This window comes from Kitasatospora sp. NPDC127060 (genome assembly GCF_042724935.1).
Classification (GTDB): Bacteria; Actinomycetota; Actinomycetes; order Streptomycetales; family Streptomycetaceae; genus Kitasatospora.
Genome location: NZ_JBHXEG010000003.1, coordinates 71,419 through 128,314, shown reverse-complemented (window position 1 = coordinate 128,314; position 56,896 = coordinate 71,419). Strand labels below are relative to the sequence as shown.

Annotated in this window: 53 protein-coding genes (2 of these 53 running past the window's edge); 16 read left to right on the top strand and 37 right to left on the bottom strand. The window is 71.9% G+C overall.

The window, feature by feature from the left end:
* Window positions 1-775 carry the 5' portion of a tetratricopeptide repeat protein gene (locus ACFWIS_RS03625; protein WP_380452973.1) on the bottom strand. 212 nt of this gene lie to the left of the window's left edge, so the window shows 775 of its 987 coding nt (coding positions 1-775); the start codon lies at window positions 773-775; the stop codon falls past the left edge of the window.
* A gap of 383 nt (window positions 776-1,158) precedes the next feature.
* Between ACFWIS_RS03625 and ACFWIS_RS03620 the strand changes: the two genes are divergently transcribed.
* Window positions 1,159-1,788, top strand: a complete 630-nt coding sequence (locus ACFWIS_RS03620; RefSeq protein ID WP_380452991.1) for a TetR/AcrR family transcriptional regulator — start codon at window positions 1,159-1,161, stop codon at window positions 1,786-1,788.
* Window positions 1,789-1,927: 139 nt separating this feature from the next.
* Here the strand turns inward: ACFWIS_RS03620 and ACFWIS_RS03615 are convergent, their stop codons facing one another.
* From ACFWIS_RS03615 to ACFWIS_RS03605, 3 genes are all read right to left on the bottom strand, one after another.
* Window positions 1,928-3,628 (bottom strand): methylmalonyl-CoA mutase, encoded by a 1,701-nt coding sequence (locus tag ACFWIS_RS03615; RefSeq protein ID WP_380452971.1) that lies wholly within the window; start codon window positions 3,626-3,628, stop codon window positions 1,928-1,930.
* 228 nt (window positions 3,629-3,856) lie between these two features.
* Window positions 3,857-4,195, bottom strand: coding sequence for a DUF3817 domain-containing protein (locus ACFWIS_RS03610; protein WP_380452969.1), 339 nt, complete (start codon window positions 4,193-4,195; stop codon window positions 3,857-3,859).
* Between the two features lie 94 nt (window positions 4,196-4,289).
* Entirely contained in the window at window positions 4,290-4,826 is a 537-nt protein-coding gene (locus tag ACFWIS_RS03605; RefSeq protein ID WP_380452967.1) for a MarR family winged helix-turn-helix transcriptional regulator, read from the bottom strand.
* 498 nt (window positions 4,827-5,324) lie between these two features.
* Here ACFWIS_RS03605 and ACFWIS_RS03600 point away from each other — a divergent pair, with 498 nt between their 5' ends.
* Both ACFWIS_RS03600 and ACFWIS_RS03595 read left to right on the top strand, forming a co-directional pair.
* Complete coding sequence (locus tag ACFWIS_RS03600; RefSeq protein ID WP_380452965.1) at window positions 5,325-6,953, top strand: M4 family metallopeptidase; 1,629 nt, start codon at window positions 5,325-5,327, stop codon at window positions 6,951-6,953.
* A 468-nt stretch (window positions 6,954-7,421) separates the two neighbouring features.
* Entirely contained in the window at window positions 7,422-9,044 is a 1,623-nt protein-coding gene (locus tag ACFWIS_RS03595) for a M4 family metallopeptidase (RefSeq protein WP_380452963.1), read from the top strand.
* A 112-nt stretch (window positions 9,045-9,156) separates the two neighbouring features.
* On the opposite strand, the gene ACFWIS_RS03590 is transcribed toward ACFWIS_RS03595, so the two are convergent.
* Window positions 9,157-9,474: a DUF3817 domain-containing protein gene (locus tag ACFWIS_RS03590; protein ID WP_380452961.1), complete on the bottom strand. Its 318-nt coding sequence runs from the start codon at window positions 9,472-9,474 to the stop codon at window positions 9,157-9,159.
* Between the two features lie 246 nt (window positions 9,475-9,720).
* Here ACFWIS_RS03590 and ACFWIS_RS03585 point away from each other — a divergent pair, with 246 nt between their 5' ends.
* From ACFWIS_RS03585 to ACFWIS_RS03565, 5 genes are all read left to right on the top strand, one after another.
* Entirely contained in the window at window positions 9,721-10,518 is a 798-nt protein-coding gene (locus tag ACFWIS_RS03585; protein WP_380452959.1) for a DUF2127 domain-containing protein, read from the top strand.
* A gap of 73 nt (window positions 10,519-10,591) precedes the next feature.
* Window positions 10,592-11,230 (top strand): AIM24 family protein, encoded by a 639-nt coding sequence (locus tag ACFWIS_RS03580; protein ID WP_380452957.1) that lies wholly within the window; start codon window positions 10,592-10,594, stop codon window positions 11,228-11,230.
* Window positions 11,230-11,880 (top strand): AIM24 family protein, encoded by a 651-nt coding sequence (locus ACFWIS_RS03575; protein ID WP_380452955.1) that lies wholly within the window; start codon window positions 11,230-11,232, stop codon window positions 11,878-11,880. The genes ACFWIS_RS03580 and ACFWIS_RS03575 overlap by 1 nt, the downstream gene beginning before the upstream one ends.
* A gap of 257 nt (window positions 11,881-12,137) precedes the next feature.
* On the top strand, window positions 12,138-12,935 hold the full coding sequence (locus ACFWIS_RS03570) for an AIM24 family protein (protein ID WP_380452989.1): 798 nt from the start codon (window positions 12,138-12,140) through the stop codon (window positions 12,933-12,935).
* 39 nt (window positions 12,936-12,974) lie between these two features.
* Window positions 12,975-13,490, top strand: coding sequence for a MarR family winged helix-turn-helix transcriptional regulator (locus ACFWIS_RS03565; protein ID WP_380452953.1), 516 nt, complete (start codon window positions 12,975-12,977; stop codon window positions 13,488-13,490).
* A gap of 15 nt (window positions 13,491-13,505) precedes the next feature.
* Here ACFWIS_RS03565 and ACFWIS_RS03560 read toward each other — a convergent pair whose 3' ends face one another.
* From ACFWIS_RS03560 to ACFWIS_RS03550, 3 genes are all read right to left on the bottom strand, one after another.
* The gene (locus ACFWIS_RS03560; protein WP_380452951.1) at window positions 13,506-14,327 is read right to left on the bottom strand and encodes a hypothetical protein; all 822 of its coding nucleotides are present in this window, start codon (window positions 14,325-14,327) and stop codon (window positions 13,506-13,508) included.
* Between the two features lie 966 nt (window positions 14,328-15,293).
* On the bottom strand, window positions 15,294-16,250 hold the full coding sequence (gene meaB / locus ACFWIS_RS03555) for a methylmalonyl Co-A mutase-associated GTPase MeaB (protein ID WP_380452949.1): 957 nt from the start codon (window positions 16,248-16,250) through the stop codon (window positions 15,294-15,296).
* A gap of 115 nt (window positions 16,251-16,365) precedes the next feature.
* Window positions 16,366-17,559, bottom strand: a complete 1,194-nt coding sequence (locus ACFWIS_RS03550) for an acetyl-CoA C-acetyltransferase (protein WP_350504354.1) — start codon at window positions 17,557-17,559, stop codon at window positions 16,366-16,368.
* A 254-nt stretch (window positions 17,560-17,813) separates the two neighbouring features.
* Between ACFWIS_RS03550 and mce the strand changes: the two genes are divergently transcribed.
* From mce to ACFWIS_RS03535, 3 genes are all read left to right on the top strand, one after another.
* Complete coding sequence (mce, locus tag ACFWIS_RS03545) at window positions 17,814-18,257, top strand: methylmalonyl-CoA epimerase (RefSeq protein WP_380452946.1); 444 nt, start codon at window positions 17,814-17,816, stop codon at window positions 18,255-18,257.
* Window positions 18,258-18,754: 497 nt separating this feature from the next.
* Complete coding sequence (locus ACFWIS_RS03540; protein WP_380452944.1) at window positions 18,755-23,449, top strand: hypothetical protein; 4,695 nt, start codon at window positions 18,755-18,757, stop codon at window positions 23,447-23,449.
* 117 nt (window positions 23,450-23,566) lie between these two features.
* Complete coding sequence (locus ACFWIS_RS03535) at window positions 23,567-24,496, top strand: cellulose-binding protein (protein ID WP_188306039.1); 930 nt, start codon at window positions 23,567-23,569, stop codon at window positions 24,494-24,496.
* Between the two features lie 84 nt (window positions 24,497-24,580).
* Here the strand turns inward: ACFWIS_RS03535 and ACFWIS_RS03530 are convergent, their stop codons facing one another.
* Window positions 24,581-24,892 (bottom strand): hypothetical protein, encoded by a 312-nt coding sequence (locus tag ACFWIS_RS03530; RefSeq protein WP_380452942.1) that lies wholly within the window; start codon window positions 24,890-24,892, stop codon window positions 24,581-24,583.
* The gene (locus tag ACFWIS_RS03525; protein ID WP_380452940.1) at window positions 24,889-25,629 is read right to left on the bottom strand and encodes an alpha/beta fold hydrolase; all 741 of its coding nucleotides are present in this window, start codon (window positions 25,627-25,629) and stop codon (window positions 24,889-24,891) included. Before ACFWIS_RS03525 ends, ACFWIS_RS03530 begins: the two co-directional genes overlap by 4 nt.
* 240 nt (window positions 25,630-25,869) lie before the next feature.
* Between ACFWIS_RS03525 and ACFWIS_RS03520 the strand changes: the two genes are divergently transcribed.
* Both ACFWIS_RS03520 and ACFWIS_RS03515 read left to right on the top strand, forming a co-directional pair.
* Entirely contained in the window at window positions 25,870-26,874 is a 1,005-nt protein-coding gene (locus tag ACFWIS_RS03520; RefSeq protein ID WP_380452938.1) for an ABC transporter ATP-binding protein, read from the top strand.
* Window position 26,875: 1 nt separating this feature from the next.
* A complete protein-coding gene (locus ACFWIS_RS03515) occupies window positions 26,876-27,643 on the top strand; it encodes an ABC transporter permease subunit (protein WP_380452936.1) in 768 nt (255 codons plus the stop codon).
* Window positions 27,644-27,669: 26 nt separating this feature from the next.
* Here ACFWIS_RS03515 and ACFWIS_RS03510 read toward each other — a convergent pair whose 3' ends face one another.
* Window positions 27,670-27,993 carry an ATP/GTP-binding protein gene (locus ACFWIS_RS03510; protein WP_380452934.1) on the bottom strand — a complete coding sequence of 108 codons (324 nt, stop codon included), beginning with the start codon at window positions 27,991-27,993 and terminating at the stop codon, window positions 27,670-27,672.
* 230 nt (window positions 27,994-28,223) lie between these two features.
* On the opposite strand from ACFWIS_RS03510, the gene ACFWIS_RS03505 reads away from it, so the two are divergent.
* Window positions 28,224-29,534, top strand: coding sequence for an LLM class flavin-dependent oxidoreductase (locus ACFWIS_RS03505; protein WP_380452932.1), 1,311 nt, complete (start codon window positions 28,224-28,226; stop codon window positions 29,532-29,534).
* A 63-nt stretch (window positions 29,535-29,597) separates the two neighbouring features.
* Here the strand turns inward: ACFWIS_RS03505 and ACFWIS_RS03500 are convergent, their stop codons facing one another.
* Window positions 29,598-29,990 carry an SCO5389 family protein gene (locus ACFWIS_RS03500; protein ID WP_380452930.1) on the bottom strand — a complete coding sequence of 131 codons (393 nt, stop codon included), beginning with the start codon at window positions 29,988-29,990 and terminating at the stop codon, window positions 29,598-29,600.
* Between the two features lie 483 nt (window positions 29,991-30,473).
* Between ACFWIS_RS03500 and nucS the strand changes: the two genes are divergently transcribed.
* Window positions 30,474-31,133 (top strand): endonuclease NucS, encoded by a 660-nt coding sequence (gene nucS / locus ACFWIS_RS03495; RefSeq protein WP_380452928.1) that lies wholly within the window; start codon window positions 30,474-30,476, stop codon window positions 31,131-31,133.
* A gap of 4 nt (window positions 31,134-31,137) precedes the next feature.
* On the opposite strand, the gene ACFWIS_RS03490 is transcribed toward nucS, so the two are convergent.
* The 5 genes from ACFWIS_RS03490 to ACFWIS_RS03470 form a co-directional block, all read right to left on the bottom strand.
* Entirely contained in the window at window positions 31,138-33,429 is a 2,292-nt protein-coding gene (locus ACFWIS_RS03490; protein WP_380452926.1) for an ATP-binding protein, read from the bottom strand.
* Between the two features lie 251 nt (window positions 33,430-33,680).
* Entirely contained in the window at window positions 33,681-33,998 is a 318-nt protein-coding gene (locus ACFWIS_RS03485) for an STAS domain-containing protein (RefSeq protein WP_380452924.1), read from the bottom strand.
* 432 nt (window positions 33,999-34,430) lie between these two features.
* On the bottom strand, window positions 34,431-35,300 hold the full coding sequence (locus tag ACFWIS_RS03480) for a 3-hydroxyacyl-CoA dehydrogenase family protein (RefSeq protein WP_380452922.1): 870 nt from the start codon (window positions 35,298-35,300) through the stop codon (window positions 34,431-34,433).
* Window positions 35,301-35,478: 178 nt separating this feature from the next.
* Window positions 35,479-36,129 (bottom strand): response regulator, encoded by a 651-nt coding sequence (locus ACFWIS_RS03475; RefSeq protein WP_380452920.1) that lies wholly within the window; start codon window positions 36,127-36,129, stop codon window positions 35,479-35,481.
* Window positions 36,126-37,328 (bottom strand): sensor histidine kinase, encoded by a 1,203-nt coding sequence (locus ACFWIS_RS03470; RefSeq protein ID WP_380452918.1) that lies wholly within the window; start codon window positions 37,326-37,328, stop codon window positions 36,126-36,128. The genes ACFWIS_RS03475 and ACFWIS_RS03470 overlap by 4 nt, the downstream gene beginning before the upstream one ends.
* A gap of 155 nt (window positions 37,329-37,483) precedes the next feature.
* Here ACFWIS_RS03470 and ACFWIS_RS03465 point away from each other — a divergent pair, with 155 nt between their 5' ends.
* Window positions 37,484-38,077 (top strand): hypothetical protein, encoded by a 594-nt coding sequence (locus ACFWIS_RS03465; RefSeq protein WP_380452916.1) that lies wholly within the window; start codon window positions 37,484-37,486, stop codon window positions 38,075-38,077.
* Here the strand turns inward: ACFWIS_RS03465 and ACFWIS_RS03460 are convergent.
* The 20 genes from ACFWIS_RS03460 to rho form a co-directional block, all read right to left on the bottom strand.
* A complete protein-coding gene (locus ACFWIS_RS03460) occupies window positions 38,074-38,646 on the bottom strand; it encodes a cob(I)yrinic acid a,c-diamide adenosyltransferase (protein ID WP_380452914.1) in 573 nt (190 codons plus the stop codon). The two genes, ACFWIS_RS03465 and ACFWIS_RS03460, sit on opposite strands and share 4 nt — an antisense overlap.
* A gap of 22 nt (window positions 38,647-38,668) precedes the next feature.
* The gene (locus tag ACFWIS_RS03455; RefSeq protein WP_188302971.1) at window positions 38,669-39,169 is read right to left on the bottom strand and encodes a DUF2550 domain-containing protein; all 501 of its coding nucleotides are present in this window, start codon (window positions 39,167-39,169) and stop codon (window positions 38,669-38,671) included.
* Window positions 39,170-39,319: 150 nt separating this feature from the next.
* Window positions 39,320-39,703 carry a F0F1 ATP synthase subunit epsilon gene (locus tag ACFWIS_RS03450; RefSeq protein ID WP_030282045.1) on the bottom strand — a complete coding sequence of 128 codons (384 nt, stop codon included), beginning with the start codon at window positions 39,701-39,703 and terminating at the stop codon, window positions 39,320-39,322.
* Between the two features lie 184 nt (window positions 39,704-39,887).
* Window positions 39,888-41,333: a F0F1 ATP synthase subunit beta gene (gene atpD / locus ACFWIS_RS03445; protein ID WP_380452912.1), complete on the bottom strand. Its 1,446-nt coding sequence runs from the start codon at window positions 41,331-41,333 to the stop codon at window positions 39,888-39,890.
* Between the two features lie 2 nt (window positions 41,334-41,335).
* A complete protein-coding gene (locus ACFWIS_RS03440) occupies window positions 41,336-42,250 on the bottom strand; it encodes a F0F1 ATP synthase subunit gamma (RefSeq protein WP_380452910.1) in 915 nt (304 codons plus the stop codon).
* Between the two features lie 32 nt (window positions 42,251-42,282).
* Window positions 42,283-43,857 carry a F0F1 ATP synthase subunit alpha gene (gene atpA, locus ACFWIS_RS03435; protein WP_380452908.1) on the bottom strand — a complete coding sequence of 525 codons (1,575 nt, stop codon included), beginning with the start codon at window positions 43,855-43,857 and terminating at the stop codon, window positions 42,283-42,285.
* Between the two features lie 156 nt (window positions 43,858-44,013).
* Window positions 44,014-44,829, bottom strand: a complete 816-nt coding sequence (locus tag ACFWIS_RS03430; protein ID WP_380452906.1) for a F0F1 ATP synthase subunit delta — start codon at window positions 44,827-44,829, stop codon at window positions 44,014-44,016.
* Window positions 44,826-45,383, bottom strand: a complete 558-nt coding sequence (locus tag ACFWIS_RS03425; RefSeq protein WP_188302976.1) for a F0F1 ATP synthase subunit B — start codon at window positions 45,381-45,383, stop codon at window positions 44,826-44,828. Before ACFWIS_RS03425 ends, ACFWIS_RS03430 begins: the two co-directional genes overlap by 4 nt.
* A gap of 40 nt (window positions 45,384-45,423) precedes the next feature.
* A complete protein-coding gene (gene atpE / locus ACFWIS_RS03420) occupies window positions 45,424-45,660 on the bottom strand; it encodes an ATP synthase F0 subunit C (protein WP_097236234.1) in 237 nt (78 codons plus the stop codon).
* Between the two features lie 89 nt (window positions 45,661-45,749).
* Window positions 45,750-46,562, bottom strand: a complete 813-nt coding sequence (gene atpB, locus ACFWIS_RS03415) for a F0F1 ATP synthase subunit A (protein ID WP_380452903.1) — start codon at window positions 46,560-46,562, stop codon at window positions 45,750-45,752.
* Window positions 46,563-46,847: 285 nt separating this feature from the next.
* Window positions 46,848-47,291: a hypothetical protein gene (locus tag ACFWIS_RS03410; protein WP_380452902.1), complete on the bottom strand. Its 444-nt coding sequence runs from the start codon at window positions 47,289-47,291 to the stop codon at window positions 46,848-46,850.
* A gap of 297 nt (window positions 47,292-47,588) precedes the next feature.
* Entirely contained in the window at window positions 47,589-48,869 is a 1,281-nt protein-coding gene (locus ACFWIS_RS03405) for an MraY family glycosyltransferase (RefSeq protein ID WP_380452900.1), read from the bottom strand.
* A gap of 179 nt (window positions 48,870-49,048) precedes the next feature.
* Entirely contained in the window at window positions 49,049-50,323 is a 1,275-nt protein-coding gene (gene glyA, locus ACFWIS_RS03400) for a serine hydroxymethyltransferase (protein ID WP_380452898.1), read from the bottom strand.
* A gap of 107 nt (window positions 50,324-50,430) precedes the next feature.
* The gene (locus ACFWIS_RS03395) at window positions 50,431-51,072 is read right to left on the bottom strand and encodes a protein-tyrosine-phosphatase (RefSeq protein WP_380452987.1); all 642 of its coding nucleotides are present in this window, start codon (window positions 51,070-51,072) and stop codon (window positions 50,431-50,433) included.
* Between the two features lie 32 nt (window positions 51,073-51,104).
* Entirely contained in the window at window positions 51,105-51,752 is a 648-nt protein-coding gene (locus ACFWIS_RS03390) for an L-threonylcarbamoyladenylate synthase (protein ID WP_380452896.1), read from the bottom strand.
* 169 nt (window positions 51,753-51,921) lie between these two features.
* Window positions 51,922-52,788 carry a peptide chain release factor N(5)-glutamine methyltransferase gene (prmC, locus tag ACFWIS_RS03385; protein ID WP_380452894.1) on the bottom strand — a complete coding sequence of 289 codons (867 nt, stop codon included), beginning with the start codon at window positions 52,786-52,788 and terminating at the stop codon, window positions 51,922-51,924.
* A 63-nt stretch (window positions 52,789-52,851) separates the two neighbouring features.
* Window positions 52,852-53,928 carry a peptide chain release factor 1 gene (gene prfA / locus ACFWIS_RS03380; RefSeq protein ID WP_380452892.1) on the bottom strand — a complete coding sequence of 359 codons (1,077 nt, stop codon included), beginning with the start codon at window positions 53,926-53,928 and terminating at the stop codon, window positions 52,852-52,854.
* A 147-nt stretch (window positions 53,929-54,075) separates the two neighbouring features.
* A complete protein-coding gene (gene rpmE / locus ACFWIS_RS03375; RefSeq protein WP_030235761.1) occupies window positions 54,076-54,297 on the bottom strand; it encodes a 50S ribosomal protein L31 in 222 nt (73 codons plus the stop codon).
* 163 nt (window positions 54,298-54,460) lie between these two features.
* Entirely contained in the window at window positions 54,461-55,597 is a 1,137-nt protein-coding gene (locus ACFWIS_RS03370) for an LCP family protein (protein ID WP_380452890.1), read from the bottom strand.
* A 140-nt stretch (window positions 55,598-55,737) separates the two neighbouring features.
* Window positions 55,738-56,896, bottom strand: the 3' portion of a protein-coding gene (rho, locus tag ACFWIS_RS03365; protein ID WP_380452888.1) for a transcription termination factor Rho. The gene runs 941 nt beyond the window's last position; 1,159 of the gene's 2,100 nt are visible here — the last part of the coding sequence; the start codon falls outside the window, past its right edge; the stop codon is at window positions 55,738-55,740.

Genomic DNA, 56,896 nt, shown 5'->3' with positions numbered 1-56,896 from the left:
CCTTCGGGTCGGCGGCGGCGGCCGCGCGGACCGCCTGGAGGTCCAGCCCCTCGATCCGCTTGAGCAGCTGGGCCTGGGCCAGGCCCAGCTTGGCCTCGGTGTTGCCCGGCTGGTCGGCCAGCACGTTCCGGTACGCCTGGATGGCGCCACCCAGGTCGCCGGCGTCCAGCGCGTCGTGCGCGGCGGACAGCGCCGGGTCCTCCGGCCGCTGCGGGGCGGCGTCGGCCTCGCCCGGGGCGCCCGCGCCACCGGAGATGCCGAAGCGCTGCTCGGCGACCAGGATCAGCTGGTCCAGCACCTTGCGGACGTTGGCGGCGCTCTCCGCGCCCTGGAACAGCGGCACCAGCTGGCCGGCCACCACGGCCATCACGGCCGGGATGCCCTGGATGCCGAACTGCTGGGCGATCAGCTGGTTGGAGTCCACGTCGATCTTGGCGAGCACGAAGCGGCCGGCGTACTCCTCGGCCAGGCCCTCCAGGATCGGGCTGAGCTGCTTGCAGGGCCCGCACCACTCGGCCCAGAAGTCGATGACGACCGGCACCTCGCTGGAGCGCTGGACGACCTCGGTCTCGAAGGTGTCCTCGGTGACGTCGATGACGAGTTCGTAGGCGGGCTGGGGGGCGACTCCGTCCGCTTCGGCGGCGGCCGCCTGGCGGGCCCGCTCGGCCCGGGCCTGCTCGGCCTTCTGGGCGGCCTCTCCAGCCGCCTTCACTGCGGCGAGGTCGACCGCACCGCGCAGGGCGGTGTTGTTGGGACGCGAATTCCGTGGCTGCATGGCACCATCCTCCCCCGTCCGCGCTGCTCGCGGGCACCATCCTCCGGAAAGTCGCCCCGCACGGGCTGCGCGGTGCGGGTTCCCGGCCGGCGCGCCCTTCCCCCGGTAGCCTGAACCGTTCGGCGCGGATCCCCACCCGCACCCGCGCCGCCCCGTCCCACGGGTGCGGCGCCTGGTTGTCACTGCTTTCGCTACAGGTCGTAGCGTAACTGCAGCCGGTGCCCCGGCCGCAAGCCCCACCGGCGCTTCGGGGACGTGACCTGCCCCACTTTCCCGGTCCGCCCGGCTGCCCGAATCGGCGAACGTCGCTACCGTTGCCAGCCCCACCCAAGTTACTTACCAGTAAAGCGCAAGGAGATCCGGTGCCGGCCGCCCAGCCCTCCGTGAGCCCGGACGACGCCGTCCGGGACGGCACCGTCCGGGCCAAGGGCCGCCCGCGCAGCGCCGCCGCCGACCTCGCGATCCTCGACGCCACCCGCGAGGCCCTCGCCGAACTCGGCTGGGGCGGACTGACCATGGGCCACGTCGCCAGCCGCGCCGGGGTCGCCAAGACCACGCTCTACCGCCGCTGGCCCTCCAAGAACGAACTGGTGGTCGACGCCGTCGCCAGCCTCTTCGACGAACTCGTGATGCCCGACCTCGGCAGCCTGCGGGCCGACATCGAGGCCGTGGTGGGCCAGTTCGCCGGCCTGCTGGCCCGCCCCGAGACCCAGACCGCCCTGCTCGCGCTGTTCGCCGAGGGCACCCGCGACCCCCAACTGCGCCGCCGGATCCGGGAGGCGATCGTGGACCCGCAGAAGCGGCTGGTCCGGCAGGGCCGGGCCGCCGCCCAGGCGCGCGGCGAACTCGGGGCGGACGCCTGCGTCGAGTCGGCCCACGAGGAGGTCGACATCATCTTCGACACCATCGCCGGCACCGTCGAACACCGGGTCCTGGTCAGCGGCGAGCCGATCACCCCCGGGTGGACCCGCCGCTTCACCGACCTGCTGCTCGGCCCGCTCACCACGGGCTGAGCGCACGGCGAAGGGGCAACGAGCGCACGGCGAAGACGCAACGAGCGCGCGGCGAACGCACGGCGGGACCGCGAACGAGCGCACCACGAGGCCGCCCCGTACGGGAGTTCCGTACGGGGCGGCCTCGTTCGTCAGCCGGTCAGAACGTCGCGTTCTCCCGGTACGTCCCCCACTCCTCCCGCAGCACGTTGCAGATCTCGCCCAGGGTCGCCTCGGCGCGCACCGCGTCCAGCATCGGCGGGATCATCGACTCGCCCGAGCGCGCCGCCGCCAGCATGGCGTCCAGCCCGGCCCGCACCGCCGCGTCGTCCCGGGCCGCCTTGCGCTCGCCCAGCACTCGCACCTGCTCGCGCTCGACCTCGTGGCTGACCCGCAGGATCTCCAGGTCGGGGGTGACGCTGCGGGGGTGGCAGTTGACGCCGACCACGCGCTTGTCGCCCTTCTCCACCGACTGCTGGTACTGGAAGGCCGCCTCGGCGATCTCGCCGGTGAACCAGCCCTCCTCGATCCCGCGCAGGATGCCGGAGGTGATCGGGCCGATCCCATGGCCCTCGCGGCCCTTGTCCAGGCGGCTCTTGTTCAAGATCTGCCGGAAGATCGCCTCGGCCTGCTGCTCGATCCGGTCGGTGAGCGCCTCGACGTACCAGGAGCCGCCCAGCGGGTCGGCCACATTGGTGATGCCGGTCTCCTCCATCAGCACCTGCTGGGTGCGCAGCGCGATCTCGGCGGCCTGCTCGGAGGGCAGCGCCAGGGTCTCGTCCAGCGCGTTGGTGTGCAGCGAGTTGGTGCCGCCGAGCACCGCGGAGAGCGCCTCGACGGCGGTACGCACCACGTTGTTGTACGGCTGCTGGGCGGTGAGCGAGACGCCCGCGGTCTGGGTGTGGAAGCGCAGCCACTGCGCCTTGTCGGTCTTGGCACCGAAGCGGTCGCGCATCCAGCGGGCCCAGATCCGGCGCGCGGCGCGGAACTTTGCGATCTCCTCGAAGAAGTCCAGGTGCGCGTCGAAGAAGAAGGACAGGCCGGGCGCGAAGACGTCCACGTCGAGGCCGCGGGACAGGCCCAGCTCGACGTAGGCGAAGCCGTCGGCGAGGGTGTACGCCAGCTCCTGCGCGGCCGTCGCCCCGGCCTCGCGGATGTGGTAGCCGGAGACGGACAGCGGCTTGTACGCCGGGATGCCCTGGGCGCAGTGCTCCATCAGGTCGCCGATCAGGCGCAGGTGCGGCTCGGGGGCGAAGAGCCACTCCTTCTGGGCGATGTACTCCTTGAAGATGTCGGTCTGCAGGGTGCCGTTGAGCACCGCCGGGTCCACGCCCTGGCGCTCGGCGGCGACCAGGTACATGCAGAAGATCGGTACGGCCGGGCCGCTGATCGTCATCGAGGTGGTGACCTCGCCGAGCGGGATGCCGGCGAACAGCACCTCCATGTCGGCGGCCGAGTCGATGGCGACGCCGCAGTGGCCGACCTCGCCGAGCGACTTGGGGTCGTCCGAGTCGTAGCCCATCAGGGTCGGCATGTCGAAGGCGACCGAGAGGCCGCCGCCGCCCGCGTCCAGGATCATCCGGTAGCGCTCGTTGGTCTGCTGCGCGTTGCCGAAGCCGGCGAACTGGCGGATGGTCCAGGTGCGGCCGCGGTAGCCGGTGGGGTGCAGGCCGCGGGTGAACGGGTACTCGCCCGGCCAGCCGATCCGCTCGAAGCCCTCGACGGGCTGCCCGGGGGCCGGGCCGTAGACCGGCTCCACCTCGTCACCGGAGAGGGTGGTGAAGTCCGCGTCGCGCTTGCGGGCCTTGTCGTACCGCTGCTGCCAGCGCTGACGACCGCGCTCGATCTCCTCGGCGTCCATGGGCCGAACTCTCCGCTCCGTACGGCCGCCACGGCACCGGGCGGCACAGCTATTAGGACGTCCTACCAATTTACTCGGACGTCCTAGTAGTTGTCGATGGAGGCCCGCCCGGAGAACGGGGGACGGCTGACGAGGGACGGCTGACGAGGGACGGCTGGGGAGAGCCGGGAAACACCGAGGGCGCCCCTCCCCCGACGGGGAAGGGCGCCCTCGCGGTGCGCGTGCGACTCAGACGCCGGCCGGCTGGCGGGCGCCGCCCGCCGGGAGCTGCTCGGCGGCCTCGCGGGCCACCTTGCGCTCGAAGACGAAGGAAAGGAAGGGGATGCAGCCCGCCGCCAGGGTCAGCACCAGCCGGCCGAGCGGCCACTTCAGCTTCTGCCCGAGCATGAAGGTCACCACGAAGTACCCGATGTACAGGTAGCCGTGCAGCATCGCGACGTAGGTGGTCAGGTCCGCGGCGGTGTCGAAGCCGTACTTCGCGACCATGAAGCCGCAGAACACCAGCAGCGCGCAGCCGGTCGCAATGGCCAGGCCGCGGTACCAGCCCAGCAGGGGGGTCGCCTTCATTCTCTTCCTCGCCTCGCTCGGCAGTTTCGGCCGGTTCGCCCGGATCCGCCGGTACGCCCGGATCCGCGCACCGCTCCCATGAGGGTAGCCGCCCTCACGGCCGCTCCCGAGCAGCCCCCTCGCCCGGCTCGGTGAAGTCCCCGGCCGCCACGCGCAGCGGCTTGAGCAGGTCGAACACCTGGCGGCACTGGTCGGGGCCGTACTCCTCCAGCCCGAACTCCATGGCCATCAGCTCCCGGGTGGCCTCCTCGACGACCTCGCGGCCCCGCTCGGTGATCGCGGCGAGCACGCCGCGGCCGTCCAGCGGATTGGGGCGGCGGGCGACCAGTCCGGCCCGCTCCAGCCGGTCGACGGTGTTGGTGACGCTGGTCGGGTGGACCATCAGGCGCTCGCCGATCTTGGACAGCGAGAGCTCCCCGGTCCGGCTGAAGGTCAGCAGCACCAGCGCCTCGTACCGGGCGAAGGTCAGGCCGTACGGCTTGAGCACCGCGTCGACCCGGGAGAGCAGGATCTGATGGGCGCGCATGATCGAGGTGATCGCCGCCATCGAGGGCACGGCGCCCCAACGGCGGGCCCACAGTTCGTCGGCGCGGGCGATCGGATCGAAGTCGAGTGCGAGGGGCTTGGCCACCTCCTTACCGTACCGGCGGACGGGACCTCCGCTACCAGCCGTCCTGATGGCGGACAAGCGCGACACGTGGCGGGAACCCGCCAATCGGACGGCCAGGTCCATACCTGGACATTGCGCCGGTGTGAATGGAAGGCAACGGCCGCCCGGCGCACCGGGGTTGGCCGTCGAACGCCCGAACGCCCCGGTACCAGGCCTCGGTTCGAGTTGAAACCCGCTGAAAGTCCGGGTGGAAGATCCTGGTTTGTCCGTCCGTTCACAATCCTTCTCCTTGGCGGGACTTGGCCAATTCATGAGGAAGACCTGTCATTTGATTTGCTCGATTGTCATGCTTTCCGCCAACCCCGTTCGACCGCCACCACCCCCACCCAACCGGTGGCAGCCGCCTGACCGTTCGGGGTCCTCGCACGTCAGTGCCCGTCCCGCCCCGAAGGTGCCGAACCCGGCCCCCGGGACGCGGCGCGACCGCGCCCACACGCGGTTTCCCGGAAGGACTCGTCCGTGAAGCGAAAGCTCGCCGCAGTCGCCGTACTCTCCGCCACCGCACTGCTCACCGGTGTCGTCCAGGCCGGCGCGGCCCAGGCCGGCCCCGCCCCGCAGGCCCGGAGCACCCAGCAGCTCGCCGACCTGCTGGTCCAGGCGAACGGCCAGGCCGGCAAGGTCGCCCACGCCCTGGCCCTCGGCGGCCAGGAGCAACTGGTGGCCAAGGACGTCGTGGTGGACGCCGACGGCACCCGCCACCTCCGCTACGAGCGCACCCTCGCCGGACTCCCCGTCCTCGGCGGCGACCTGGTCGTGCACCAGAAGGCGGACGGCACCACCACCGCCGTCGACAAGGCCGTCGGCGCCACGCTCGCGCTGCCCAGCCTCACCCCGCAGATCCCCGCGGACAAGGCCGCCGCCCAGGCCACCGGCGCCGTGCAGTCCACCGTCGGCATCACCGTCGACGAGGACGAGGCGCCGCTGACCGAGGTGCACCAGGCCGGCAAGGCCGAGCTGGTCGTCTGGGCCGCCGACGGCAGCCCGCGGCTGGCGTACCGCACCACCGTCGAGGGCCTGCGCGCCGACGGCACCCCGAGCAGCCAGCTGCTGGTCACCGACGCGGCCACCGGCCAGGTGCTCTCCACCCACGAGCAGGTGCAGACCGCCTCCGGCAGCGGCAAGGGCGTCTTCGTCGGCAGCGTCCCGCTGACCACCACCCAGAGCGGCAGCTCCTTCCAGCTGAAGGACGCCACCCGCGGCGGCCAGGCCACCTTCACCCTGAAGAACAAGACCTCCGGCAGCGGCACGCTGGTCGCCAACAGCACGGACAGCTTCGGCAACGGCCTGGTCTCCAACCCGGAGTCGGCCGCCGTGGACGCCCAGTACGGCGCCGCCGCGACCTGGGACTTCTACAAGAACACCTTCGGCCGCAACGGCATCAAGAACGACGGCGTCGGCGCCGTCAGCCGGGTCCACTACGGCTCCAACTACGTCAACGCGTTCTGGAGCGACAGCTGCTTCTGCATGACGTACGGCGACGGCGCCAGCAACACCCACCCGCTCACCGCGCTGGACGTGGCCGGCCACGAGATGAGCCACGGCGTCACCTCCGCCACCGCCGGCCTCAACTACTCGGGCGAGTCCGGCGGCCTCAACGAGGCCACCTCGGACATCTTCGGAACCATGGTCGAGTGGTACGCCAACCTGGCCGCCGACAAGCCGGACTACCTCATCGGCGAGCAGATCAACATCAACGGTGACGGCAAGCCGCTGCGCTACATGGACAAGCCCTCCAAGGACGGCCGCTCGGCCGACTACTGGTCCTCCTCGGTCGGCGGCCTGGACGTCCACTACTCCTCCGGCGTGGCCAACCACTTCTTCTACCTGCTCGCCGAGGGCAGCGGCGCCAAGACCGTCAACGGCGTCAGCTACAACAGCCCGACGTACGACAACTCCACCCTCGCCGGCATCGGCCGGGACAAGGCGGCCGCGATCTGGTACCGCGCGCTGACCACCTACTTCACCTCCACCACCAACTACGCGGCGGCCCGCACCGGCACCCTGAAGGCCGCGGCCGACCTGTACGGCGCCGGCAGCGCCGAGTACAGCGCGGTCGCCGCGACCTGGACCGCCGTGAACGTCAACTGACCCACGGCGGAAGGTGAGCAGGACGCCCGGGGCCCCGTTGGAGGGCAGGCCCCGGGCGTCCGTCCGCGCCCACCGCCGCCCGTCCGCCCCGGCCCCACCCGTAGCGACCCGGCGCCGCCCGGTCCGCCCCGGCTCGTCCGCTGTCAAGCGGCGCCGGTTGGCGGAGTCCCGCCAGCCGGCGTGAACCGGCCGATACCGGACAGCTGGCGGCATCCGAACCATCCGCACCGGCCCTGGCGACTCCTGGCCAATCCGTGCGGGCGCCCTGTCCCTCCCCGAACTCGATTGTCATGCTTATGACCAAGCTCCCGCCCGACGCCCCGCCACCCCCACCCAACCGGCAGGGCGTCAGAAGCCGCACGGGAGCCGCACGTCCGCGCCCTACCGCCCCAACGGCGCCACCCCCGGCGCCCCGGTACGCGGCGCACCCGCAGGCACCCGCGGGTCTCGTGGAAGGAACAGGCCTCCATGAAGCGAAAGTTGACCCTCCCCGCCGTACTCTCCGCCACCGCACTGCTGGCCGGCGTCGTCCAGATCGCCGCCCTGCCCGCCGCCCAGGCGGCCGTCCCCGGCCCGCCGTCGGCCGCCCCGCTCGCGCTGGCCGCCGCACAGACCACCCCGCTCGCGCAGCAACTGGCCCTCGGCAGCCAGGAGCGGCTCGTCGTCAAGGACGCCCTGGTGGACGCCGACGGCACCCGGCACCTGCGCTACGAGCGCACCTACGCCGGCCTGCCGGTCATCGGCGGCGACCTGGTCGTCCACCAGCGCCCGAACGGCTCGGTGGCCTCGGTGGACCGGGCCTTCGACGGCCGACTGACCCTGACCGCCACCACCCCGGACCTCACCGCCGGCCAGGCCGCCGAGCAGGCCACCGCGGCGGTGCGGGCCACCCTCGGCCTGGCCGCCGACGAGGACGAGGCCGCGCTCAGCCGGGTGGACGGCGCCGGGACGGCCGCACTGGTGGTCTGGGCGGCCGACGGCAGCCCGCGGCTGGCGTACCGCACCACCGTCGAGGGCCTGCGCGCCGACGGCACCCCGAGCCGCCAGGAGGTGGTCACCGACGCCGCGACCGGCGCGGTGCTCTCCAGCCAGGAGCAGGTGATGACCGCGACCGGCACCGGCAAGGGCGTCAACGTCGGCACCGTCACCCTGACCACCACCCAGAGCGGCTCGACCTACTCGCTCAAGGACGCCTCCCGGGGCAACCAGTCCACCACGGACCTCAAGGGCGGCACCTCGGGCAGCGGCACGCTGTTCAGCAAGACCAGCAACTCCTGGGGCAACGGCTCGCCGTCCAACCGCGAGTCCGCCGCGGTGGACGCCCAGTTCGGCGCCGCCGCGACCTGGGACTTCTACAAGACCACCTTCGGCCGCAACGGCATCAAGAACAACGGCGTCGGCGCCGCCAGCCGCGTCCACTACAGCACCAACTACGTGAACGCGTTCTGGGACGACTCCTGCTTCTGCATGACGTACGGCGACGGCTCGGGCAACACCCACCCGCTCACCGCCATCGACGTCTCCGGCCACGAGATGAGCCACGGCGTCACCTCCGCCACCGCCGGCCTGATCTACTCGGGCGAGTCCGGCGGCCTCAACGAGGCGACCTCGGACATCTTCGGCACCATGGTCGAGTGGTACGCCAACCTGCCCGCCGACCCGCCGGACTACCTGATCGGCGAGAAGCTCAACATCAACGGCAACGGCACGCCGCTGCGCTACATGGACAAGCCCTCCAAGGACGGCGCCTCGGCCGACTACTGGTCCTCCACGGTCGGCAACAAGGACGTCCACTACTCCTCGGGCGTCGCCAACCACTTCTTCTACCTGCTGTCCGAGGGCAGCGGCGCCAAGACCATCAACGGGGTCAGCTACAACAGCCCGACCTCCAACGGCTCGAAGCTGACCGGCATCGGCCGGAGCAAGGCGGCCGCGATCTGGTACCGCGCGCTGACCGTCTACATGACCTCCACCACCAACTACAAGGCCGCCCGCACCGCGACCCTCAAGGCCGCGGCCGACCTCTACGGCGCGACCGGCGCCGAGTACAAGGCGGTGGGCGCGGCCTGGAGCGGGGTGAACGTCAACTAGCCACTCCCGGTGAGAAACGGCGACAGGCTGCCGCGGCCCTTTGGGAGAGGAGGCCGTGGCAGCCTGTCGACCGTCCGCGCGGAGCCGGGCGGAGGCAGGAGAGGCGGCGGGATCAGGCGGAGGCGGCGGCGGGCCGCAGCTCCCCGCGCTCCTCGCGGCCGAGCATCCGCTCGGCCACGAAGCCGCCGAACGGCAGTACCGAGAGCACGAACAGCAGGACGCCGCGCTTGGCGTCCCACTTCTGCGTCTGCCAGGCCTGGATCCAGAAGACCACGTACAGGATGAACAGGATCCCGTGGACCATGCCCATCACCGGCACGGCGTCGAAGGACGTGGTCCGCTTCAGCACCGAGCAGATCAGCAGCAGGATGAAGGAGATCCCCTCGGGGGCGGAGATCAGGCGCAGGCGGTGGACGGCACTGCTGTTCACGTTGGATACCTCTGTACGGGGGTCGGCGGCGCGGGCGCGCTTGTGAAGCGACTCACAAGCCTTCCGGCCATTATCACCGAGCACATGTCCGAGCCCCGGGCCGGGGGTGGCCACCGTGCCGGATGTCACAGCCGCGCGCCAGAACCCGGCCGGATGCGGCGGAGCGTCGTCCGCACCCCCTATCCTGCTGCCCGCGCGCCCACCGAACCGGGCGCCGACGGCATCGCACACGGGGGTAGCCACCACATGTTCAAGCGCGACTGGGACCGCAGGACCTGCGCGAAGCGCGGCCACATCACCTACCGGCCGACCGAGCCCGAGCTGGCCGGTCGGCTGCACGCAGCCACCGCCCTCGGCGACGCCTGGCGCTGCCTGCGCTGCGGCGACTTCGCACTCGGCGCCCCGCACGGCTCCGGCCCGGCCGCGAACGCGCCGCTGGTGCCGCGCGGCAAGGCGCTGCGGGACCTCTTCATCCTGCGCTTCCTGGCCATCGAGCGGGTACTGCGCGGCGTGATCATCATCCTGATGGCCTGGGGCGTCTGGAAGTTCTCCAACAGCCAGGAGGCGGTCCAGCGGATCTTCGACGAGGACCTCACCGTCTTCAAGCCGGTCGCCGACCACTTCCACTGGGACCTCGACCACGCCCCGATCGTCGAGACGATCCGCAAGACCTTCGGCTACGAGAAGAAGACCCTGCTGATCGTCGCGGGCGCGATGATCGCCTACGCGCTGATCGAGATCGTCGAGGCGGTCGGCCTCTGGCTGGGCCGGCGCTGGGCCGAGTACCTGACCGTGGTCGCCACCGCCGCCTTCCTCCCGCTGGAGGGCTACGAGCTGCACGAGCACGTCAGCGCGGTGAAGATCTGCACGCTCGCCCTGAACATCGCCGCGGTGCTCTGGATCATGCTCTCCAAGCGGCTGTTCGGCCTGCGCGGGGGCGCGGCGGCCTTCGAGGCGGAGCGCCACTCGGCCTCGCTGCTGGAGGTCGAGGAAGCGGCCGGAACGGTCCCGCAGCCCGGCCACGGGGCGCACGCGCGCCACTGAGGTTTGTCCCGAACCGGTAGCAGTTCGTCCACGCCCTCTCCCCCACCACCACCTCGCCGGATAGATTGCGGCCGTGGCACAGTTCAGACTCCAGGGATCACGGGTCCTCGCCGTCGAGTTGGGCGGGGACGCCGTCAAGGCCCGGCACGGCTCGATGGTCGCCTACACCGGCCAGATGACCTTCAAGAAGCTGACCGGCGGCGGGGACGGCCTGCGGGGCATGGTCGCCCGCAGACTCACCGGCGAACGGATGACCGTCATGGAGGTGAAGGGGCAGGGCACCTGCTACTTCGCCGACAAGGCCACCGAGATCAACCTGGTCCGCCTCGACGGGGAGACCCTCTACGTCGAGGCGGACAACCTGCTCTGCACCGAGGCCGGCCTGCACACCGGCACCAGCTTCACCGGGCTGAACGGCGTCTCCTCCGGCAACGGCCTCTTCACCACCAAGGTGGAGGGCCACGGCTGGGCCGCGGTGACCTCCAACGGGCCCGCCGTCATCCTGCGGGTCGGCAAGGACATGCCGCTGCGGGTCGACCCGGGCGCGTACATCGCGCACACCGGCGACCTGCACCGCAGCGTGAAGTCCGGCGCGGGCTGGACCACGGTGATCGGCGAGGGCGGCGGCGAGGCCGTCCAGGTGGAGTTCACCGGCGAGGGCCTGGTGTACGTCCAGCCCTCGGAGAAGGTCACCCTCGGGGGTGACGTCTGATGGGCTTCACCCGGATCAACGGAAAGATGGTCGAGGCCCAGGTGGTGCCCGGCCAGCGGCTGTTCAGTCAGCGCGGGGCGATGCTCGGGTACACCGGCGACGTCCGGTTCACCCCGAACATCACCGGCGGCCAGGGCGGGGTGATGTCGATGATCGGCCGGCGGGTCGCCAACGAGGACACCCCGTTGATGACGGTCGAGGGCCAGGGCCGGGTGATGTTCGGCCACGGCGGCCACCACGTGCACGTGATCGACCTGACCGGCGACACCCTGTTCGTCGAGGCGGACCGGCTGCTCGCCTTCGAGGGCACCCTGCGCCAGTCCACCGTGTTCCTCGGCTCGCAGGGCGGGGTGATGGGCATGGTCCGCGGCCAGGTCAGCGGGCAGGGCCTGTTCACCACCCGGCTGGAGGGCCACGGCGCGGTCGCGGTGATGGCCCACGGCGGCGTCTTCGAACTGCCCATCACCCCCGGCCAGTCGGTGCACGTCGACCCGCAGGCGTACGTGGCGCACCGCGGCGAGGTGCGCAACAAGCTGTCCACCGCGATCGGTTGGCGCGAGATGATCGGCCGCGGCTCGGGCGAGGCGTTCCAGCTGGAGCTGTCCGGGCAGGGCACGGCGTACGTCCAGGCGAGCGAGGAGAAGCTCTGATGTCCCACCCGCCGCAGCCGCCGTACGGGGGGCAGTCGCCGCACGACCAGCCGACCCAGCCGGGCTTCACGGTGCCGCCGGACTACGGCCGTTCCGCGGACCATCCGCCGCCTCCCCCGCCGCCGGCCTACCAGCCGCAGCCGGCGCCCCAGCCGCCGTACGGCCAGCAGCCTCCGTACGACCACCAGCCGTACGACCACCAGCCGTACGCCCAACAGTCCTACGCCCAGGAGCAGTTCGGCGGCGTCCAGGCCCCGCTGCCGACCGCCCACGGCGGCACCGGCCCGGTGGTGTACGACGCGCACACCCTGCCGGTCAACGACAACGTCAACCCGTACGCCTTCGCCGTCGAGCTGAACGGCTCCTACTTCCTGCAGAAGGGCAAGATGGTCGCCTACTACGGCGACATCACCTTCCGCGGCGTCGGCGCCGGAATGGTCGACCGGGTGCTCGGCCAGCACTTCAACTCGCCGCTGCACGCGGCGGACTGGGTGGTCGCCCAGGGCCGCGGCCGGCTGCTGCTGGCCGACCGCGCCTTCGACCTCAACTCCTACGACCTGGACGACGGCAACCTGACCGTCCGCTCCGGCAACCTGCTCGCGTTCGACCCGACGCTGCGGCTCAAGCAGTCGATCATCCCGGGCTTCCTGACCCTGATCGGCACCGGCCGCTTCGTGGCCGCCTCCAACGGGCCGGTGCACTTCGTGGAGCCGCCGGTCCGGGTGGACCCGCAGGCCCTGGTCGGCTGGGCGGACTGCCCGGCGCCGTGCCACCACTACGACCACGACTACCTGCACGGGGTGGTCGGCGGCCTGCGGCGGCTGACCGGCATCGGCGGCGCCTCCGGCGAGGAACACCAGTTCGAGTTCATCGGCGCCGGGCAGGTGCTGGTGCAGTCCAGCGAGAAGCTGATGGCCGAGCGGCCGGTCGGCCGGGTGGACGCCGAGGCGGGCGTCCCGGCCGGCGGGGTGCCGCCCCAGCCGCACGGCGCCGGCCAGCCCAATGCCCCCGGCCTCGGTAACCTGGGCGAACTCGGGCGGCGTTTCGGCCTGTAAACTTGTCCAAGATTGAACTAAATCGGCTATGCTGGGCCCATGGATACGCACACGATCGACACTGCGGACACCCCTCCGCCGCAGCCCGGGGAGGAGACTCCCTGGCTGACCGCCAGGGAGCAGCGGATGTGGCGCGCCCATCTGGAGGTCGCCAAGCTGCTGGACTACCAGCTCAGCCGCGAACTCCAGCCCCACAACCTGGCGATCAACGACTACGAGATCCTGGTCGTGCTCTCCGAGGCGCCCGACCACCGGATGCGGATGACCGACCTCGCGACCGCCACCCTGCAGTCCAAGAGCCGGCTCTCCCACCAGATCACCCGGATGGAGAACGCCGGCCTGGTGCTGCGCCAGGAGTGCCCCGGCGACCGCCGCGGCCTCTACGCCCACCTCACCGAACAGGGCTGGGAGACCATGCAGCGGGTCGCCCCCGACCACGTGCGCAGTGTCCGGGCCCACTTCATCGACCGCTTCACCCCGGAGCAGCTCGACGCCATCTACGAGGCCCTGGCTCCGGTCGCCGACCACCTGCGCGGCCTCCGCGGCCGGTCCTGACCCGACCGGCGGCCCCTACGTCGCCACGACCAGGCCGCGCCCGCGCAGGGCCGCGCGGGCGCGGGCAACGCCGCCGGGCGTGGCGGCGGCCCCGGTGCCGACGCCAACGGTTCTCGCACCCAAGCCCGCACACACACGGCAGATCCCGGGCCGGGGCACCGGATCATGGCACCGCCCGCACTCGAAACAGGACGCCGGCGGGACTGCCCCACGTACGGGCGGCAGCTTGCGTTGCAGGCGATCGCGGAGAATCGCCGCCGGAGAGTGCATCGGCTGCGGCAACCCGGGGAGAAGTGCGACCCTCAGCTCGGCCTCGCTGCTGCCCCGTTCCAGCCACCGGGCGACGAGCGGAGCCAACGTCTGCGCCTCGACCTCGCCGAGGCGCAGGCGCGGTTCGGGCCGGATCACCCGGAACAGCGTCGCCATGGCTGTGCGCGTCGGTTCATCCGGGAGGGTGGGTTCTTCCCCCGGGTCCTTTACGGGAGGAGCGACAGCGCCGCCGGTACCCCGCCCACCGGAAGCCGGGCGGGGGACAACCGGTGACGACTGAGGGGTGTCGAAGACATGGGCCTCGGAACGGACCGTCCCATTGGGCATCCGGACGGTGTCGACCCGGTAGTACCCGGCGTCCTTCAACTCCTTGAGCGCCCGCCGGACGGCGCCCCGCCCCTGCGGACTGCTGTCCGCCATCTGCCGACCGTCCTCGCGCCAACCGTCGGGGCGGGAGAGCAGATCGGCGAGCAGGCCACGGGCGGTGAAACTCAGCCGACGGTCCTGCAACAGGCCGTTGGGAAGCACGGTGAAAGAGCGCGAGTGGGCGCTACGATGAATCTGCATTGGGAGTTGACGCTCCTGGTGCCAGACCCCGGGGTGTTCCACCACCGCCGGGGTCTCCTATGTTCTGTTGATGATGCGGAAAGTAGCACAGCCACTACGCTGAGTGTCAACCGTCCGCACAGCTCCCGCCACTGGTCAGATCCGGCGACCGGTCGCCAAAGGGCGGGCGCGCTCCAGGAGTTCGCGCACCTGGGGGTTGCGACGGTGCGGTCGGGTTGCGGCGAGCATCGCGGGGAAGCGGTCGTCGGCCCTGCCGGACTGGACGGCCGGATAGTCGTCTCGAAGCGGCCCACCAGGTCGGGCCAGCCCGGGATGGTGAGGGCCACCGAGTACAGGCTGGCCGTGAGAACTCCGCGCCGGGATGGGTCCATATCGAGGCTCCCCAGATCGATCAGCCCTGTCGATCAGCCCTGACACCGTATCCGTCGACTCGTCAACGGTGGTAGGCATGTTTCGAAATCCCGCCTCGACAGCGGTGATCGGCCGCTTGAGCCTCCGTGCCAGCGTCTCCAGGACCACTGGCAGGGCCTTCGCGGCCGGTGAAGTACCGCCGAGCCAGTGTGAGACGGCCGAGGCGTCGTACTTGAGTCGCTGCCCGGTCTCAGTGCCGGTGCGATTGACCGCTCGCGCCAACTCGCTGTTGCCCCAGGCGGCTTCGGCTATCAGCGAAGCACGTCTGCGGTTCGGTTCACGGTCGGATCACACGACAGTTCCCCCTTGCGGGCAGGTTTCAAGGGTTTCGACTTCCCGATTTGTTTCGCCCCGCCGCGATCTATATCGCGGCGGGGCGGTGAAACAAATGAAATCAGCACGCGACGCCCTCGCTCCTCTGCGTAGAGGGCCGGAGGTGCCGAATAGCCCCGTTGCCGCTTCGGTAAAACCGAAGCGGCAACGGCTACAGAGTTCAGGCGGATTTGTTGATCGGCGCTCGCTTCGGCGAGCCGCCCGATAGTCCTGAGAAGCCACTCAGCTCGCGGTCAGCCCCGCCACCAGCTCGTCGGCCGCGCCGTACGGGTCCAGCTCGCCGCTGACCACCCGCTCGGCCAGGCCGGCCAGGTGGCGGTCCCCCGAGAGGTCGCCGATCCGGGCGCGCAGCTCGGCCAGCGCGATCGCCTCGATCTCCTGGGCGGCCCGGCGCCGGCGGCGCGCCGCCAGTTCGCCGTGCTCCTCCAGCCAGGCGCGGTGCTTCTCCAGCGCCTCGACCAGCTCGTCCACGCCCTCGCCGCGCGCCGCGACGGTCTTGACGATCGGCGGGCGCCAGTCCCCCGGATCGCGGGCCTCGCCGAGGCCCAGCATGTGGTTGAGCTCCCGGGCGGTCGCCTCCGCGCCGTCCCGGTCGGCCTTGTTGACCACGAAGACGTCGCCGATCTCCAGGATGCCCGCCTTGGCGGCCTGGATGCCGTCGCCCATCCCGGGGGCCAGCAGTACCACGGCGGTGTCCGCCTGGGCGGCGACCTCGACCTCGGACTGGCCCACGCCGACGGTCTCCACCAGGATCACCTCGCAGCCGGCCGCGTCCAGCACCCGCAGCGCCTGCGGCGCCGCCCAGGACAGCCCGCCCAGGTGCCCACGGGTGGCCATCGAGCGGATGAACACCTCCGGGTCGGTCGCGTGGTCCTGCATCCGGACCCGGTCGCCCAGCAGCGCCCCGCCGGAGAACGGCGAGGACGGGTCGACGGCCAGCACCCCGACCCGCTTGCCGAGCCGCCGGTAGGCGGAGACCAGCGCCGAGGTGGAGGTCGACTTGCCGACCCCGGGCGAGCCGGTCAGGCCCACCGTGTACGCCTGCCCGGTGTACGGCGCGAGCGCGGCCATCGCCTCCCGCAACTGCGGGGCCGCGTTCTCGACCAGCGTGATCAGCCGGGCGACCGCCCGCGGCCGGCCCTCCCGCGCCTGCTCGACCAGCGTGGCGACATCGATCATCGGGATCTCCTTGCACAGATGCCGGCGGTTGTCGGCAGCTGCCCGTGGGGCAGATGCCGAAGGGGCTGCGGACCACTCGTGGCGGTCCGCAGCCCCGGGGTCGGGACGGAGCAGATCAGGCCTTCGGCACGCGCACGATCAGCGCGTCGCCCTGGCCGCCGCCGCCGCACAGCGCGGCCGCGCCGACCCCGCCGCCGCGGCGCTGCAGCTCCAGCGCCAGGGTCAGCACCACGCGGGCGCCGGACATGCCGATCGGGTGGCCGAGCGCGATCGCGCCGCCGTTGACGTTGACGATGTCGGCGGAGACCCCGAGGTCCTTCATCGACTGGTGGGCGACGGCCGCGAAGGCCTCGTTGATCTCGATCAGGTCGAGGTCGGAGACCTCCAGGCCCTCCTTGCCCAGCGCGTGCTTGATCGCGTTGGACGGCTGCGACTGCAGCGAGTTGTCCGGGCCGGCCACGTTTCCGTGGGCGCCGATCTCGGCGATCCAGGTCAGGCCCAGCTCCTCGGCCTTGGCCTTGCTCATCACGACGACCGCGGCGGCACCGTCGGAGATCTGCGAGGAGGTGCCGGCGGTGATCGTGCCGTCCTTGGTGAAGGCCGGGCGCAGCTTGGCCAGGCCCTCGACGGTGGTGTCGGCGCGGATGCCCTCGTCCTGGCTGAACAGCACCGGCTCGCCCTTGCGCTGCGGGATGGCGACCGGGACGATCTCGGCCTCGAAGACGCCGTCGGCCTGCGCCTTGGCGGCCCGCTGGTGGGAGGCGGCGGCGATCTCGTCCTGCACCTCGCGCGGGATGCCCAGGCGGGTGTTGTGCTTCTCGGTGGACTCGCCCATCGGGATGTTCTCGTAGGCGTCGGTCAGGCCGTCGTGGGCCATCGCGTCGAGCACCTCGACCGCACCGTACTTGTAGCCCTCGCGGGACTTCGGCAGCAGGTGCGGGGCGTTGGTCATGGACTCCTGGCCGCCGGCCACCACGATGTCGAACTCACCGGCCCGGATCAGCTGGTCGGCCAGCGCGATGGCGTCCAGGCCGGAGAGGCAGACCTTGTTGATGGTCAGCGCCGGGACGTTCATCGGGATGCCGGCCTTGACGGCCGCCTGGCGGGCCGGGATCTGGCCGGCGCCGGCCTGCAGCACCTGGCCCATGATCACGTACTGGACCTGCTCACCCGTGATGCCGGCCCGCTCCAGCGCGCCCTTGATCGCGAAGCCGCCGAGGTCGGCACCGGAGAAGCCCTTGAGGGAGCCGAGCAGGCGACCCATCGGGGTCCGTGCACCGGCAACGATCACTGAGGTGGTGTTGGTCATGGGACGGGCCCCTTCGCACGTCGTGGCCAGGTGAGGATGCGCTCAGGGTACTGACCCGTTTTCCGCCCGTCACCGGAGCGACGGTGTGATCGAGCGCACTGGCACCTTCCAGTCAACACCGTGTCAACACGGTCAGGGTGAACGTCCGGGTGAAAGCCGGTGTGTGAGCAGGCTCGCACCTCCGGCACTGGCGCCGGCTCCGGACCGTACGCTGCACTGGGTGCCACTTTCCGTCCACCGCCCTGGAGGTCACCGTGCTGACCCGAATCGACCACATCGGCATCGCCTGCCGGGACCTCGACAAGACGGTCGAGTTCTACCGCGCCACCTACGGCTTCGAGGTGTTCCACAGCGAGGTCAACGAGGAGCAGGGCGTCCGCGAGGCGATGCTCCGGATCAACGGGACGGACGACGGCGGCGCCTCGTACCTCCAGCTGCTGGAGCCCACCCGCCCGGACTCCACCGTCGCCAAGTGGCTGGAGAAGAACGGCGAGGGCGTGCACCACATCGCCTTCGGCACCGCCGACGTGGACGGTGACGCCGAGGCGATCCGCGGCAAGGGCGTGCGGGTCCTGTACGACGAGCCGCGGATCGGCTCGATGGGCTCCCGGATCACCTTCCTGCACCCGAAGGACTGCGGCGGCGTGCTGACCGAGCTGGTCACCTCGGCCCTGCCGGGCGGGCCCGAAGAGCACTGAAACCACCCCGGTGGGCCGCCCGCCCCGGGCGGCGCACCGGATTCGGCCCCTAGCGACCCGTCAGTAACGTGGTCCGACAGCCGGAAAACCCCTACGCGGCCATTCCCCCGTGGTGCGCTCCCACTACAATGCCCAGGTGCGCGAAGACTCCGGGGGACGGAGACGACGGGCACGGCCGATGACAGGCCCGTCCGCCCTCCGGTGGTCGGCCCGTCGCAGGGGAGTCCAGTACGCGGGCACGGCTGCACAGTCGCAAGACGGATCTGTCACCATTCTCCACAGGCAAGAGTTCGCCCAGGAGTCCACCCGGACGGGGGAACGCGGCACACCCGCGCTCCCGTGGCCAGGATTCCGACGACCGCGGCGGACGCCCCCGGCTTGACACGGGGTCGTCCGGTGGCTGCGGATGCAAGGACCAGTCGGACCGGCTCCCGCTACACGGGAACCCCGGACCGGCCGGGTCGAGGACGCAACCAGGAGATGGATGGGACCGCGGAGTGCGGGGCAACGACCGCTACGAGGTTGACGATCACCTCTCCCAGTTCGAGGCCGAGATGGGTCGGACTCGGAAGGAGCGGGACAAGGCAGTCGAGCATGCCGAGGACCTCGCCTACCAGGTGGAGGTGCTCCGGGCCAAGCTGCACGAGTCCCGGCGCATGCTTGCCCAGCCGCGCGCCTTCGACGCCGTCTCCGGCCAGGCCGAGCAGATGCTCCGGACCGCCGAGATGCAGGCCCAGCAACTGCGCGCCGACGCCGAGCGCCAGCTGCGCGACTCCCAGGCCGCCACCCAGCGGATCATGGCCGAGGCGGCCGAGCGCACCGCCCGGCTGGAGGCCGAGCTCACCGCCCGCCGCCGCCAGCTGGAGGACGAGCTCGCCGAGCTGCGCCGCTCCGCCGAGCAGCACGTCAACGGCTGGGCCGAGCAGACCCGGGCCGGCTCCGAGCAGGAGGCCCAGCGCCTGCTGCAGGACGCCCGCGCCGAGGCCGAGCGGATGGTCGCCGCGGCCCGCGCCGAGGCCGCCGCCCTCTCCGACCACGCCCGCGCCCAGACCGCCGCCGACGTGGACGCCGCCCGCGGCGAGGCCCAGGCCGCCGCCGAGGCCGCCCTGCAGAAGGCCCAGAACGACGCCGAGCGACTGCTGCGCGCCGCCTCCGAGCACGCCCAGCAGGCCGGCGCCCAGGCCGCCGCCGACGTGGACGCGGCCCGCGGTCAGGCCCAGCAGGAGCTGGCCGCCGCCCATGCCGCCGCCGAGCAGCAGCTGGCCGCCGCGCAGGCCGAGATCGGCCGGCTGAAGGAGCAGGCCGCCGCCGAGCAGGCCCGCGCCGAGCAGCAGCTCGGCGCCGCGAAGACCGAGATAGAGCGGCTGCGCGCCGAGGCGATCGCCGAGGCCGAGCGCACCCGCCGGGAGGCCACCGAACTCCGCGCCCAGGCCGAGCAGGCCGCCGAGCAGCTCCAGGCCGACGCCGAGGCCGCCGCCGTGCGCAAGGTCGCCGACGGCGAGGCCGCCACCGAGCAGCGTTCGCAGACCGCCCGGGCCGAGATCGCCCGACTGGTCGCCCAGGCCACCAAGGAGTCCGAGGCGATCCGCGCCGAGGCTGAGGCCGTCCGGGCCGAGGCGGCCACCAGGCAGGCCGAGGCGGACGCCGCCAAGGCCGCCGCCGCCGAGGAGAGCGAGCGGCTGCGGGCCACCGCCGAGTCGGTCGCCGCCCAGCTGAAGGCCGAGGCCGAGGCCGCGATCGCCGAGCTGCGCGCCCAGGCCGACCGGGAGGTGGCGGAGCTGCGGGCCCAGGCCGCCGCCGACGCCCAGCGACTGCGCGGCGAGGCCGAGGAGCAGGGCCGGGCGGCCGGCGCCAAGGACGCCACCGTCCACCTCGCCAAGGCCGCCAAGACCGCCGAGGAGGTGCTCGGCCGGGCCAACCAGGACGCCGAGGCCGCCCGCGGCGAGGCCGCCGCCGAGGCCGAGCGGATCCGGGCCGAGGCGCACGCCGAGGCCCAGCGACTGCGCGAGCAGGCCCAGGCCGCCGTGGAGCAGGCCCAGAACGCCGCCCTGGACGACGCCGCCGCGATCCGCGAGCGGATCGAGCAGATGCAGGACGAGGCGGCCCGGCTGCGCGCCGAGGCCGAGGAGCTGCGCGCCCAGGCCGCCGCCGAGGCCGACCGGGTCCGGAGCGAGGCCCGCCGCCAGGCCGTCCTGCAGATCGAGGAGTCGGCGAAGAACGCCGAGGAGCTGCTCACCAGGGCCAAGGCCGACGCGGACGAGCTGCGCGCGGGTGCCGCCGGGGAGATCGAGCGGCTGCGCGAGCAGGCCCAGGAACAGGCCGCCGAGACCCAGGGCCGGGCCGAGCAGACCCTGGCCCGGGCCCGCGCCGAGGCCGCGAAGATCACCTCCGCGGCCGAGCAGCAGGGCCAGGACGCCCTGTCCGCCGCCAAGGCCGCGGCCGCCGAGAACCGCACCGCCGCCGAGCGCGAGACCGCCGAACTCCGGCGCGAAGCCGCCGAGTTCGACCAGCGGGTGCGCTCCGAGGCGACCGCCGCCGCCGAGGCCGTCACGACCGAGGCGCAGGCCGAGGCGAACGCCGTCCGGGACGCCGCGGTCGCCGACGCCGAGCGGGTGCGCTCCGAGGCCGACGCCGAGGCCGCCCGGACCAGGGCCGAGGCCGAGGCCGCCGCCGACGCGCTGCGCGGGGAGAGCCGGCGCGAGCACGAGGAGGCCGCCGCCGGGCTGCAGCGCGAGCGCGAGGAGACCGCCGAGCAGCTGGCCGCCGCCCGGACCGCCCGCGAGCAGGCCGAGCAGGCCGCCGCCGAGCTGACCGAGCGCACGGCGCGGGAGACCGCCGAGGTCCGCGAGGCCGCCGAGGCGTACGCCGGTCGCGTCCGCACCGAGGCCGAGCAGGCCGCCGTCGAGCTCACCGAGCGCACCGCCGCCGAGACGACCGCCCAGCGCACCGACGCCGAGGCCTACGCCGACCGCGTCCGCACCGAGGCCGAGCAGGCCGCCGCCGAGCTGCGCGCCCTCACCCAGCGGGAGACCGCCCAGCACCGCGAGAGCGCCGAGGCGTACGCCGACCGCGTCCGCACCGAGGCCGAGCAGCACGCCACGGAGCTGCGCACCGAGGCCGAGCAGTACGCCGTCGACCGCCGCACCGAGGCCGACGAGCTGCTGGAGCAGGCCGGCGCCGCCGCCGAGCAGCGCCGGACGGAGGCCGCAGAGGACGCCAAGGCCACCCGGGAGAAGGCCGCCGCCGAGCTGGCACTGGCCACCGAGCAGGCCGAGACGGTCCGGGCCGAGGCCGGCCGGGAGCTGTCCGAGGCCCGCGCCACCGCCGAGGCCGTCCGCGCCGAGGCCGCCGCCGAGCTGGAGCAGGCACGCGCCGATGGCGAGGATGTGGTGGCCGCCGCCCGCGCCGAGGGCGCCGAGCTGATCGCCGCCGCCGAGGAGGAGGCCGCCGAGGTCCGCCAGGCGGTGGCCGGCCTGCACGAGGCCGCCGCCGAGCAGATCGCCGCGCTGCGGGCCACCGCCGAGCAGGAGGCCGCGGACACCCGCGCCCGGGCCGAGCAGGACGCCGCCGAGCTCACCGAGCGCACGGCGCGGGAGACCGCCGAGGTGCGCGGGCTCGCCGAGGCGTACGCCGCCGAGGTCCGCGAGCTCGCCGACCGCGAGACCGCCGAGCAGCGCGAGTCCGCCGACCGCTACGCCGCCGAGGTGCGCGAGCTCGCCGACCGCGAGACCGCCGACCTGCGGGCCCGGACCGAGGCCGAGACCGCCGCCCTGCGCGAGCAGACCGAGCTGGAGCTCACCGCCGAGCAGGAGGCCGCCGAGGCAGAACTCGGCCGCCGCCGGGCCGAGGCCCAGGCCTACGACGAGCAGCTGCGCTCCGACGCCGAGGCCGAGCTGCGGGCCGCCCAGGAGGCCGCCGAGCAGCAGCGCGCGGACGCCGAGGCGCAGGCCGCCCGTACGGTGGCCGAGGCCGAGGCCCAGGCCCTCCGGACGGTCACCGACGCCGAGGAGCTGGCCGCCGTACTGCGCGCCGAGGCCGAGGAGTACGCCCTCGCCACCCGCACCCTGGCCGACGAGTACGACACCGCCGCCCACGCCCGCGCGGACGTCTACGACGCGGAGACCCGGGAGGCCGCCGAGCAGTTCGACAAGGCCACCCGCGACCGGGCCACGGCCGTCCTGGAGAAGGCCTTCGCGGACGCCGAGTCGCTCGGCGAGGACGCCCAGACCACCGCGCTGGCCACCACCGCCGCCGCCGAGGAGCAGGCGGACGCGATGGTCGCGGCCGCCCGCAAGGAGGCCGACCGGCTGGTCGCGGCCGGCGAGGCGGCCGGTCAGGCCGCGGTCGAGAAGGGCCGTTCCGACGCCGACGCGCTGCTCGCCGAGGCCCGCCGGGACGCCACCGCGATCCGCGAGCGCGCCGAGGAGCTGCGCGAGCGCACCGACGCCGAGGTGGAGGCGCTGCACGAGCGGGCCCGCAAGGAGAACGCGGCGGCCATGAAGTCGGCCGGCGAGCGGGTGGACGCGCTGGTGACGGCCGCCCAGGAGCAGCTGACCGAGGCCGAGGAGCAGGCGGTGGCCACCGTCGCCGAGGCCGAGGACCGCGCCGCCGCCCTGGTCGCGGCCGCCGAGGAGCGGGCCGGCGAGCTCACCTCGGAGGCCTCCGCGGAGGCCAGCAAGGTCCGGCTGTCCGCCGTCCGCAAGGCGGAGGGCCTGCTCAAGGAGGCGGAGACCAAGCTCGCCAACTCCACCGACCGGGCCGAGTCGCTGATCGAGAAGGCCGAGGCCAAGCTGCGCGCGGCCGAGGCGGAGGCCGAGGAGCGGCTGGACGGCGCGGCCACCGAGGCGGAGAAGCGGCTGCGCGACGCCGACCGCACCGCGGACGAGCAGGTCGAGCTGGCCAAGGCGGAGGCCGAGCGGCTGGTCGCCGAGGCGAAGGCCGAGGCCAAGCGGGTCACCGACGAGGGCCGGCGGGAGCTGGACGAGCTGGTGCGCCGCCGCAAGGACATCAACACCGAGATCTCCAGGGTCCAGGACGTGCTCTCGGCGCTGGAAGCGTTCGAGGCACCGTCACCGGTCGCCCAGGCCAACGGGGGAAGCAACAGCAAGAAGGACGGGGGCGCCAAGGCCGGTGCCGGAGTCGGCTCCCCCCGGTCGGGTGGCAATCGTTCCAAGAACGCACCACCCGATTGAGCGGACATTGACGGTCATTGTCCGTGAGAGAACGGCATTTCGCCGTCGACACTCCGGTACCGTGTCAGGATTCCCTCAACCACCTCAGCGGTTTGACGACAGGAAGCCCAGAGTCCCATGAGCGACAGTCACTCCCCTCACGGCTTCGACCTGGTGCGCCGTGGGTACGAGCGCGCCCAGGTCGACGAGCGGATCACCAAGCTGGTGGCCGATCGTGACAGCGCACTGACCCGGATCAGTGCGCTCGAGAAGCGCATCGAGGAGCTCCACCTGGAGACCCAGACCGCGCAGGCGGCGGTCGCCGAGCAGGAGCCCTCCTACGCCGGGCTCGGCGCCCGGGTCGAGAAGATCCTGCGGCTCGCCGAGGAGGAGGCCAAGGACCTGCGCGACGAGGCGCACCGCGCCTCCGAGCAGCACCGCGAGCTGGCCGAGGCCGCCGCCCAGCAGGTCCGCACCGAGGCCGAGAACTACGCCAAGGACCGCAAGGCCAAGGCGGAGGACGAGGGCCTGCGGATCGTCGACAAGGCGAAGAGCGACTCCGCCCAGCTGCGCGCCGAGGCCAACAAGGACGCCCAGAACAAGCGTGAGGAGGCGGACGCCCTCTTCGAGGAGACCCGCACCAAGGCCGCCCAGGCCGCGCTGGAGTTCGAGACGAACCTGGCCAAGCGCCGGGAGCAGTCCGAGCGCGACCTGGCCGCCCGTCAGGCCAAGGCCGAGAAGCGCCTCGCCGAGATCGAGCACCGGGCCGAGCAGCTGCGCCTGGAGGCCGAGAAGCTGCGCACCGACGCCGAGCGCCGGGCCCGCCAGACCGTCGAGACGGCCCAGCGCCAGTCCGAGGACATCGTGGCGGACGCCAACGCCAAGGCGGACCGCATCCGCAGCGAATCCGAGCGCGAGCTGGCGGCGCTGACCAACCGCCGCGACAGCATCAACGCCCAGCTGACCAACGTCCGCGAGATGCTGGCGACGCTGACCGGCGCGGCCGTGGCCGCCGCCTCGCTGCCGAACGACGACACCATGGGCGTGCCCGCCCAGCAGTCGCGCTGACGCAGCCGCAGCCGTAACCGCGGACGCCGTCACGGACAGGCCCTCACCCCGGCGGGTGAGGGCCTGTCGCGCGTCGCGGTGTCACTACCTCGGGTAGGCCCCGTCGGGCCGCTGGTGCCCGCTGCTGAGCTGGTTCCCCTCGTCGTCCGAGACGGTGCCGAACCAGGAGGTGCACCAGACCGACACCGAGTCGGGCCAGTACTGCACCTCGAACGGGTGCCCGGATCCGTAGTCGCCGTACGAGGTGACGATGAAGGTCTCGCCGGGGCGCATCCAGTAGTCCTCGCCGAGCGGCTCCAGGGTCAGCTCCACCAGTCCCTCGCCGCGGTTGGTCACCGGCATCCGGCCGGTCACCTCCAGTGCGGAGAAGTCCCAGCCCGCCGCGTCCGGGCTCATCCGGCCGCCACCCGGAGGAGAAGCCGGCGGACGGCGGCGTCGAACGCCCCCGGGGACTCCAAGGCGCTCAGGTGGCCCACGCCGGGGACGACGATCAGCTCGGCGTCCGGGCGGGTCCGGGCCATCAGCTCGACCTCCTCCAGCGGCACCAGGGCGTCCAGGGCGCCCGCCAGGAGCGAGACCGGCACCCGGAGCCCGGCCAGGACGTCCAGCGCGTCGGGGCGGGCCGCCATCGCCCGCTGGGCCCAGGCGACCGCGGCCGGCGACGCCGCGGCCACCATCGTCTCCACCCGCTCCACCAGGTGCTGCGAGTCGGGCCCGAGCTGCCCGGCCGCCACCCGCTCGTCCAGCAGCAGCCGGACGCTGTCCCGGGCGGTGACGGCGGCGGCGATCCGCTCCCGGTTGCCCCGGACGGCGTCGGTGTCGGCGGTGGCGCGGGTGTTGGCCAGCAGCAGGCCGGACAGCCGGTCCGGGTGCCGGCGGGCGAAGGCGAGCGCCACGTAGCCGCCCATGGAGAGCCCGCCGACCACCGCGCGGTCGATCCCGGCCGCGTCCAGCAGCAGCGCCAGGTCGTCCGCGACGAGGTCCAGCGAGGGCTCGTCGGTGCCCAGTTCGGTGCCGCCGAAGCCCCGCTGGTCGGGGGCGAGCACCCGGACCTCGTCCCCGCCGAGGCCGGGCAGCGCGTCCAGCTGGGCGGACCACATCGAGGAGTTCAACGGGAAGGCGTGCAGCAGCACGAGGGGTGTTCCGGTACCGCTCTCACGAACGGAAACTGCCGAGGGGAGCTCGCTCATGCGCCCACCTCGCTACGCTCGGCAGGGGCATTCGCCAACGCGCACCTCACATCGATTCGCTCGCTCTGCTCGCTCATGCCGCCCACCGTATTCCGGTGCGCCCGGTGAGCCCACTCAGCGGGCCCACTCGACGGGCCACGCCATCCGCTTTGTCCTAGCCTGACAGAGAGTAAGGGAGCGCGAATGATCGAGTTGCACGACCTGACAAAACGTTACGGCAAGACTCTCGCGGTGGACCGGCTGAGCTTCTCGGTCCCCCAGGGCGTGGTCACCGGCTTCCTCGGCCCCAACGGCGCGGGAAAGTCCACCACCATGCGCATGATCCTCGACCTGGACCGCCCGACCAGCGGCCGGGTCACCATCGACGGCAAGCGCTACGGGCAGCTCAGCGAGCCGCTCAAGTACATCGGCGCCCTGCTGGAGGCCAAGGCCGTCCACCCCGGCCGCACCGCCCGCGACCACCTGCTCTGGCTCGCCCAGAGCAACCGGATCCCCGAGCGCCGGGTCGACGAGGTGCTCGCCCTGGTCGGCCTCACCCCGGTCGCCCGCAAGCGGGCCCGCGGCTTCTCGCTCGGCATGGGCCAGCGCCTGGGCATCGCCTCCGCGCTGCTCGGCGACCCGGAGATCGTCATGTTCGACGAGCCGGTCAACGGCCTGGACCCGGAGGGCATCCTCTGGATCCGCAACCTGATGAAGCGCCTCGCCGGCGAGGGCCGGACGGTCTTCGTCTCCTCCCACCTGATGAGCGAGATGGCCGTCACCGCCGACCACCTGGTGGTCATCGGCAAGGGCCGGCTGCTCGCCGACCTGCCGATGCCGGAGTTCATCCGGCGCAACTCCCGCTCCGCCGTACGGATGCGCACCCCCCACCCCGAGCGCCTGCTCGACGTCCTGGCCGACGCCGGCGTGCGGCACGAACCGGGCCCGGGCGGCTCCTACGAGGTGGTCGACGGCGACATCGCCCGGCTCGGCGAACTGGTCGCCGAGCACGGCGTGGTGCTGCACGAACTCAGCCCGCAGCAGGCCTCGTTGGAGGAGGCGTTCATGCAGATGACCGCGGACTCGGTGGAGTACCACGCGGGCGACGGCCCGGGCCAGGACCCGGCCGGCTCACCCGGCGTCTGGGGCGCGGGCTGGAAGGCGGACGGCACCCGGCCGACCGCGGCGGCGCGGCAGGAGGAGAACTGAGATGACGTCCTTCCCGGCGATCCTGCGCTCCGAGTGGACGAAGATCCGCAGCGTCCGCTCCACCGTCTGGACGCTCGCGCTGGCCTTCGTGGTCACCGTCGGCATCGGCGCGCTGCTGTCCCTGCTCACCAACAACAACTTCACCGAGTTCAGACGCCACCAGGAGACCCCGTTCGACGCCACCGGCACGGCGTTCTCCGGCATCATGCTCGGCGAACTGGCCATCATCGTCTTCGGCGTGCTGGCGATCGGCAACGAGTACAGCAGCGGCATGATCCGGGTCACCCTGGCCGCCGTCCCCCAGCGCGGCACCCTGTTGGCCGGCAAGGCGCTGGTGCTCGGCGGGTTGGCCTTCCTGGTCTCGCTGGTGACCGCCTTCGTCACCTTCTTCGTCGGCCAGGCGCTGCTCGGCCCGCACTCCACCACCCTGAGCGAGCCGAACGTGCTGCGCGCGGTGCTCGGCGCCGCGCTGTACCTGACGATGCTCTGCCTGTTCTCGGCCGGCGTCACCGCCATGCTGCACAACCAGACGCTCGCGCTCGGCGTGCTGGTGCCGTTCTTCTTCCTGCTCTCGCCGATCCTCTCGGCAGTGCCGAAGGTCAAGACCCTGGCCCACTACTTCCCCGACTACGCGGGCTCCCGGATGCTCCTGGTGTACGAGCAGAACGGCCAGCCGTACGGGCCGTGGGCGGGTTTCACGATCTGCCTGGCCTGGACCCTGGCAGCGCTGATCGGCGGCGCGCTGGTGCTCAAGAACCGCGACGCGTAGGGCCCGTCCGGGAGGGGAGTCCGGCTTCAGTAGCGCGGAGCGCCGCGGCCTCGCAGGACGTTGGAGGCCCGGCGCTCCCGCGCTCCCCAGCACGCGCGGTGCCAGTGCCGCCGGTCGTCCACACCGCCACCGTGCATCGGCCAGGCCACCACGTGGCCGACCCCCGGCGGGATCTCCTGGTCGCAGCCCGGGCAGCGGTAGAAGCGCCCCGCGGTGCCGGCGACCGTCTGCACCACCCAGTCGTCGCCCTGGTAGCTCTCGGTACGGCGCAGCGATCCGCCGAGCGCGGCGGCGGCCGGTTCGGCGCTCTCGCGGGGGGCGTCGCTCTTGATCCGGTTGCGGCGGGGCACGGCGGACTGCCTCTCTTCCGGGGGGCTTGAGTTCGTTCCAGCCTACGGGTGTCAAACCCTTTTACCGGCCCCTATCACGGCGTCGGCCGACCGTCCGGCCTTTTTGCCGAGATCCACCCGGTCATCGGGGAAATTCGGGGTTCCGCGTGCCATTGGCACATGACATCGGATACCCACGAATGGACAGGCGGGGCCCGCAGACCCTGCGTGCACCCGAGGAGGCCCCCAGGATGACCAAGACCAGCCCCCGCGCCGAGACCCGCCGGCCCGTCGGCGTGCGCCCACCCGCCCCCGGCCCGACGCTCACCTCCGTACCGCCGCTGACCGCCGCCACGGGCGAACCGCTGACCGCCGCGCAGCGCAACGGCGCACTGCCGCCGGACACCGCCCCGGTACGGGTCGGCGCGTTCCTGTTGTCCGCCCAGTTCCCCGGGCAGAGCCACGGCGAGGCGCTGGAGCGCACCGTCCGGGCCACCGTCGAGGCCGAACGCGCGGGCCTGGACAGCGTCTGGCTGGCCGAGCACCACTTCGTCCCGTACGGGGTCTGCCCCAACGCCGCGACCCTGGCCGCACTGCTGCTCGGGCGCACCCACCGGATCGGCATCGGCACGGCGGTCAGCGTGCTCTCCACCAGCCACCCGGTGGCGCTCGGCGAGCAGGCCGCGCTGCTCCACCTCACCTCCGGCGGGCGCTTCACGCTCGGGGTGGGCCGCGGCGGGCCGTGGATCGACCTGGAGGTGTTCGGCGCCGGCGTGGACGCCTTCGAGAACGGCTTCCCGGAGCGGCTGGACCTGCTGCTGCGCTGGCTGCGCGGCTCCCGGGTGGGCGCGGACGGACCGCAGTTCGCCTTCCCCGAGGTGGCGGTGGTGCCGCAGGCCACCGAATCGCCGCGCCGCCCGGGCCTGAGCAGTTGGCTCGGCCTGGACGAGCCGACCGGCCCGGTGCGCTTCCCGCGCCAGCGCCAGGACACCGACGGCCTGGCCGAGGAACTCACCGCCGCCGGACGGCCGGTGGCCGGCCCGCCGGTGGTGGTCGCCTGCACCTCCCCGGGCGGGGTGAAGCTGGCCGCCGAGCGCGGGCTGCCGATGCTGCTCGGCATGCACTCCGGCGACGACGACAAGCTGCGGATGCTGGAGCTCTACCGCGCCGCCTGGCTGGCCGCCGGACGCGGCGAGGAGCAGCTGCGCCGGGTGACCCGCCAGCACGTCGCGGCCGGCGTGGCCCAGGTGGACGACCGCGCCTCGGCCGCCCGCGCCACCCTGCTGAACGCGATGCCCGGCTGGTTCGAGTACGGGCTGGGCGCCCACCGCACCGTGGACGGCCGCGAACGCAAGATGCGCGACCCGCACCAGTACACCGAACTGCTCTGCGACCTGCACGCGGTGGGCACTCCGAGGCAGTGCGCCGACCGGCTGCTGGCCACCGCCGAGCGCACCGGCATCCGGCGGTTCGCCCTGCTCGCGGAGGGCAGCGGCGACCGCGAGACGACCCTGCACAACATCGCCCGACTCGGCTCCGAGGTGCTGCCGCAGCTGAGTTGACCCCGGCCCGGACCGCCGCCCTCCCCCCGCACCGGGGGACGGGGGCGGCCGGCACCGGCCGGGTCAGCAGTCCCGCAGCTCCTCGGACTGGTTGAGCAGCTGCTCCCGGACGGAGGTGAAGCGGCCGTACCGCGCCTCGTTGGCCTCGGACGGCAGGAACACCGCCACCCGGTGACAGTTCTGGAACGCCAGCCGGACGCCGAAGTGGCGCTGCAGGGCGCCCCGGATGGCATCGCTGGCCAGGGCACGCAGCAGCTGGCCGCGGGCCTGCTCGCTGGGCGGCGGCACCTGGTTGTCGGCGAAGTCGGTGCCGTCGACCTTCGCCTGGGCCACCAGGGAGCTGATCAGGTCCCAGGCGTACGGCAACGAGACGCGGACGCAGTCGACGAATTCCCGCTCGTCGACCTCGCCCCGCTCGGCCTTTTCCAGCAGGGCCGGTGAGACGTCGAGCGACATGGATTCTCCTCTCGCGGTCCACCCGCGGCGGCGCCCGGGTGGTCATGCGTAGTCCAAGCTCACAGTGAGGGTGGGCGATATCGCAGATGGTGTCCGGAACACAGTGGAACGGGCGTTTCCGGCACCTGTTGCGAAGGGCGGCGGCGCCACGGGACGTGACGTCCTGAACACCGACCGCGTCAGAACAGCGTGGCAGTCAACGGCGGAGCGGGCTGGTCGTTCCTACGGATTGCTCCGGAAATACGCCGCGGTGCACCAGATTGGCCGGATCCCATCGGATCGTTCACCTGAAGTCTCCATCCCCGTTGACAGCGACCCCGCATCCGTGGCGTCACACACCGTAGCGACCCCAGGGGGCGTACGCCAGAGCGCGGCGGGCGGCGGCGGGACCACCGAACCTCCATGGTCGCGGGGTTCGCGGTTTCTTCACCCGGTCGTCTCGGAATCGCATCAACTGGCCCCGGTGGGCTAGCGTGGTCGACCGTGCGTCTCGTAATTGCCCGCTGCTCAGTCGACTATGCCGGTCGGCTCTCCGCCCATCTGCCCTCCGCCACCAGGCTGATCCTGGTCAAGGCCGACGGCAGCGTCAGCATCCACGCCGACGACCGCGCCTACAAGCCGCTCAACTGGATGTCCCCGCCGTGCGCCCTCAAGGTGGCCGACGGGGTCTGGACGGTGGAGAACAAGGCCGGCGAGAAGCTCATCATCACGCTGGAGGAGGTGCTGCACGACTCCTCGCACGAGCTGGGGGTGGACCCCGGCCTGATCAAGGACGGCGTCGAGGCCCACCTCCAGGAGCTGCTCGCGGACCGGATGGAGGTGCTCGGGTCCGGCTGGTCGCTGATCCGCCGCGAGTACCCGACCGCCATCGGCCCGGTCGACATCCTCTGCCGCGACGCCGACGGTGCCACGATCGCCGTCGAGATCAAGCGCCGCGGTGAGATCGACGGTGTCGAACAGCTCACCCGCTACCTCGAACTCCTCAACCGGGACCCGCTGTTGGCCCCGGTCAAGGGCGTCTTCGCCGCGCAGGAGATCAAGCCCCAGGCCCGCGTCCTGGCCACCGACCGGGGCATCGGCTGCGTGGTGCTGGACTACGACGAGCTGCGCGGCATCGACGACGACAAGCTCAAGCTGTTCTGACCGGTCAGACCGGTCCGCTCTTCGCCGAGGTGGTCGGGCTGGGCGTTCCGGTCGAGGTCGACGACGGCGTGGACGGCGTCGAGGGCGCGCTCGAAGTGGTCGCCGGTGCCGACGGAGTGTGGCTCGGCACCGACGGCGGCGAGGACTGCGGACCCGGCGGCTGAGACTGCTGCGGCGGCTGCGGCTGGCCCGGCGCGGGCGGCTGCGGCTGCCCCTGCGGGCCGTCCGACTGGGTCGCCCCCGGCGAGTTGCTCGGCCGCCTCGTCGGCGAGGCGCTCGGCGAGTGCGACGCGCTGCCGCTCGCCGAGGGCTCCGGGCCGGTCCCCGTCCCGGCCGGCGCCCCCGGCGCGGTGCCGCCGCTCCCGGCGGTACCCGGAGCGCTGTCGGCGGACGGCAGCGGCAGCGGGGCGTTGCCGGTGTCGCCGACCTCGTCCATCCGCCCGTGCGGATCGTTCCCCTTGGCCCCGTCGGGCGCGGCGAGGCTCATCGCCACCGCCGTACCGAGCACGCCGAAGGTGAGCAGGGCGGCGGAGGCCACCACCACCCGGCGGCGCTTCCCGGTACGGGCCTTCAGCCCGGCCGGTACCCGGGCCGCGATCTTGCGGATCACCGGCCCGCGGCCGGCCGCCGCCCCGGCGGGCGCGGCGGCCGGCAGCTGCCGGCCGTCGGCGCGCAGCAGGTCGAGCATCCGGCCCGCGGCGGCGACCCCGCGCTGCTCGCCGGCGGCGGCCCGCAGGGTGAGCGCGCTCTCCAGTTCGGCGATCGCCCGGGACGGCTGCCGGAGGCAGATCGCGTGGACGCCCGCCTCGTGGTGGAACCAGGCCTGGTCGACCGCCGAGCCGGTGCTCCGGGCCGCCTCCATGCCGAGTTGCAGCACCCGCTCCCAGGCGCCCCAGCGCAGCGCCAGTGCCAGCGCGGGCGCGGCCGCCCGGGCCAGCCGGACGACGGCGTCGTGCCGTCCGGCGGTCCGGTCCGCGAGCAGCACACCGATCAGTACCTCGGCCTCGGCGGCGATCTGCGCCAGCGACACCGAGCTGTGCCCGACCCACCAGGCGAAGTGCTGGGCCGCGCCGTCGACGCAGCCGCGGGCCGGCCAGTGCGGGGCGAGCAGTTCGAGCGCCCCGGCGGTGAGCCGGTGGTGCCCGCCGATGGACACCGCGAGCCCGGCGTCGGCGAGTTCGGCCAGCGCGCTCTCGCCCTGGCCGACGTCGATCAGCGCGGGCAGGTGCGGCGCGGTGGGGCACTCGCCGCCGAGCGCGACGGCCAGCCTCAGCACGGCCTGCGCGGGCTCGCTGAGCCCCTCGGCGAGGCGGACGGCGGGCGAGGCGGTCTCGGCGACCGAGGGCAGCGGTACGGTGCGCCGCAGCGCGTTCTCCCGGATCGCCGGGTCGGGGTCGTGGACGGGCTCCTCGACCGCGCCGAAGACGTCCCGCCGGTCCTCCTCGGCGGCGACCAGCGCGTCCACCGAGACGTCCCGCTGGCGCAGCAGCGCGGCGGCCTGGACGAAGCGCAGCGGCAGTCCCTCGGACTCGAACCAGAGGTCGACCGCCCAGGCCTTCTCGGCGACGTCCAGGGGCCGTCCGGCCAGCCGGCCGGTGAGGGCGAGGCAGGCGGCCCGGGACAGCCCGGGGACGAGGTGGTCCCGCAGCCGGGAACCGGCCGGCAGCGGCGGGCCGTCCGGGGCGCCCGAGATCAGGAAGGCGCAGCCGGGGGCGGTGGCGAGCAGTTCCTCCAGCTCGGCGCCGGTCGGCTCGGCCCCGTCGATCACGACGACCGCGCGGACCTCGGCGAGGTGGGCGGTGAGCTGGCCGGGGTCGGGCCGGTAACCGGGGGCGTGGTGGGTGGCCGCGAAGAGGTCCTGGAGCAGGTCGGCGGCGGTGCGGCGATGCCCGCAGAGCTGGACGACACCGCCGGGGGCGAGGTCGGCGGCGGCTTCGGCGACGGCCGACAGCAGGGTGCTGCGGCCCGAGCCGGCCTGGCCGACCAGGCGTATCGAGCGCCCCTCGGCGAGCAGGCCGAGCAGTTCGGCGATGTCGGCCTCGCGGTCGAGCAGCGGCAGGTCGGTGGGCCCGGCGCCGAGGGCGAGCGGGCCGACCGCCCGGCCGACGCCGCCGAGCGGGCCGCGCGCGGGCTCGCTGCGTTCGATCCGGCGCGGGCGGGGCCGCCACTCCTCCGGACAGGGTCGGGCCTCGGAGCCGTCCGGGGCGCCGACGCCGACCAGCAGGCCGCCGGAGACCAGTTCGCCGCCGCGGGTGCGGACGGCCTCCTGCCGGAACTCGCCGGATGGCTGTGCCACGTTCTGCTCCGCATCGTGTTCGGCCGCCGGCGCCCCGCGCCGGCCGGCACACGTCTCGGTCGCGGCCGCGGGCGGGCGGTGGGCACCCGGCTCCGGGCGGCCGTCATCTGACGGGCAGACTCTTGCACATCCGGGCCCGGCCGTGCAGCGCGGTCCGGGTGCGGGGAAGGTGAAGGCCTGCCGGATCGTCCCCCGACCTGCCGGGCCGGCACGCGCTGATCCGACGCGAATTGTCGGACCCGCCCTAGGAGCTAGAGGACCTGCACCTCGGGAATGCCCCCGTCGACGGCGAGGATGCGGTGCAGCTTGGTGGCCACCAGCAGCCGCTGGAGCTGGGCGGGGACGGAACGCAGCACCAGCCGGCGGCCGATCCGGCCGGCCCGCCGGTGGGTGCCCATGATCACGCCGAGGCCGGTGGCGTCCCAGAACTCCAGCCGGCCGAGGTCGAGCACGAGGTCGCCGAGGCCACCGTCCACGGCCTGGTGCAGCTGGACGCGTGCGTCGGCGGCGGTGCGCACGTCGAGGCGGCCTTCGATGGCCAGCGCCGTGTGGTTGCCGGTGATGCGCATGCTCTCCTCCTTCGCCTGGGTGGCCTGGCTGGTCCGGTTCTTCCGGGGGGGTGGGTCCGGCCCCGGCCGCGACGGGCCGGGAGGCGGGGTGGCCGCCGGATCGGGGTGGCCGCTGGATCGAGGTCGGGACTGCCCGGGCGGGACGCCGGTGGCGGCTCGGTCCGCGCCCGGCCCCGGTCGGAATGCCGGGTTCCCTCATCTGACGGTGGAGCAGCGCCGCAGGTTGCTGGTTTCCGCCCTGATCTGAAGCAACTTCACTCGTCCGAGGGAATATACGCAGGAACTCTCCACACCTACGCTCGATTACCGCCCAAATCACCCGTCTGCGGCACCCTGCGTGAGGAAACTCACCCACCCCGGAACAGCGGGCCGCACGATGCCCCGATCGCACGGCCCACCAGGTCGTTCAGGCCCGGGAGAGGCCGCTGGGGCTCACTTGCCCTCGTAGGGGTAGAAGCCGCGGCCGCTCTTGCGGCCGAGGTCGCCGGCGGTGACCATGCGGGCCATGATCTCCGGGGCGGCGAACTTCTCGTCCTTGGTCTCGGTGTAGATGTTGTGGGCGGCGTGCAGCAGGATGTCGACGCCGGTCAGGTCGGCGGTCTGCAGCGGGCCCATGGCGTGGCCGAAGCCGAGGCGGCAGGCGGTGTCGATGTCCTCGGCGGTGGCGACGCCCGACTCGTACAGCTTGGCGGCCTCGACGACCAGCGCGGTGATCAGCCGGGTGGTGATGAAGCCGGCCACGTCGCGGTTGACCACCACGACCTCCTTGCCGACGCCCTCGGCGTAGGCGCGGGCGGCGGCCATCGTCTCGTCGCTGGTCTTGTAGCCGCGGACCAGCTCGACCAGCTTCATCATCGGGACCGGCGAGAAGAAGTGGACGCCGACGACCGACTCCGGCCGGCCGGTGACGGCGGCGATCCGGGTGATCGGGATGGCGGAGGTGTTGGAGGCCAGGACGGCGCCGTCCTTGGCGAGCTTGTCCAGCTCGCGGAACAGCCCCTCCTTGACCTCCAGGTTCTCGAACACGGCCTCGACCACGATGTCGGCCTCGGCGACGGCGCCCAGGTCGGTGGTGGTGGTGATCCGGCCCAGCGCGGCCTCGGCGTCCTCGGCGCTGAGCTTGCCCTTGGAGACGAACTTCTCGTACGAGGCGCGGATGCCCGTGAGGCCGCGCTGCAGCGCTTCCTCGGTCACGTCCCGCAGCACCACCGGGTGGCCGGCCTGGGCGGACACCTGGGCGATGCCGGCGCCCATCAGGCCGGCACCGATCACGGCGATCTGCTTGCTGGACGCATTGCTCATGGCTGGGTCTCCCGATGCCGTCGCCGCCCCGCGGGCGGGCCCTGAAGGCGGCTCAGGGCAGGGGTCGCCCACCGGGAGCCGCAGTGCTCTGGGCCGGACTTTAGTGCCCGAATCCCGTGCGCAATAGCAATCGGGAGTGTGATCTGCAACCGACCTGGTCACCCGACCAGGATGGTCGTCAGATGGTCAGACCGAGGTCCTGGGCCAGGATCGCCGCCTGTACCCGGCTGCGCAGCCGCAGCTTCGCCAGGATCCGGCTGACGTGGGTCTTGGTGGTCGCCTCCGCCATCTCCAGCCGGGCCGCGATCTCCCCGTTGGACATCCCGGCGCCGAGGCAGGCCAGCACCTCCCGCTCCCGCTCGGTCAGCCCCGCCACCGCCGTCCGGGCCTCCGGTCCGACCGGCCGCTCGGGGCGGGCGAAGGTCCCGATCAGCCGCCTGGTCACCGAGGGCGCCAGCATGCCCTCGCCGCGCGCCACCGTCCGGATGCCCTCGACCAGGGTGTCCGCCTCCAGGTCCTTGAGCAGGAACCCGGCCGCGCCGGCCCGCAGCGCTCCGTAGACGTACTCGTCCAGGTCGAAGGTGGTCAGCACGAGCACCTGGGCGGCGCCGGCCTCGACCACCTGCCGGGTCGCCGAGACGCCGTCCAGCCGGGGCATCTGCACGTCCATCAGCACCACGTCGGGCCGCAGCTCCAGCGCCAGCCGGACAGCCTCCTCGCCGTCGGCGGCCTGCCCGACCACCTCGAACCCGGGCTCGGCGCGCAGGATCATCACCAGCGCCGCCCGTACCGCCGCCTGGTCCTCGGCCACCAGCACCCGGATCGTCATACCCGTCCCTCGCTCTCCCGGCCGCGCGGCAGCACCGCGCGCACGCTCCAGCACCCGTCCCGCGGCCCGGCCTCGAAGCTGCCGCCGAGCAGCCCGGTCCGCTCCGCCATGCCCACCAGCCCGGCCCGGGCGCCGGGCAGCCCGCGGCCAGGCTCGCCGCGGTAGGGGCTGTCGACGGCGATCCGCAGTTCCTCGGGGCCGAACTCCAGCCGCAGCGCGACCACTCCGGGACCGGCGTGCTTGAGCGCGTTCGTCAGCGACTCCTGCACGATCCGGTACGCGGCCAGCCCGACCGGCACCGGGACGTCTCCGCGCTCACCCAGTTCGGTCAGCTCGAACGCCAGCCCGATGTCCCGTCCGGCCGCCCGGGCCTTCGCCAACAGGGCGTCCACCGCAGCCAGATCGGGCGCGGCGTAGGACTCGTCGGCCTCTCCCCCGCCGCTGTCCCGGAGCAGCCCGATCATGCGGCGCATTTCGGCCAATCCCTGGACGCTGTTCTCCCGGATCACCGCCAGCACCTCCACCAGCGGATCGTCCGCGGCCAACCGCTGCCTCCGGGCCACCGACTGGGCCCCGGTGGCGTGGATCGCGATCGCCGACAGGTGGTTGGCCACCACGTCGTGCAACTCCCTTGCCATCCGAGCCCGTTCGGCGCCGACCGCCTCGCGCCGGTCCATCTCCGAGAGCAGCGCGGTCTGTTCGGCCCGCAGCCGCTCGGTCTCCGCCTCGTGCCGGTGCCTGCGCACCAGGTCGCCGGTCCACACCGGCCCCAGGAACACCAGCGAACCGACCACCACGATCAGCAGCCCCGCCGAGGTCCCGGACGTGTACCAGGCCAGGCTGGAGAGCACCAGCACGGTCGCCCCGCCGCTCAGGTGCAGCACCCGGGACATCCGGCTGGAGCCGTAGAGCACCGCCGCGTACAGCAGGTCGGTGTACATGATCGTGGTCGCCAGCAGGCTGCCGGCGAACACGCTCCCGGCGAAGGCCAGCCCGCCGAGCGACACCGCGACCACCGGCCGGGTGCGCCGGAGCACTTCCAGCCCGGCCATCACCAGCAGCGGCAGCACCACCGCCCAGAGCGGCAGCCGATCGGCGCGGTCGTACACCTTGAAGACGATCAACACCGCGCCGCCGAGCAGCCCGCACAGGGCGATCAGCCGGTCCAGTTGCCGCGGGGGGAGGGACGGTACGAGCACGACCCCATCTCACCATCCCCGCGGCCCGCCCGGCTCCGGTCCACGGAGGAGCCCGCTACATCGAAAGGTGCAGGCCCGGACGGCACCGGACGACGACGACACCGCACCGCACCCGCGCGAGGCTGGAGCCACCGCCGAAACGACCGGAGCTCAACATGATCGTCACCCTCATCGTCGCGGCCGAGATCTCCTGGTGGATCGTGCTCGGCCTCGCCCTCTCCACCCGCTACCTGCTGCGTCGGCGCCGCACCAGCACCGTGCTGCTGATCGGCCTGCCGGTGGTGGACCTCGCCCTGTACGCGCTCACCGTGCTCAACCTGCGCGGCGGCGCCGAGGCGAGCTGGATGCACGCGCTGGCCGCGAGCTACGCCGGCTTCTCGGTCGGCTACGGCCCCTCGCTGGTGGCCTGGGCCGACCGGCACTTCCTGCACCGCTTCGCCGGCGGCCCCAAGCCGCCGCCCTCGCCGAAGTACGGCCCGGAGCGGACGGCGTACGAGTGGCAGATCGCCAAGCGCACGGTCGTCTCGGCCGTGATCACCCTGGCCCTGATCAGCCTGCTCGTCCCGCTGTCCGCGGGCTCCGCCCACTTCGGCGACTTCGCCCCGTGGTACTGGAAGCTGGGCATCGCGGCCGGGGTCAACGTGATCGTGGCCGGCTGCTACTCGATCTGGCCCAAGGAGCCGCCGGCCGGCGTCACCGTGGTGGACGGCCGGGTGGCCGAGCGGCCCGCTCCGGAGAAGGTGCCCTAACGGTTCTCGCCCGGCACCCAGAGCACGTCACCGCGCTCCTTGTTGGCCACCCGGGCCAGGATGAACAGCAGGTCGGACAGCCGGTTGAGGTACTTCGCGGTCAGCGGGTTCACGGAGTCCCCGTACTCGGCGATCGCCGCCCAGGTCGAGCGCTCGGCCCGCCGCACCACCGTGCAGGCCAGGTGCAGGTGGGCCGCGCCGGGCGTGCCGCCGGGCAGGATGAAGCTCCGCAGCTTCTCCACCTGTTCCAGGTAGTGGTCGCAGTCCCCCTCCAGCCGGTCGATGTAGGACTGCAGCACCCGCAGCGGCGGGTACTTCGGGTCCTCGACCACGGGCGTGGAGAGGTCGGCGCCGACGTCGAACAGGTCGTTCTGGACCCGGATGAGCACGGCGGCGACGTCCTCGGGCAGCGCACCGACCGCGAGGGCCACCCCGATCGCCGCGTTCGCCTCGTTGACGTCGGCGTACGCCATCAGCCGCGGGTCGGTCTTGGTGGTCCGGCTCATGTCGCCGAGCGCGGTGCTGCCGTCGTCCCCGGTACGGGTGTAGATGCGCGTCAGATTGACCATGCCGCCACCCTAGCCGCCCGGCTCAGGCGACGTTGACCCTCTGTCCGGGCGGGGCCGCCTCCAGCCAGGCCAGGAAGCCGGTGAGCGCGTCCTCGCTCATCGCCAGCTCCAGCGGCGCCCCGTTGTGCAGGCAGCGCAGGACCACCGAGCCGGAGAGCAGCGCCAGCTCCTCCTGGCCCTCCGGGTAGCGCCGGCCGAGCACCTCGATCTCCCGCCGCGGCAGCACCCGGCGCGGGCGCGGGGCGTACGAGAAGACCCGGAACCACTCGATCGAGTCGCCGCTGTACCGGCCGATACCAAAAACCCACCCCTTGCCGTCGGTCGGGGGGACCGGGGCGGAGGTGGGCTTGCCGTTCTCGTCGAGGTCGGGCTGCGTCGAGGCGTCGGCGGGCATTTTGAGCCGGTAGCTGCAGTCGAACGTGCCGCCGACCCGCTGGATCAGGCGGCGGCGTACGGCGAAGGCCATCAAGCCGATCACTCCCAGCGCCACGACCGCCGCACACACCACAAGCGCGAGGACCATGCTCACCTACCTCCTCGCTACCCGCGTTCCCCGTTTACGGTCGTACCGGACGACCGCGCTGACCTACCAACTACGACGACAGTCCCGGGGTCACGCTCGCGCGTCCCCGGGACCGTCGGTCGACCCCGCCAAGCCGGGGGTCCGGCACACTCAGGCGTGGGCCTTGAGGCCGCGCGCCGCGAACAGCCGCACCTCGGCGCGACGCTCGGCGTGCGCGTCCAGGTCGGACTTCGCCTGCTCCAGTGCGCGCTCGGCACGCGCGACGTCGATCTCGTCCGCCAGCTCGGCGATCTCCGCGAGCAGAGACAGCTTGTTGTCGGCGAACGAGATGAAGCCGCCGTGCACCGCGGCGATGACGGTGCCGCCGTCCACCGTGCGGATGGTGACCGGACCGGTCTCCAGCACGCTCAGCACCGGGGTGTGGCCCGGCATGATGCCGGTGTCACCGGAGGCCGTACGGGCGACGACGATGGTGGCCGCACCGGACCACACCTTGCGGTCGGCTGCGACCAGCTCGACGTGCAGCTCAGCCAACGTGGGCTCCTAGGCTCATGCAACCCCCGATTACTCGGGAGTTTCGGTAAGAATAACGGCCCCGCGCCCCCGGCATGAAACCGGCGGCACGGATTTGACCGGAATCACAGCCGATGCGACGCGAGGGGTGGTCCCCAGGCTCGGGGGCCACCCCTCACGGTCACTCAGCTGCTACCGGCCGCGATTACTTCTTCGCCAGCTCGGCGGCGTTCTTCTCGAGGTCCTCGATGCCACCGCACATGAAGAAGGCCTGCTCCGGGACGGAGTCGTACTTGCCGTCGGCGATCGAGTTGAAGGCCTCGATGGTCTCCGACAGCGGCACGGTCGAGCCCTCGACACCGGTGAACTGCTTCGCCACGTAGGTGTTCTGCGAGAGGAAGCGCTCGATGCGGCGGGCACGGTGCACCGTGATCTTGTCCTCTTCGGACAGCTCGTCCATACCGAGGATGGCGATGATGTCCTGGAGGTCCTTGTACTTCTGCAGGATCCCCTTGATGCGGACGGCCGTGTCGTAGTGGCTCTGCGCGATGTACCGCGGGTCGAGGATGCGGGACGTGGAGTCCAGCGGGTCGACGGCCGGGTAGATGCCCTTCTCCGAGATCGGACGCGACAGAACGGTGGTCGCGTCCAGGTGGGCGAAGGTGGTGGCCGGCGCCGGGTCGGTCAGGTCGTCCGCGGGGACGTAGATCGCCTGCATCGAGGTGATCGAGTGACCGCGGGTCGAGGTGATGCGCTCCTGCAGGAGGCCCATCTCGTCGGCCAGGTTCGGCTGGTAGCCCACCGCGGAGGGCATGCGGCCGAGCAGGGTCGACACCTCGGAACCGGCCTGGGTGAACCGGAAGATGTTGTCGATGAAGAGGAGCACGTCCTGCTTCTCGACGTCACGGAAGTACTCCGCCATGGTCAGCGCGGAGAGCGCGACGCGCAGACGGGTGCCCGGCGGCTCGTCCATCTGGCCGAAGACCAGCGCGGTCTTGTCCAGAACGCCCGAGTCGACCATCTCGTCGATGAGGTCGTTGCCCTCACGGGTGCGCTCGCCGACACCGGCGAACACCGACACACCACCGAAGTTCTCGGCGACGCGGTAGATCATCTCCTGGATCAGAACGGTCTTGCCGACACCGGCACCACCGAACAGACCGATCTTGCCACCCGTGACGTACGGGGTGAGCAGGTCGATGACCTTGATGCCGGTCTCGAACATCTCGGTCTTGGACTCGAGGTCCTTGAAGTCCGGGGCCTTGCGGTGGATCGGCCAGCGGACCTCGACCTGCTTCTCGAACTCCGCCTTGTCGACGTTCAGCACGTCACCGAGGGCGTTGAAGACCTTGCCCTTGGTGATCTGGCCGACCGGGACGGAGATCGCGGCACCGGTGTCGGTGACCTGCGAACCGCGGACCAGGCCGTCGGTCGGCTGCATCGAGATGCCGCGGACCAGGCCGTCGCCGAGGTGCTGGGCGACCTCGAGCGTGAGGGTCTTCTTACCCGTGCCGTCGGGGTTGTCCACCTCGACGTGCAGGGCGTTGAACATGTCCGGAATCGCGTCGACGGGGAACTCCACGTCGACGACCGGGCCGATGACCCGCGCGACGCGGCCCGTCGCCGTGGTCGGCTCAACAGTGGTGGTCATACTCATTCGCTCCCGCGGCTAGCGTCGGCGAGGGCGTTGGCACCGCCGACGATCTCGCTGATTTCCTGGGTGATCTCGGCCTGACGGGCCGAGTTGGCAAGCCGCGTGAGCGACTTGATGAGCTCGCCGGCGTTGTCCGTCGCGCTCTTCATCGCGCGGCGGCGGGCGGCGTGCTCGGAAGCAGCCGACTGCAGCAGCGCGTTGTAGATCCTGCTCTCGACGTACCGCGGCAGCAGCGCGTCGAGCACGCCCTCCGCCGACGGTTCGAAGTCGTACAGCGGGAAGATCTCCGACTTGGCCGGCGTCTGGTCGCTGAGCTGGACCTCGTCCAGCTTCAGCGGCAGCAGCCGCGCCGCGACCGCGTCCTGCGTCAGCATGGACACGAACTCGGTCGAGACCACGTGGAGTTCGTCCACGCCGCCGGTCTCGGCCGTGAAGGCCTCGATCAGCTCGGCCGCCACCGTCTTCGCGTCGCCGTAGGTCGGCTTGTCCGAGAAGCCCGTCCACGAGTTCCCCACCGCCAGGTTGCGGAAGGTGTAGTACGACAGACCCTTCCGACCGACGATGTAGGTCACGACGTCCTTGCCCTCGCCGCGCAGGCGCTCGCTGAGCGTCAGCGAGGCCTTGATGGCGTTGGACGAGTAGCCGCCGGCCAGGCCGCGGTCCGCCGTGATCAGCAGGACGGCCGCGCGCTCGGCGTTCGGGTTCTCGGTGGTGAGCGGGTGCTTGGCGTTGGACCGGGTGGCCACCGCCGTCACCGCCCGGGTGAGCTCATCGGCGTACGGAGCGGAGGCTGCCACCGCGCGCTGCGCCTTGCCGATGCGCGCCGCGGAGATCATCTCCATCGCCTTGGTGATCTTCTTCGTCGCGGTGACAGAGCGGATCCGGCGCTTGTAGACCCGAAGCTGTGCTCCCATGGGTCGTTACGTCCTTTCCCTCGCTACCGGACTCAGGCCTGCTCGGAGAGCAGCTTGCCGTCGGCGGTCTGGTAACCCTGCTTGAACGACTCGATCGCGCCGGTCAGGGCGTCGACGGTGCCGTCGGCCAGCAGGCCGGTCTCGACGATGCCGGCCAGCAGGTCCTTGTGCTGCAGGCGGACGAAGTCCAGGAACTCGCGCTCGAAGCGGCGGATCTCCGCGACCGGGACGTCGTCCAGCTTGCCGGTGGTGCCGGCCCAGATGGAGACGACCTGCTCCTCGACCGGGAACGGCTGGTACTGGCCCTGCTTCAGCAGCTCGACCATGCGCGCACCGCGCTCCAGCTGGGCCTTGGAGGCCGCGTCCAGGTCGGAGCCGAAGCCGGCGAAGGCCTCCAGCTCACGGTACTGGGCGAGGTCCAGGCGCAGACGGCCGGCGACCGAGCGCATGGCCTTGATCTGGGCGGAGCCACCGACGCGGGAGACCGAGATACCGACGTTCACGGCCGGGCGGATGCCGGCGTTGAACAGGTCGGACTCCAGGAAGCACTGGCCGTCGGTGATGGAGATGACGTTGGTCGGGATGTACGCCGAGACGTCGTTGGCCTTGGTCTCGATGATCGGCAGACCGGTCATCGAGCCGCCGCCCAGGGCGTCGTTCAGCTTGGCGCAGCGCTCCAGCAGACGGGAGTGCAGGTAGAAGACGTCACCCGGGTAGGCCTCGCGGCCCGGCGGGCGGCGCAGCAGCAGGGAGACGGAGCGGTAGGCCTCGGCCTGCTTCGACAGGTCGTCGAAGATGATCAGGACGTGCTTGCCGTCGTACATCCACTCCTGGCCGATGGCCGAACCGGTGTACGGGGCGAGGTACTTGAAGCCGGCCGGGTCGGAGGCGGGAGCGGCCACGATGGTGGTGTACTCCAGCGCGCCGGCCTCCTCCAGGGCGCCGCGGACGGACGCGATGGTGGAGCCCTTCTGGCCCACGGCGACGTAGATGCAGCGGACCTGCTTCTCCGGGTCGCCCGAGCGCCAGTTGTCGCGCTGGTTGATGATCGTGTCGACGGCCACCGCGGTCTTGCCGGTCTGGCGGTCACCGATGATCAGCTGACGCTGGCCACGGCCGATCGGGGTCATCGCGTCGATGGCCTTGATGCCGGTCTGCAGCGGCTGCTTGACCGACTTGCGGGCCATGACGCCGGGGGCCTGCAGCTCAAGGGCGCGACGGCCGGTGGAGGCGATGTCGCCCAGGCCGTCGATCGGGTTGCCCAGCGGGTCCACGACGCGGCCGAGGTAGCCGTCGCCGACCGGAACCGAGAGGACCTCGCCGGTGCGGCGCACGGTCTGGCCCTCTTCGATACCGCCGAACTCACCGAGGACGACGACACCGATCTCGCGGGTGTCGAGGTTCAGCGCGAGGCCGAGCGTGCCGTCCTCGAACTTCAGCAGCTCGTTCGCCATGACCGAGGGCAGGCCCTCGACATGCGCGATGCCGTCCGCCGCGTCAGTGACCGTACCGACCTCTTCCACAGAAGCGGCGTCCGGCTGGTACGACTGGACAAAGTCGGCCAGCGCGTCCCGGATCTCCTCCGGACGGATCGTAAGCTCCGCCATCAGGCTTCCCTGCTCTCCTAGTTTGCGATCCTCGGCCCGCCATTGAGGGCCGCAAGTACTCGACTCTCGGCCGGGTCGTATGAACCGGCCGTACGTTTTGCCGACTCCTTGGGGAGCCGGTTTCCCGACCGAGGGTCGGATGTGCTGCTGGTTTGCTCAGCCTTCGAGCGACTGGCGAGCGCCTTCGAGGCGGCTCGACACGGTGCCGTCGATGATCTCGTCGCCGATCTGCACCCGGACGCCGCCGACGACCTCGGGGTCGACGTCGATGTTCAGGTGGACCTGGCGGCCGTACATCCGGCCCAGAGCACCGGACAGGCGCTCCTTCTGGCTGTCCGACAGCGGCACCGCACTGGTGACCAGGGCCACCATGCGGCCGCGGCGCGCGGCGGCGAGCTTCGAGTAGGACTCGAGGCCCTGCTCCAGGCTACGGCCACGCGGCACGTTGACCAGGGCGGTGACCAGCCGGACGGTGCCGGCGTTGGCACGGCCGCCGAGCAGCTTGTTCACCAGCGCGGCCTTGGCCACGGCACCGGCCTTCGGCTCGGTCAGCGCGGCGCGCAGCTCGTGCGAGCCGCTCACCACCCGGCCGAAGCGGAACAGCTCGTCCTCGACGTCGTCCAGGGTGCCGGCCTTGTCCGCGGCGATGACCTCGGCGTACGCGGCCAGCTCCTCGGTCGCGTCCACCAGGTCGCGCGAGCCCGACCAGCGGGAGCGGACCAGGCCGGAGACCAGGTCGACGGCCTCGCCGGAGACCTGCCCGGTCAGCAGCGAGGTGACCAGCTGGGCCTTGTCCTGACCCGACCGGGACGGGTCGGTCAGGACTCGGCGCAGCGACACCTCACGGTCCAGTACGGCCGTGACGGCGGCGAGCTCCTCGGCGAGCTTGGCCGCGTCCACCGAGGTGGAGTCGGTCAGGCTGTCGAGGTTCTGCCGACCGGCGGCGAGGGCCTCGCGGCTGGCGCCGATCACTTGGCCGCACCCTGAGCAACGGCGGCCTTGGCCTCCAGCTCGTCCAGGAACCGGTCGATGACGCCGCTCTGCCGGGCGGAGTCCTCCAGGGACTCGCCCACGATGCGGGAAGCCAGCTGGGTGGCCAGCGAACCCACGTCCTGACGCAGGGCGGCGGTCGCCTGCTTCTTGTCGGCCTCGATCTGGGCGTGGCCGGCGGCGACGATGGCCTCGCGCTGACGCTGGCCCTCCTCGCGCATCTCGGTGAGCTGGGCGGCACCCTGCTCGCGAGCCTGCTCGACGATGCGGGCGGCCTCGTGGCGCGCCTCGGCGAGCTCGGCACGGTACTGCTCAAGCACGGCCTGGGCCTCGGCCTGAGCGGCCTCGGCGCGCTCCATGCCGCCCTCGATGGCGTCCCGGCGCTCCGACAGCACCTTCTCGATGCTGGGGAGGAGCTTCTTGCCGAGCAGACCGAAGACGATGAAGAAGCAGAGCAGGCCGATGATGACCTCGGGCCACGCGGGGAGAAGAGGGTTCATCTTCTCCTCGGCCGCGAAGGCGACCACGGGGTTCATATCTGAACCTTTCGTCTGGGGGACTACCGGTGCGCCGGAATTACTTGCCGGTACCGAACACGAACGGCATGACGATGCCGATGAGCGCGAGCGCCTCGGTCAGCGCGAAGCCGATGAACATGTTGGAACGGATGAGACCGGCGGCCTCGGGCTGGCGGGCCATGGCCTGGACACCGTTACCGAAGATCAGACCGACGCCGATGCCGGGGCCGATGGCGGCAAGGCCGTAACCGACGGAAGCGATGGAACCGACGACGCCCTCAGCGATCATGGTCATTGCAGTTGTGTCCTTTGCAGGGGGTGGTGAACCGGTGGTGATTGGCCACCGGGCGATCCGGATGGTTCACGAGAGGCAGGGCCTCAGGCTCAGTGCGCCTCTTCCAGGGCACCGGCGATGTAGCTGCTGGCCAGCATCACGAAGATGTAGGCCTGCAGGAACTGGACCAGCAGCTCGAAGGCGGTCAGGCCGACGGCGACGATGAACGAGGCCGAGCCGTAGAGCGCGCCCAGGGTCGGGCTGAGCAGGTACCAGGAGGCGATGGAGAACATCACGATCAGCAGGTGGCCGGCGAACATGTTCGCGAAGGCTCGGACCGCGAGCGTGAAGGGGCGCACGAAGATGTTCGAGAAGAACTCGATCGGCACCAGGATGAACATGACCCAGCCGGGGATGCCCGACGGCCAGCAGAGGTTCTTCAGACCGCCGACGAAGCCGTGCTTCTTGAAGGTCAGCGTCATGTAGGTGATCCACACGACCGCCGCGAGGCCGGCCGGGAACGCGATCGCCGCCGTCACGGGGAACTGCGCGAACGGGATGATCGACATGATGTTCAGCAGCCACACGAAGAAGAACATCGAGACCAGCATCGGGACGTACTTCTCGCCCTTTTTGCCGATCGTCTCCAGCACGATGGACCGCTTGACGAAGTCGTAGCCGATCTCACCGACCAGCTGCAGCTTGCCCGGAACCAGGCGCGGCTTGGCGAAGGCGGCCCAGAAGAACACGACGACCAGCAGCGCGACGATGATCGACAGCAGCATCGGCTTGTTGAAGTCGATGCCGCCGACCGAGAAGATCGGCTTGAACTGGAACTCGTTCAGACCCGGGGCCGGGAAGCCGCAGCCAGCGTCCCCGAAGTGGCAACTGCCTGAGGCGAGGGACGTGAGTTCAGCACTCACCACGGACTCCTTCGTCGTGACGCATGGATACGGCAACCTCGGTGTGTCGGCGTGGCCTGCGACCACGGAGCGGCACTGGAACTTGATGGGTTTCTCGCCGACCCCGCGCGACGGCTCGCTGCGCGACTGCGGGATCATCGAAGACTGCGCGGGTCCGGGGGGCGATCGGTCCGCTATCCGGACAGACCTGGCCTCTTCCCGTACTCCGTTGTTGCGACGGACGATAGCAGGCCGTCAGTGCGGCATAAACACCGCCCCCCTCGTTGGGGGGACAGCCAGGCCTCGTCACTGTTGACGTCCCGAGTCGGAGGGCTTGTCGCCCTTCTTTTCCGAGGCGTCGGTGTCGACGTAGAAGGTCTTGGCCTTGAGTGCGCCGCGCACCTGGAAGGCGGTCCAGATCAGCGCGCAGCCCAGCAGGGTGAAGGCGAAGGCCTGCCGGTTGAACAGTTCGGTGTTCTTGAAGATCGCGAGCACGATGCCGACCAGCAGGATCTGCGTGGTGTACACCAACAGCCCTGCGGCCATCATCATTTGAGGGTTCGACCTGGTCAGCCGGTCGAGCGCGACCTGGCCGAAGCTGAAGAAGGCCATCACCAGCAGCGCGCCGAAGAAGGCGCCGAGCAGCCCCTTCCCACCGGCAACAGCGAACGAGATCGCCATGGCGATGATCCCGGCGACCGCAGTGGGAATCGCGGCGCCTCGGAGGATCCGGGCGTCGGTGGACGGCATGTCGGCAGCTCCGGCGGCATGTCGAGGTGGCGGGGGGACGGGCACAGATGGTGGCGGGGTGACACCGGACCGAGTGGCCGCCGCCGGGCCGCCCGCGAGGCGGGCCCGTCGAGGGAGACCGACCAGGGACGGAAGTCATCCACCTGTCAGGTCTTTCGGCGTGTTCTCGGTACTCGTGAACGGTATCACAAACTATTTGATGAGAGCTTTACCATGAATGTGTGGCTCCTGTCACACCGACGGAGCAACGATTCCGCCGAACGGGTGAGCCCAGTTGGCGGGTCGTCAACTTCCTTGTCACCGACGGCCGGTGGCCTTGCCGTGACTGGAGGCCGCGGACGGGTCCCGGCCGGCTTCACCGAGAAGTTGCTTGTCCTTCGCCGACAGTTCGGCCATCGGTGCGCCGGACGACCGCCGCCGGTACCGCGGCGGGACGAAGGACTGCACCGCCCGGGGCGCCCGCGGCCGGAACCGCGGGGTCAGCAGCACCACCAGGCCGACCAGGCAGAGTCCGGCGAGGGTCAGCACCACCGTGCGGCCGGTGTTGGTCACCGAGAAGGCGACCGTGCCGAAGGCGATCAGCGCCGCCCAGAAGTACATGATCAGCACGGCCCGGCTGTGCGAGTGCCCGACCTGGAGCAGCCGGTGGTGCAGGTGGCGCTTGTCCGCGGCGAACGGGGACTGGCCGGCCCAGGTGCGGCGCACCACCGCGAGCAGCAGGTCGGCCAGCGGCAGCGCGATGACCGTCAGCGGCAGCAGCAGCGGGATGTAGATCGGCACCAGGGTGTGCACGGTGGCGGTCTGCGAACCGGTCTCGCTGTTGATCAGGTCCGGGTCGACCCGGCCGGTGATCGAGATCGCGGCGACGGCCAGCATCAGCCCCAGCATCATCGAGCCGGAGTCGCCCATGAAGATCCGCGCGGGGTGCATGTTGTGCGCCAGGAAGCCGATGCACATGCCGATCAGCAGCACGCTGAACAGCACGGCGGGGGCCGCGTCGGTGATCGCGTAGCCGTACCAGAGCCGGTAGCTGTACAGGAAGAACGCCATCGCGGCGATGCAGACCATGCCGCCCGCCAGGCCGTCCAGGCCGTCGATGAAGTTCACCGCGTTGACCATGACGACGACCAGGGTGACCGAGATGACCATGCCCTGGGTCGGACTCACCGCGACCGGGCCGACGCCGGGCACCGGGAGGGTGATCACCGTGACGCCCTGCCAGACCATCACACCGGCGGCGATCATCTGGCCGCCGAGCTTCACCAGGGCGTCCACGCCCCACTTGTCGTCCAGCACCCCGAGCAGGAACATGATCCCGGCGCCGGAGAGCAGCGCACGGATGTCACTGCCTCCGTTGAACACCTTGCTCAGGTTGTCCAGCTGCGAGGCGACCAGGATGCCCGCGCACAGCCCACCGAACATCGCGATGCCGCCGAGCCGCGGGGTGGGCTCGCGGTGCACGTCGCGGGCGCGGACCGGGGGCATCGCGCCGGCCGCGATGGCGAACTTCCGGACCGGGCCGGTCAGCAGGTAGGTGACGGCGGCGGTGCAGAACAGCACCAGCAGATACTCACGCACCACTGGCCTCCTGCATCACTGTCGAACGGGGAGGTACCGAAGGTACTCCCCTGCCTGCCCGGGGTTCGAGGTGCGTCGCCACGGCACACACCTTATTGAGTCGGACGCCCGGTGCGTGCATCGCGGTTCGCCCTCCCGGGTAGGAGAACCGAATACCTGTGGACGCCCGGCCCCCGGGCTCACCCCGCGAAGGCCGCCGCCAGCCCCCGGACCCGCTCCGCGACCGGCGCGGACGCCTCCCCGGCGAGCAGCCGGGCGATCAGTGCGGCGATCTCGGCCAGCTCCGCCCCGCCCATCCCCTGGCTGGTCACGGTGCCCGTGCCCAGCCTGATCCCGGAGGCCTCGGCGACCGGCGCCGGGTCGAACGGCAGCGCGCACTTGCCGAGCAGCAACCCGGCCGCCGCGCACCGCCGTTCGGCCTCCGCACCGGTCACGCCGAGCGGACTGACGTCGACGGTCACCAGATGGGTGTCGGTACCGCCCGTCAGAGGGCGCGTACCGGCCTCTGCGAGCCCCCTGGCGAGCTCCCGCGCCCCGGACACCGTCCGCTGCGCGTACGCCCGGTAGGCGGGCGTCCCGGCCTCCGCCAGCGCAACCGCCTTGCCGGCCACCTCGTTCATCGCCGCCCCGCCCTGGCTGAACGGGAACACCGCCCGGTCGATCCTCTCGGCCAGCTCCGCGGTGCACAGCAGCAGGCCCCCGCGCGGACCGCGCAGCAGCTTGTGGGTGGCCGCCACCGTGACGTCCGCGTACGGCACCGGGGAGGGCGCCACTCCGGCCGCGACCAGGCCGGTGATCTGCGCGACGGAGGCGATCAGATAGGCGTCCACCTCGTCCGCGATCTCCCGGAAGGCCGCCCAGTCCGGGTGCCGGGGGTGCGAGATCGACCCCGCCACGATGGCCTTCGGACGGTGCTGGTGGGCCAGGTCGCGCACCTGGTCGAGGTCGATCAGCCCGTCCGCCTCGCGCACGCCGTAGCCGGTGAAGTCGAACCAGCGGCCGGAGAAGTTGGCCCGCGAGCCGCAGGTGAGGTGGCCGCCGTGCTCCAGCGACATCGCCAGCACCCCGTCACCGGGCCGCAGCAGCGCCGCGTACGCCGCGAGCATCGCCGAAGTCGCCGATCTGGGCTGGACGTTGGCGTGCGGGGCGGCGAACAGCTCGCGCGCCCGGTCGATCGCCAGCAGCTCGGCGGCGTCCGCCAGCGCGCAGCCGGTGTGGTGCCGGCGGCCCGGGTAGCCCTCGGCGTACTTGTCGATCAGCGGGCCGGTCAGCGCCGCCAGGACGGCGGGGCTGGTGAGGTTCTCCCCCGCCAGCAGCTGGATCGTCTCAGCCCGCCGCTCGGCCTCGGCGGCCAGCAGGTCGGCGATCTGCGGATCAGCCCGGTGCAGCGCCTCGGACGCCCACGGGCGCCCCCTCGTCGCGGTCGAGCCGCTCGCGGCATCGGTGACGGTCATGGCAGGCTCCCGGGCGCTGCAGGGACGGTCCACCCAGGGTATGACCGGCCCGCACGCTCAGCACGGCGACGCAGGGCCGTTCGGCCCCGGGGCCCGCCCGAAAGGCCTCAGCGCGGCGCCGGGACGCCGGTGAGCGCGGTCACCACCGGGTCGACCGCGTGGAATATCTCCTCGCCGCAGTTGCGGAACATGCCGATCGGCGCCCCGTACGGGTCGTCCACCTCGTCGGACTCCGGGGTGGCGGCCAGCAGCCAGCCGCGCAGCGCGGCGGCGGCCCGGACCAGGGCGCGGGCCCGCTCGGTGACGTCGGCGCCGCGGCGCGGGTCCGGCAGGGTGCCCGGATCGATCGTCCGCACCAGCCGGGTGAACTCCTTCATCGTGAAGGTGCGCAGGCCCGCCTCGTGGCCCATCGAGATCACCTGGGCGCGGTGGTCCAGGGTCGCGGTGAGCACCAGGTCGGCCTCGACCACGTGCTCGTCCAGCAGCTCCCGGCCGGTGAAGCCGCCGCTGTCGGCGCCGTACTCGTCGAGCACGGTCACGGCGTGGTCCTCCATCGGCGCGCCCACATGGCCCCAGGTGCCGGCGCTCTCCACCAGGATCCGCCCGGCCACCCGGGGGCTGAGCCGGGTGTCCAGCTCACGCCGGGTGAGCCGCTCGGCTATCGGCGAGCGGCAGATGTTCCCGGTGCAGACGAACAGGATCCGGAAGTGGTCCAGCGGCCTGGGACCCACGCTCAGGTACGGCGCTATGCCGGGCCCGTCATGGAGCGAGGCGATGGGTGTCAACTTCCGGCCTCCAGGTCGGGGACGACCTCCCTCAGCTGCTCGATGCTGATCGCGCCGGCCCGCAGCAGGACCGGGACCTTGCCGGTGACGTCGACGATGGACGAGGCGGTGGCGTGGTCGGCCTTCCCGCCGTCCAGGTAGACCGAGATCGCGTCGCCGAGCTGGGCCTGCGCCTCGTCGCAGGTCGCCGGGGACGGACCGCCGGTCTTGTTGGCGCTGGAGACGGCCAGCGGGCCGGTGGCGTTCAGCAGCTCGATGGCGACCGGGTGCAGCGGCATCCGGACCGCGACGGTGCCGCGGGTCTCGCCGAGGTCCCAGCGCAGCGAGGGCTGGTGCTTGGCGACCAGAGTGAGACCGCCGGGCCAGAACGCGTCGACCAGCTCCCAGGCCTGCTCGGAGAAGTCGGTGACCAGGCCGTGCAGGGTGGTCGGCGAGCCGACCAGGACGGGCGAGGGCATGTTGCGGCCACGACCCTTGGCGGCCAGCAGGTCACCGACGGCCTCCGGGGAGAAGGCGTCCGCGCCCACCCCGTAGAGGGTGTCGGTGGGCAGCACGACGAGTTCGCCGCGGCGGATGGCCGAGGCGGCCTCACGCAGACCCGTGGCGCGGTCCCCGGCGTCGGCACAGTCGTAGCGGCGGCTCATCGGTGCGGTCCCCTTCCGGACAGGCTCATGACGTTCACGGCGGTCTTCACAGCGCGGCTTTACGGGCGGTCGTGCTGTGCTCGATGTTCACGACCCGACCCTCCGGGCGGTCGTGCTGTGCTCGATGTTCACGACCCGACCCTCCGGGCGGTCGTGCTGTGCTCGATGTTCACGACCCGACCCTCCGGGCGGTCGTGAAGCGCGGCCGGTTGTTCAGGTCGCGGTGGTCGGCGGTGTCCGTCCAGCCGCGTTCCTCGTTGAAGATCCACGGCACCTGGCCGCCCTGCTGGTCGGCGTGCTCGATCACCACCGCGCCGCCCGGGCGCAGCAGCCGGGCGGCCACCCGCTCGATGCCGCGGATGGTGTCCAGGCCGTCCTCGCCGGAGAACAGGGACATCTGCGGGTCGTGGTCGCGGGCCTCCGGCGCGACGTACTCCCACTCGGTGAGCGGGATGTACGGCGGGTTGGAGATCACCAGGTCGAAGCGGCCGTCCCAGGAGCGGTCGTCCTCGAAGGCCTTGGTGGCGTCCCCGGCGTGCAGGGTGACCCTGGCGCGGTCCGGGCTCGCCTCGATGTTGCGCCGGGTGTACTCCAGCGCGCCCTGGTCGAGTTCGAAGGCGTGCACGGTGGAGCGCGGCAGTTCCTGGGCCAGGGCGAGCGCGATGGCACCCGAGCCGGAGCACAGGTCGACCACCAGCGGCTCGGCGACGTCCATGTCGCGCACCGCGTCTATCGCCCACTCGACGACCGTCTCGGTCTCCGGCCGGGGCACGAACACCCCGGGGCCGACCGCCAGTTCGAGGTAGCGGAAGAACGCCCGCCCGGTGATGTGCTGCAGCGGCTCGCGGGCCTCGCGGCGCGAGACCGCCTCCCAGTAGCGGGCGTCGAAGTCGGCGTCCTTCACCGTGTGCAACTGGCTGCGCTTGACGTTGTGGACGTAGGCGGCGAGTTCCTCCGCGTCGAAGCGCGGCGACGGCACGCCGGCCGCGGCCAACCGCTGGGTGGCCTGGGCCACCTCGGCGAGCAGCAGGTTCATCCGTACGACCTCATGTTTCTGCGCTCCGGCTTCGGGCTTGCGTCGGGCTGGGGCGCGCCGGTCTCAGTTCTCTTGGGCCGCGGCGAGCTTGGCCGCCGCGTCCTTGTCGACGCAGGACTGGATCACCGCGTTCAGGTCGCCGTCCAGGACCTGGTCCAGGTTGTACGACTTGAACCCCGTGCGGTGGTCCGAGATGCGGTTCTCCGGGTAGTTGTACGTCCGGATCCGCTCGGAGCGGTCCACCGTACGGACCTGGCTGCGACGCGCGTCCGAGGCCTCCCGCTCGGCTTCCTCCTGCGCGGCGGCCAGCAGCCGCGAACGCAGGATGCGCATCGCCTGCTCCTTGTTCTGCAGCTGGCTCTTCTCGTTCTGGCAGGACGCCACGATACCGGTCGGCAGGTGGGTGATCCGGACCGCGGAGTCGGTGGTGTTGACCGACTGGCCGCCGGGGCCGGAGGACCGGTAGACGTCGATCCGCAGGTCGTTGGCGACGATCTCGACCTCGACCTCCTCCGCCTCGGGGGTGACCAGCACGCCCGCCGCGGAGGTGTGGATGCGGCCCTGCGACTCGGTGGCGGGGACGCGCTGCACGCGGTGCACGCCGCCCTCGTACTTCAGCCGGGCCCAGACGCCCTGGCCGGGCTCGGCGTTGCCCTTGGTCTTCACGGCCACCGAGACGTCCTTGTAGCCGCCGAGGTCGGACTCGTTGGAGTCGATGAGCTCGGTCTTCCAGCCGACCCGCTCGGCGAAGCGCAGGTACATCCGGAGCAGGTCGCCGGCGAACAGCGCGGACTCCTCGCCGCCCTCGCCCGCCTTGATCTCCAGGATGACGTCCTTGTCGTCGCTCGGGTCACGCGGGACGAGCAGCAGGCGCAGTTCCTCGGTCAGCTCGTCGCGGCGCGCCTCGGAGTCCTTCACCTCGGAGAGGAACTCCGGGTCCTCGGCGGCGAGTTCGCGCGCGGCCTCGATGTCCTCGCCGGCCTGCCGCCACTGCCGGTAGACCCGGGTGATCGGGGTCAGCTCGGCGTACCGCTTGGCCAGCTTGCGGGCGTTGTTCTGGTCCGCGTGGACCGACGGGTCGGCCAGCCTCGTTTCGAGGTCGGCGTGCTCGACGAGGAGCTCTTCGACTGCCTCGAACATGGGGTGGCCTTCTTCCCGGGGGCTCGGAACGTGTGGGGGTTCGGAACGGGTGGAACTGCGGAACGCGCGCTGGGACGCGAACGGCGCCGGTCCCCTGCGCCCCCGACAACGAGTACGGGGGCACCGGGAACCGGCGCCGAGGGAGCGCTAGGCCTTCGCGCTGTGCTGCTTGCCGAAGCGGGCCTCGAAGCGGGCCACGCGGCCACCGGTGTCGAGGATCTTCTGCTTGCCGGTGTAGAACGGGTGGCACTGCGAGCAGACCTCGGCGCGGATCTCGCCACTGGTCTCGGTCGAGCGGGTGGTGAACTCGGCGCCGCAGGTGCAGGTCACGCGGGTGACCACGTACTCCGGGTGAACGTTGGACTTCAAGGGGTTCTCCTAGTTTTCGGGAGGGCACCGGGTCGGCGACTGGGAGTGCCGCACGTGAACCGGGACCGACGTACCAGTCTGCCAGGACCGGCCGCATCTTCCCAAACCGAGGCCCATCGCGGCTTATTCCGGGGGACATTCCGGATACTTCCGGCGGACCCCGTCAGTGCCGTGCGGTGGCCGTCGCAGTGGGCTTCGGGGCGGGCTTCGGGGCGACCTTCGGGACGGCCGCCGGGGAGGCCGTGGGGGCCGCCTGGGCGGGGTTCTCGGGCTGGGCCGAGACGACCGCCTGCGGGATCGACTGGTCGGCCTTGAGCGCCCCCCAGAGGTTCCCGGCCTGCGGCTGCTGCTCGACCACCCGGTTGGGGTCGCCGGGGGCGGTCACCACCGGCAGGGTGACCATGGTCAGCTGGTCCGGTCCGATCCCCTTGAGCTCCTGGACGAGCCCCACCAGCGAGTTCACCGAGCCGAGCGCCGAGTCGGTGGTGATGCTCTTGGTCATGGTGTCGCCGATCGACCACAGCTTGACCGGATTGGAGAACAGCCCGATCCCGCCGGCCTGCTGGAGCAGCGACTTCACCATCTGCTTCTGCAGCTCGATCCGGCCGAGGTCGCTGCCGTCGCCGACGCCGTGCCGGGTGCGCACGAAGGCGAGCGCCTGCTGGCCGTCGAGGTGGTGCTGGCCGGCCGGCAGGTCGAGCCCGCTGTCCTTGTCGTGGATGGCCACCGTGGTGTCCACGGTGGCCCCGCCTATCGCGTCCACGACCCGGGCGAAGCCGGCGAAGTCCACCTGGAGGTAGTGGTCCATCCGCAGCCCGGTGAGCTGCTCGGTGGTCTTGACCGCGCAGGCCGCGCCGCCGGACTCGAAGGCGCTGTTGTACATCGCGCGCTTGGCCGCCGGGACGGCCTTGCCGCCGGCGTCGGTGCACTGCGGGCGGTCCACCAGGGTGTCGCGCGGGATCGAGACGACCGAGGCCCGCGAGTGGTCCTGGCTGATGTGCACCACCATCGCGGTGTCGGAGCGGGCGGAGTCGCCGGTGTCCCCGCCGGCCAGGTCGCCGTTCTCGCCGACCCGGGAGTCGGAGCCCAGCACCAGGATGTTGAAGGAGCCGTCCGTGGCGGCCGGGGGCCGGGCGTCACCGAGGCGGGAGTCGATGTCGACGCTCTTGATGTTGCCGTTGAGCTTCAGGTACGCGTAGGCACCCGCCCCACCGCCGGCGACGACGAGCGCGGCGACCGCGCAGGCGGACCACCGCAGGACCTTGCGGCGGCGACTCGGGACCCTCTTGTGCTCGGCCATACGGTCCAGAGTAAAACGGACAAGAAGATCAAATAGTCCCAAGCTGTCCCAACTCTGGAACAAAGCGGCCGCGGACGCGCGGAACCCCGGACCGCTCGCGCGATCCGGGGTTCCGTGGTCCGTCAGCCGTCCGGCTACCGTCAGTCGTTGGAGCCGGGGGTGGTCTTGGCGATCTGCATCAGGAACTCGGCGTTGCTCTTGGTCTGCTTCATCTTGTCCAGGAGCAGCTCGATCGCCTGCTGCGAGTCGAGCGCGTGCAGCACCCGGCGCAGCTTCCAGACGATGGCCAACTCCTCGCTGCCGAGCAGGATCTCCTCCTTGCGGGTGCTGGAGGCGTCCACGTCGACGGCCGGGAAGATGCGCTTGTCCGAGAGCTTCCGGTCGAGCTTGAGCTCCATGTTGCCGGTGCCCTTGAACTCCTCGAAGATCACCTCGTCCATGCGCGAGCCGGTCTCGACCAGCGCGGTGGCCAGGATGGTCAGCGAGCCGCCGTTCTCGATGTTGCGCGCGGCGCCGAAGAACTTCTTCGGCGGGTACAGCGCGGTCGAGTCGACACCACCGGACAGGATGCGTCCGGAGGCCGGCGCCGCCAGGTTGTAGGCGCGGCCCAGGCGGGTGATCGAGTCCAGCAGGATGACCACGTCGTGGCCCAGCTCCACCAGGCGCTTGGCGCGCTCGATGGCCAGCTCGGCGACGGTGGTGTGGTCCTCGGCCGGGCGGTCGAAGGTCGAGGAGATGACCTCGCCCTTCACCGACCGCTGCATGTCGGTGACCTCTTCCGGACGCTCGTCGACCAGGACGACCATCAGGTGGCACTCGGGGTTGTTGTGGGTGATCGCGTTGGCGACCGCCTGCAGCACCATGGTCTTGCCGGTCTTCGGCGGCGCGACGATCAGACCGCGCTGGCCCTTGCCGATCGGCGACACCAGGTCGATGATCCGGGTGGTCAGCACGCCCGGGTCGGTCTCCAGGCGCAGCCGGTCCTGCGGGTACAGCGGGGTGAGCTTGTTGAACTCGGGGCGGCCGCGGCCGGTCTCCGGGTCCATGCCGTTGACGGAGTCCAGCCGCACCATGGCGTTGAACTTCTCGCGGCGCTCGCCCTCGCGCGGCTGGCGCACCGCACCGGTGATGGCGTCACCCTTGCGCAGGCCGTTCTTGCGGACCTGGGCGAGCGAGACGTAGACGTCGTTCTGGCCCGGCAGGTAGCCGGAGGTGCGGACGAACGCGTAGTTGTCGAGGATGTCGAGGATGCCCGCGACCGGGATCAGGACGTCGTCCTCGCCGATCTGCGTCTCGACC

Coding starts and splice junctions, on each gene's coding strand:
- ACFWIS_RS03615 (WP_380452971.1), bottom strand. CDS start 3,628: ATGGACGCCGAGGAGATCGAGCGCGGTCGTCAGCGCTGGCAGCAGCGG.
- ACFWIS_RS03610 (WP_380452969.1), bottom strand. CDS start 4,195: ATGAAGGCGACCCCCCTGCTGGGCTGGTACCGCGGCCTGGCCATTGCG.
- ACFWIS_RS03595 (WP_380452963.1), top strand. CDS start 7,422: ATGAAGCGAAAGTTGACCCTCCCCGCCGTACTCTCCGCCACCGCACTG.
- ACFWIS_RS03585 (WP_380452959.1), top strand. CDS start 9,721: ATGTTCAAGCGCGACTGGGACCGCAGGACCTGCGCGAAGCGCGGCCAC.
- ACFWIS_RS03575 (WP_380452955.1), top strand. CDS start 11,230: ATGGGCTTCACCCGGATCAACGGAAAGATGGTCGAGGCCCAGGTGGTG.
- ACFWIS_RS03565 (WP_380452953.1), top strand. CDS start 12,975: ATGGATACGCACACGATCGACACTGCGGACACCCCTCCGCCGCAGCCC.
- ACFWIS_RS03560 (WP_380452951.1), bottom strand. CDS start 14,327: ATGCAGATTCATCGTAGCGCCCACTCGCGCTCTTTCACCGTGCTTCCC.
- meaB (WP_380452949.1), bottom strand. CDS start 16,250: ATGATCGATGTCGCCACGCTGGTCGAGCAGGCGCGGGAGGGCCGGCCG.
- ACFWIS_RS03550 (WP_350504354.1), bottom strand. CDS start 17,559: ATGACCAACACCACCTCAGTGATCGTTGCCGGTGCACGGACCCCGATG.
- ACFWIS_RS03535 (WP_188306039.1), top strand. CDS start 23,567: ATGAGCGACAGTCACTCCCCTCACGGCTTCGACCTGGTGCGCCGTGGG.
- ACFWIS_RS03530 (WP_380452942.1), bottom strand. CDS start 24,892: ATGAGCCCGGACGCGGCGGGCTGGGACTTCTCCGCACTGGAGGTGACC.
- ACFWIS_RS03520 (WP_380452938.1), top strand. CDS start 25,870: ATGATCGAGTTGCACGACCTGACAAAACGTTACGGCAAGACTCTCGCG.
- ACFWIS_RS03515 (WP_380452936.1), top strand. CDS start 26,876: ATGACGTCCTTCCCGGCGATCCTGCGCTCCGAGTGGACGAAGATCCGC.
- ACFWIS_RS03505 (WP_380452932.1), top strand. CDS start 28,224: ATGACCAAGACCAGCCCCCGCGCCGAGACCCGCCGGCCCGTCGGCGTG.
- ACFWIS_RS03500 (WP_380452930.1), bottom strand. CDS start 29,990: ATGTCGCTCGACGTCTCACCGGCCCTGCTGGAAAAGGCCGAGCGGGGC.
- ACFWIS_RS03485 (WP_380452924.1), bottom strand. CDS start 33,998: ATGCGCATCACCGGCAACCACACGGCGCTGGCCATCGAAGGCCGCCTC.
- ACFWIS_RS03480 (WP_380452922.1), bottom strand. CDS start 35,300: ATGAGCAATGCGTCCAGCAAGCAGATCGCCGTGATCGGTGCCGGCCTG.
- ACFWIS_RS03475 (WP_380452920.1), bottom strand. CDS start 36,129: ATGACGATCCGGGTGCTGGTGGCCGAGGACCAGGCGGCGGTACGGGCG.
- ACFWIS_RS03465 (WP_380452916.1), top strand. CDS start 37,484: ATGATCGTCACCCTCATCGTCGCGGCCGAGATCTCCTGGTGGATCGTG.
- ACFWIS_RS03460 (WP_380452914.1), bottom strand. CDS start 38,646: ATGGTCAATCTGACGCGCATCTACACCCGTACCGGGGACGACGGCAGC.
- ACFWIS_RS03455 (WP_188302971.1), bottom strand. CDS start 39,169: ATGGTCCTCGCGCTTGTGGTGTGTGCGGCGGTCGTGGCGCTGGGAGTG.
- atpD (WP_380452912.1), bottom strand. CDS start 41,333: ATGACCACCACTGTTGAGCCGACCACGGCGACGGGCCGCGTCGCGCGG.
- ACFWIS_RS03440 (WP_380452910.1), bottom strand. CDS start 42,250: ATGGGAGCACAGCTTCGGGTCTACAAGCGCCGGATCCGCTCTGTCACC.
- atpA (WP_380452908.1), bottom strand. CDS start 43,857: ATGGCGGAGCTTACGATCCGTCCGGAGGAGATCCGGGACGCGCTGGCC.
- ACFWIS_RS03425 (WP_188302976.1), bottom strand. CDS start 45,383: ATGAACCCCGTGGTCGCCTTCGCGGCCGAGGAGAAGATGAACCCTCTT.
- atpE (WP_097236234.1), bottom strand. CDS start 45,660: ATGACCATGATCGCTGAGGGCGTCGTCGGTTCCATCGCTTCCGTCGGT.
- ACFWIS_RS03410 (WP_380452902.1), bottom strand. CDS start 47,291: ATGCCGTCCACCGACGCCCGGATCCTCCGAGGCGCCGCGATTCCCACT.
- glyA (WP_380452898.1), bottom strand. CDS start 50,323: ATGACCGTCACCGATGCCGCGAGCGGCTCGACCGCGACGAGGGGGCGC.
- ACFWIS_RS03390 (WP_380452896.1), bottom strand. CDS start 51,752: ATGAGCCGCCGCTACGACTGTGCCGACGCCGGGGACCGCGCCACGGGT.
- prmC (WP_380452894.1), bottom strand. CDS start 52,788: ATGAACCTGCTGCTCGCCGAGGTGGCCCAGGCCACCCAGCGGTTGGCC.
- prfA (WP_380452892.1), bottom strand. CDS start 53,928: ATGTTCGAGGCAGTCGAAGAGCTCCTCGTCGAGCACGCCGACCTCGAA.
- ACFWIS_RS03370 (WP_380452890.1), bottom strand. CDS start 55,597: ATGGCCGAGCACAAGAGGGTCCCGAGTCGCCGCCGCAAGGTCCTGCGG.